This is a genomic window from Sphaerisporangium sp. NPDC004334 (assembly GCF_053602655.1).
Map to the genome: position 1 here is coordinate 1 of NZ_JBSGDZ010000023.1, position 57671 is coordinate 57671.

Genomic DNA, 57671 nt, shown 5'->3' on the forward strand with positions numbered 1-57671 from the left:
ATCAGGTACGGGTGGAACTACGCGCGGCTGCTCGCCGAAGGGCCCTCGCGCGAGGCGTTGACGCCCAGCCCTGTCATGCGCGCCATGGCCGAAGGATCCCACGGCGCGCCCTCGGGGTCGGCCGGGTCGACCGGCTCGCCGGCCGGCCACAGCGTGACCAGGCGCCCGTCCAGGCGCTCGGGACGGATCGACAGCGGCGGCAGCAGCACCCCGGGCAGCGCGGAGGCCGCCCGCAGGCGCGCTGTCAGCGCCGGCTCGTCGGTGCCCGGCGCGTGGGCCTTGGCCACCACGCCGCCGGCCCGGACGACCGTCACGCGGGTGTCCTTCAGCACGGACGTCGTCGGCCCGCCGCCGTGCGCCCGGGCCAGTCGCACCAGCCCCTCGATCAGGCCCTCTACCGCGGTTTCCCGCTCTCCGGCCGAACCGCGCGTTCCGATGTCCGGTCCGTCCGGGGTGGTCTCCTGTCGTTGAGCGAGGCCGGGTGCGGCGGCGTCCGGGCCGTCCGCGGTGGTGTCCCGCCCTCCGGCGAAGCCGCGCGCGGGGGCATCCCGGCCGCCAGGCGCCGTGTCCTCCCGTTGCGCGCCCGCCGGTGCTGCTCGCCCATCCTCCTCGCGCACGGTCACCGGACCAATGTAGAGGCGTGCTGCGTAGGGTGGGAGCATGAGGATCGGTTTCGGAGTGCCCGTCTCGGGCTCGTGGGCGACGCCCGCCAACATGCTCCGCGTGGCCCGGCGCGCCGAGGAGCTCGGCTACGACTCGCTGTGGACCTTCCAGCGGCTGCTCTACCCGGTCGGCCACCCCATGGGCCCGGTGTACCGCAGCGTCCAGGACCCTCTGGTCACCCTGGCCTACCTCGCCGGGGTGACCGAACGCGCGCGCCTCGGGGTCGCCGTGCTCAACATGCCGTTCTTCTCGCCCGCCCTGCTGGCCAAGCAGCTCGCCACGCTGCAGCAGGTGTCGGGCGGGCGGCTGGAGGCCGGGCTCGGCCTGGGCTGGCTCCCCGAGGAGTTCGTCGCCTCGGGGGTGCCGATGCGGGGCCGGGGGCGGCGCGCCGTGGAGTACCTCCAGGTGCTGCGGCGCTTCTGGCAGGACGACATCGTCTCCCACAAGGGGGAGTTCTACGAGGTGGCGCCGTCCCACCAGGATCCGAAGCCCCCGCCGGTGCCGGTGCTGCTCGGCGGCACGGCCGAGGTGGCGCTGCGGCGGGCGGGCGAGCTGGCCGACGGGTGGATCAGCTCCAGCCGAGCCGACCTGGCCGCGATCGATGACCAGATCTACATTGTAAAGGACGCGGCTCGGGTCGCCGGGCGCGACCCCGAGGCGCTGCGGTTCGTCTGCCGCGGCGTCACCAAGGTCCGCCAGGCGGGGCAGGACGATCGCGCGCCCCTGACCGGGTCCCTGGAGGAGATCCGCGCGGACGTCGCCGCGCTGGCCGCCACCGGGGTCACCGAACTGTTCCACGACCTCAACTTCGACCCGGAGATCGGCGACCCTGAGGCCGACCCGGCCGCCTCGATGCGCCGCGCCGAGGAGGCCCTGGAGGCCCTGGCCCCCGGCGCCTGAATCACTTCCCACGGCACGCCCTCGTAGGGGGTCCGAAGCGTCCGCATGACTCCCGGGCCGGGGCGACCCCACCTGTTCAGCGCCCGTCAGGTGAAGGAGGGGCCGGCACCTGTCATCCTGGGGGCGTACGCACAGAAGACGCCCGAACGCGGGGGAACGGTGAACGAGCGCAAGCCGATCGAATGCTGGCTGTCGGACATGGACGGCGTCCTCGTCCATGAGGGGAGCCCCGTGCCCGGGGCGGACGAGTTCATCCGCAAACTGCGCGACTCGGGCAAGCGGTTCCTCGTGCTGACCAACAACTCCATCTACACCCCGCGCGACCTGTCGGTGCGGCTGCGCGGGGCCGGGCTGGAGGTGCCGGCCGAGTCGATCTGGACCTCCGCGCTGGCCACGGCCCGCTTCCTCTCCGACCAGCGGCCCGGCGGGACGGCGTACGTGATCGGCGAGGCGGGCCTGACCACGGCCCTGCACGAGGTCGGGTACATCCTCACCGACACCGCGCCCGACTACGTGGTGCTCGGCGAGACCCGCACCTACAGCTTCACGGCGATCACCAAGGCCATCCGGCTCATCGACGCGGGCGCCCGCTTCATCGCCACCAACCCCGACGCGGTCGGCCCGTCCAACGAGGGCTCGCTGCCCGCCTGCGGGGCGGTGGCCGCGATGATCACCAAGGCGACGGGCGTCGAGCCGTACTTCGTGGGCAAGCCGAACCCGATGATGATGCGCAGCGCCATCAACGCCATCGACGGGCACAGCGAGAGCACCGCCATGATCGGCGACCGGATGGACACCGACATCGTGTCGGGCATGGAGGCCGGGCTGCACACCATCCTCGTCCTCACCGGCGTGACCGCCAAGGACCAGGTGGACCGCTACCCGTTCCGCCCCTCGCGCGTGGTGAACTCCGTCGCCGACCTGATCGAGCTGGTCGACTGACTCGGTTCCCGGTGCGCCGTCCCGGTGGCGGCGCACCGGGTTCGCCGGAATGCCGGGGAATGACTGCCATGTCCTGTCAGGCTCAGGGGGCAGGATGACGGCATGACCGACGTCTATCTTGAGATCGGCCCCAAAAGGGTTTTCGCGTGTGCCTGCGACTGGCCGGGGTGGTGCCGCGTCGCCAAGGGCGAGGAGGCCGCCCTGGAGGCGCTGGCCGAGTACATACCGCGCTACCGGGTGATCGCCGATCGGGCCGGGCTGCCGTTCGAGCCTGACGCCTTCACCGTCGTCGAGCGGGCGCCCGGCGGCACCACGACCGACTTCGGCGCGCCCGAGGCCATCCCCGTGATCGACGCCCGGCCGGTGGACGCCGCGACGGCCGAGCGCGACGCGGCGCTGCTGCGGGCCGCCTGGGCGGTGTTCGACGAGGTCGCCGCGGCCTCGCCGGAGGAGCTGCGCAAGGGGCCGCGCGGCGGCGGGCGCGACCGCGACAAGATGGTGGCGCACGTCGTGGAGGCCGAGCGGTCCTACGCGAGGAAGATCGGCGTGCGGCACAAGCCGTTCCCGATGGACGACCTCGCGGCGCGCGACGCGCTGCGCGAGGACATCGCCGCGGTGCTGGCCGAGCCGTCCGGCGGCTGGTCCCCCGGGTCCGGCGGCTGGCCCGCCCGGTACACGGCCCGGCGGATGGCCTGGCACGTCATCGACCACATCTGGGAGATGGAGGACCGCCGGCTCTGACAAGCGCGCGCGGCGGCGCCGCCCGCCGGCGTGTCCGGGGAGGTCAGTGGTCGTCGGTGCGGCGCAGGCGCTTGATGTCGGAGCGGTGCTTCTTGGCCGTGATGCGCCGCTCGACGGCGCCGCGCGAGGGCTTGGTGGCCCGCCGCTTGGCGGGCGGGGGCGCGACGGCCTGCTCCAGCAGGTGGGTCAGGCGCACCCTCGCGGCCTCGCGGTTGCGCAGCTGCGAGCGGTACTCCGAGGCCGTGATGGTGATGACGCCGTCCACCAGGCGCGGGGCCAGCCGTTCCAGCGCGCGCGCCTTGAGCGGCGGCGCCAAGGCTTCGGTGGCCCCGAGGTCGAAGCTCAGCTCGACCCGGCTGTCGGTGGTGTTGACGCCCTGCCCGCCGGGCCCCGAGGAACGCGAGAAACGCCAGGAGAGCTCGGCCTCGGGGATGACGACCGAGCCGCGGACGTGAAGGGGACCGGGCATACTCCCAGCGTAGCCGTCGGCCCCTGCCGAGGATCAACTGGTTTGTGGCCTGCTTTCCGGTCGGTCAGTGTGTTGTGGCGTCGCGGGAGTCGCTTGCGAAGATCGCAGGGCTGGAGCACAGTGTCCCTGTACTGCGGGGGATTCCGGGGGCCGCGCGATCGGGCCCCTTTCCAGGGACGACGCGGCCGGGCCGTGCGTCGTGACAGGGGAGGCCGTCCGGTGGCGGGCATCGTGGGGGTTCACGGCATCGGCAAGTACCGCTACTTCCTGGAGGCCGGTTCGGCGCAGGGGGCGGCCGAGACGATGCGGGCCAAGTGGAACCGTTACCTTCACCAGGGGTTGCACGGCGGCGTGCCGTACGCGGGCCAGTCCTATGTCGGCGAGGTGGCCTACTACGCCCATCTGCTGCGCGAGGAGGCGCCGCCCGCGACCAAGCGCGACCTGCGCAAGATGGACCCGGCCTCCCAGCTCGTGCTCGCCGGGTGGATGGAGCAGATGGGCGGGGTCGGCACGCGGGCGGGGGAGACGCTCACCGGGGTGATCCACCGCTTCGCCGAGTGGCTGCTGATGCGGCTCGGGCCCAAGGCCAAGGACTTCGCCGAGGACTTCTGCCCCGAGGTCGCCGCCTACCTCGCCGGGGCGGACGCCGCGGCCCGGGTGCGCTCGCGCGACGCCGTGGCCGACGCGATCCGCCGCAACCGGCCCAAGGTGCTCATCGCCCACTCACTGGGCAGCGTGGTCGCCTACGAGGCGCTGTGCGCCCACCCCGAGCTGTCGGTGGAGCTGTTCATCACGCTCGGCAGCCCGCTGGCCATGCGCAACGTGGTGTTCGAACGGCTGCAGCCGCTGCCGTCGGCCGGGCGGGGCCGGCGCCCGGCCGGGGTGACCCGGTGGGTCAACATCGCCGACAAGGACGACATCGCCGCCATCCCGGGCCGGCTGAAGAAGTTCTTCGACGGGGTCACCAGCGACGAGACGGTCAACATCAACTGGGCCGACTTCCACACCGTGCGCAACTATCTGGCCTGCGGCGCGGTCAACGAGCACGTGCGCCCTTACGTCGCGTCCTGATTTGGGTAGGATCGCGATCATGAAGTGGGTGCTCTTCGACTACGGGGAAGTGCTGTGCCACGCGCAGCCCGCGGCCGACCGCGAGCGGATGGTGCGGACGGCGGGCGTCGACGCCGACCTGTTCTGGCGCGGCTACTGGGAGCACCGGCTGGAGTTCGACCGGGGCACCCTGACGCCGGGCGCCTACTGGTCGGAGGTGCTGGACCGCCGCGCGCGCGACGCCGAGGTCGAGCGGCTGGTGGAGCTGGACGTCCAGAGCTGGACCCACGCCAACCAGGACGCCGTCGCGCTGCTGGAGGAGTTCCGCGCGTCCGGGCGGCCGGTGGCGCTGCTGTCCAACGCCCCCGCGTGCCTGGCCGAGGGCGTCGAGCGGCTGCCCTGGATCGCTTCCATGGACGCCCGCTTCTACAGCGGCCACATGGGCCTGGTGAAGCCGGACGCCGAGATCTACCTGAGGGTGGCCGCGGCGCTCGGGGTCCGTCCCGAGGACGTGGTCTTCGTGGACGACCGGCTGGTGAACGTCAACGGGGCCGAGTCCGCCGGCATGACGGCCATCCACTTCCGCGACGCCGAGACGCTGCGCGCGGACCTCAAGGTGGCCCTCAGCGCGTCCTGACCCGCATATCCGTAACACGCCGCTGTTCCATGCCCTGACCTGCGCCGACGTATCGGAGGTTCCGTATACGGGAATAAGTGCGACAACCGAATAACGGAGGGTGAAGATGCATGTAGGCGGCATAATCAGCGCCATCGTCGTCGGCCTGGTGATAGGCGCGCTCGCGCGGCTTCTCATCCCCGGACGGCAGAACATCCCGATCTGGCTGACCATCGTCATCGGCATCATCGCGGCCCTCATCGGCACCGCGATCGCCGGCGGCCTCGGAGTCGCCAACACCAGAGGCATCGACTGGATCGAACTGATCCTGCAGATCATCCTCGCCGTCATCGGCGTCCTGATCGCCAGCGCCCTGTGGAGCAGACGCAAAGTGACCTGATCCGCCGGGCCTCCCCCCTCGCCCGATCAGGCGAACCCGGAGACTTCGCCTGGAATGCCGGAACCGGTCGCCTGGTCGTCGGCGGGTGTTCAATCACGGTGGGTAATCCGCCCACCTGGCCCGAAGGTGTTCACGCGGGCGACATCCGGCACTCGCCTGCAGGTCAGCCGGGCCGTCTGCACTTGCGGCGTGGACCACAAGCCGTCACGCAGAGCGTTCCTGATCGCCGCCACCGCCGCGGGAGCCGGTGGCCTGCTGTCATCCGCGTCCGCCGTCGCCGCGAGCGCGGCGCCCGCCGGCCGCGCCGCACGGGACCCGTTCACCCTGGGCATCGCCTCCGGCGACCCGGCGGCAGACGGGTTCGTGCTGTGGACCCGCCTCGCGCCCGAGCCGCTCGCCCCCGACGGGCACGGCGGCATGCCGTCCCGCGACGTCGAGGTCGGCTGGCAGGTCGCCGCCGACGAGCGCTTCCGCCAGGTGGTGCGCACGGGGACGGCGACCGCCCGCCCCGGCTCGGCCCATTCGGTGCACGTCGAGTTGCAGGGACTGCAGCCGGGCCGCGAGTACTTCTACCGCTTCCGCTCCGGCGGTCACCTGTCGGAGGTCGGGCGCACCCTGACCGCGCCTGCCCCCGGCACCGCGGAGACGTCCTTCACCTTCGCGGCCGTCTCCTGCGCCCAGTACGAGCACGGCTACTACACCGCCTACCGGCGGATGGCCGAGCAGCACCCCGACCTGGTCGTCCACCTCGGCGACTACATCTACGAGTACTCCGGCGGCATCTACACCGCCGCGCAGGGCAACGTGCGCGAGCACGCCGGAGGCAAGCTGCAGACGCTGGCCGACTACCGGCTCCGGCACGCGCAGTACAAGACCGACCCGGACCTGCGGCTGGCCCACCTCAACAGCCCGTGGCTGGTGATCTTCGACGACCACGAGGTGGAGAACAACTGGGCCGGCGACAACCCCGGCACGCTCGTCCCGGACTTCGCCACCCGTAAGGCGGCCGGATTCCAGGCGTACTACGAGAACATGCCGCTGCGCAGGTCCGCGGTGGCGCGCGGGCCGCACATCAAGATCAACCGTACGGTGGCGTGGGGTTCCCTGGCGACCTTCCACCTGCTCGACAGCCGCCAGTTCCGCGACGACCAGCCCTGCGACGACGGCATGCGCTCCGGCTGCGACGAGCGCCTCGGCCAGGAGCGGGTCATGCTCGGGGACGAGCAGATGAAGTGGCTGGCCGGCGGGCTGCGCTCGGCCCCGGCCGCCTGGAACCTCATCGCCCAGCAGGTCATCGTCGGCCAGCGCGACTACCACCTCGGCCCCGGCCGCGAGCTCAACGTGGACGCCTGGGACGGCTACCCCGCCGAGCGCGACCGTCTGCTGCGCACCCTGACGGGCGCCGCGACCGGCAACCCGGTCGTGCTCACCGGCGACGCCCACGTGGCCTCGGCCTCCGACCTGCTGGCCGACTTCGACGACCCCGACTCCGAGCGGGTCGGCGTCGAACTGGTCGCCACCTCCATCTCCAGCGACGGCGACGGCTACCACGACGCCGCCAGGGACGCCGCGCTGCTGGAGGAGAACCCGCACCTGAGGTTCGTCAGCGAGCGCCGCGGCTACATCATGTGCCAGGCCACGCCGCAGGAGCTCACGGCCGACTTCCGCACCCTCGACTACATCAGCCGCAAGGGCGCCCCGGCCCGCACCGCCGCCACCTTCACCATCCCCGCCGGCGAGCGCGCCCTCACCTGAGCGCGGCGCGGCGCCGGCACGGCGGCGGCGGGCCCCGGCCCGCCGCCGCCGTCTTCGCGTCTTCGCGTCTTCGCGTCCGGATGCGTCAGGGCGCGACCGCGAAGCCGAACAGGCCGGCCGGGTGGCCGGTGAGGGTGCGGGCGACGCCGGTGCGCAGGCCGGCGTAGGAGCCCTTGCGGACCGAGGAGGGGACCAGGGCGACGCGCCCGCTTCCTGGAGAGCCGACGGCGAGGCCGGCGCCGGTGACGGCCACCGAGGAGCCGTACAGATCGCCCGGGTGCCCCGCGCGGCCCGTCAGGACCACCGCGTGCTTGGCGGTGAGGCCGCCGCTGCGGGTGCCGGGCAGGACCAGGACGCGGTTGCCGCCGGGCAGGCCGATGGCCAGTTCGGCGTCGCCGTCCCCGTTGAGGTCGCCGGCGGCCAGGGCCGAGCCGAGCCGGTCGGTGTTGAGGCTCTTGCCGCGGATGCCCTTGGTCTTGCGCGACCAGAACTCGCCGCCGATCGCGCTGAGGCCCCGCCGCGTCCCGTACAGGACGTGCACGCCGCCGTTGCCGTACATCGGCCCGTCCTGGAAGGCGTCCAGGCCCTCGCCGGGCACGCCGATGGCCAGGTCGTCACGGCCGTCGCGGTCGAAGTCGCCGGCGGCGAGCGCCCCGCCGAAGTCGTCCCACTTCTCGGCCTCGCCGGGCACTCCCGGGCTGTTCTGGGTGTACATGCCGGCCTGGCGGGCGCGCAGGTCGACGATGGTGACCGACCCGCCGCCGGAGGTGGTGGCGCCGACCGTGTCGGCAGGAGCGCCGACCGCGAGCTCCGCCCTGCCGTCGCCGTCGAAGTCGCCGGCCGCGACGGCGGCGCCGAACTGGTCGCTCTCGAGGTGGTCCTGCGCGACCCACGGCGTGGCCTGGGTGAGGAGCGTTCCCCTGCCCTTGGGGTCGCGTCCCTTGAGGCCGAACACCCCCACTCCGCCGCCCTCCGACAGGCCGGGGATGCCGACGACCAGCTCGTCGTCCCCGTCGCCGTCCAGGTCGCCGGCGGTCAGCGCGGCGCCGAACCGGTCGGTGTCGCGGTCGCGGCCGAGGCGGGTCACGTCCAGCGTCCCGGCCGGCTTCAGGCCGCCCGCGGAGCCGTAGAGCAACTGGACCACGCCGTTGCCGTCGGCGCCGTCGGGGACGGGGGTGCCGGCGAACTCCTCCGACGCGCCGATCGCCAGGTCGGCGCACCCGTCGCCGTCGAAGTCGCCGGCGGCCACCGCCGATCCGAAGGAGTCGCCGCGTTCGGGCGCGCCCGGGATGCCGTGCGTCCCCTGGGCGAGGACGGCGGTGCGTTGGGCGCCGCGGTACAGCGTCACCGTGCCCGCCCGGCGCCGCCCGTCCACGGTGTCGTACGGCGCGGCCACGACCAGGTCGGCGGCGGCGGCGCACGCGGCGGCCGAGGGCGCCCCGGCGGACGCGGCCCAGACGCGGGAGGGAGAGGCGGCGGCCTCGGCGGCGGGCTGGTGCAGGACGGGGACGACCACGAGGGTCGCGGCGGTGAGCAGGCGGAACGCGCGCGAGGCACTCATGCTCCGGATGGTCCCTCCCGGCCAGGACATCCGCCCTACCGCAGCGTGAAGTCCCCGCGTCGGTCGTCTGAACGGCGTGTCCACTGATCCGGAAGCCCATTGTCAGGACCGCGGGAAACCTCTACAACTTGATCGTCACGAAGTTCGTCGAGACGTCATCGGTATGTCATGACATGGACCCGAGATCAGCTCCGTGCCTGTCTACCTTCATGCCCGTTCGTACTTGGAGGTAGAAATGCGTAGTTTGGCGCGCGCCGTCGTCGTGGCGCTGGCCATCGGCCTTCCCGGGCTGGTCCAGGCGACCGCGTACGCGGGAGACCACGGAGCCGGGGGGACGCGGCCCGACTACCACACGACCGTGCCGGGGGAGTCGGTCGAGGCCGGCCGCACCGACCGCACCATCGCGCCCGGGGTCGTGCTGACGAGTTTCGACACCTTCGGCCGCGACGGCTGGACCCGGGCGCACGTCCTCAACGCCGACCTGTCGGGCCCCGGCGTGGACGTCGGGCTCGTGGGCGGCAGGCTCACCGAGACCCGGCCGCTGTCGGAGTCGGCCGACGCCCGCGGCGCCGTGGCCGCCGTCAACGGCGACTACTACGAGATCAACAACACCGACGCGGTCATCGGGCCAGAGGTCAGGGACGGCGAGCTGCGCAAGGCCACCGCCGACGCCCGCACGGTCGCCGCCGTCGGCGAGGACAAGGTGGCCCGGCTGGCGAGCGCGCTGCTGGAGGGCGGCGTCACCGTCGCCGGCACCTCGCACCCCGTCGCGAACCTCAACTCGCCGTCCTTGCCGGCGAACGCCGTGTCGGTCTTCACCGACCAGTGGGGCCCGGCCGCGCGCACCCTGATCGGCCACTCGGGGGCCATCACCGAACTGGTCGTCGCCGCGGGCGCCGTCACCGCGGTCGCCGACACGGTCACGGCCACCCCCGTCCCGGACGGCGGGCTGGTGGTCGTCGGCCAGGGCACCGCCGCGGCCGCGCTCGCCGCCGCCAAGCCCGGCGACCCGGTCACGCTGGACGTCGCCCTGCGCACCGACTCCCCGGCCAAGCTGCGCACGGCGCTCGGCAGCGGCGAGGTGCTCGCGCGCGACGGCCAGGCCATCGACTTCCCGCCCTCCACCGGCAACGACGCGCCCAAGCCCCGCACCGCCATCGGCTGGTCGCAGGGCGGCAGGCGGCTGCTGCTGGTGACGGTGGACGGCTCGGCCAACTTCTCGGCCGGCCTGAGCTTCGACGAGACCGCGAAGCTGCTGGTGCGGCTCGGCGCCCGGGAGGCGTTCATGCTCGACGGCGGCGGCTCCTCCGACCTGGTCGCCCGCACCCCCGGCGACGGCCGCGTGAGCGTGGTCAACACCCCCTCCGACGGCGGCGAGCGCTCCATCCCGAGCGGCGTCGGCCTGTTCACCGCCAAGGGCTCCGGCAGGCTCACCGGCCTGTCGGTGCGCACCCCCGCGGACCGGGTGTTCCCCGGCCTCACCCTGAAGGTGTCGGCCGCCGGGTACGACGAGACCTACGCCCCCGCCGGCCTCGGCCGCGAGCGGGTCGCCTGGGAGGCGGGCCGGCTCGGCGAGGTGCGCGGCGGCCTGCTGCGCGCCGCGCGGCCCGGCCAGGGCGAGGTGAGCGCCCACGCCGGCCGGGCCCGCGGCCGGGCGCGGGTGCGCGTGCTCGGCGAGCTGGCCAAGGCCGGGTTCACCGTCCCGAGCCTGACCCTGGAGAGCGGCGACTCGGCCGTGGCCGGCGTGCGCGGGTACGACGCCGACGGCTTCGGCGCGCCGGTCGCCGTCCGCGACCTCACCCTCGACTACGACAAGGCCGTGGTGAAGGTCGAGCCCCGGGACGACGGCTCGTTCACCATCACAGGCCTGGACGCGCCTGGGGGGACGGCCACCGTCGTCACCGCCACCGTCCAGGGCAAGACGGCGCGGCTGCCCGTCGTGGTCGGGCTCAAGCGCGCGTCGCTCGCCGAGTTCGAGCCCGCCGAGAGCTGGGGGGTCTCCACCGCCAAGGCCACCGCCACCGTGGCGTCCGTGGACGCCGCCGACCGGCCGGGCGCGCCCGCGGGCAACCAGGCTCTCGCACTGCGCTACGACTTCACGGGCACCTCGGGCACCTCCGCCGCCTACGCCGTCGCCAAGCCCGCGGCCCTCACCCTGCCGCACGGCACCCGGCGCATCGGCGTGTGGGCCTACGGCGACGGCAGGCGGCACTGGCTGCGCGCCACGCTGCGCTCGCAGGGCACCACGAACGTGCCGTTCACCTTCGCCCAGGTCGTCGACTGGACCGGCTGGAAGTGGGTCGAGGGCACGCTGCCCGCGGGCTTCTCCGAGCCGCTCACCCTCACCAACGTGTACGTCGTGGAGACCTCCAACCTCGCCAAGGACGCGGGCGAGATCAGGTTCGACGGGCTCACCGCCCTGGTCGGCCAGGAGGTCACGCCCGAGGCGGCCATCGGGTCCGACCCGTTCGTCCTTGAGCAGGAGGGCGTCGGTGCCGGCCGCTGGCGCTTCGCCGTCATGTCCGACCTGCACGTCAGCGCCGCCGCCGGGCCGTCCTCGTTCCCGGCGCGGCAGGCCGCGGCGGCGCTGAGGCAGGCGGTCGCCGCCGAGCCCGACTTCATCGTCGTCAACGGCGACTTCGTGGACAACAACGCGCCGGCCGACATCGCCTTCGCCGAGCAGGTGCTCAAGGACAACGTCCCCGCCGGCGTCCCGGTGTACTGGACGCCGGGAAACCACGAGTCGGGGGCCACCGCCACCGGCACCCTGGACGCCTTCCTGGCCACCGGCCGCGCCGCCCACCAGGTCTTCGACCATAAGGGCACCCGCTTCGTGCTGATGAACACCACGCTCGGCGGGCTGCGCGCCTCCGACTGGACGCAGGTCCCCGCGCTCCAGCAGGAGCTGGCCAGGGCCGCGAAGGACCGCTCGGTGAAGTCGCTCGCGGTCCTCTTCCACCACCCGTTGCACGACCCCTCCGGCGCCGGCGGCTCGCAGTTCGCCGACCAGCTCGAGGCCGGGCTGGTCGAACGGTGGCTGGCCGGGTTCCGCGAGAGTGCGGGCAAGCCGGTGGCGCTGTTCACCGGGCACGCCCACACCGCGGCCGTCACCCGGGTGGACGGCGTGGCCGAGGTCACCACCCCGGCCGTCGGCAAGACCCCCTACAGCTCGCCCGACAAGGGCGGCTTCCTCGGCTGGATGCTGGTCGGCGTGGACGCCACGCCGGGCAGGGTCGAGGCGGGCCTGCCCAGCCCCGGCACCCGTGACTGGCTGACCGCGCGGGTCAACCCGCTGTTCGACGAGCTCACTCTGACCGCGCCCGGCACGCTCGCCGCCGGCGCGAGCGCCGAGGTGTCGGCCACCGGCGCCAACACCGGCTTCGGCCTGACCTTCCCGCTGCGCTACCCGGCCAGCGTCACCTGGAGCGGCGACCGGGCCCTCGCGGTGGCCGGCTCCGCCGCGGACGCGCGGGACGCGGCCCGCGACCACCGCGTGGTCGCGGTGCTCGACCTGTCCAGCGGCCGGCTCACCGCCGTCCGGGCCGGGCGCGCCACGCTCACCGTCGCCTCCGCCGACCGGTCGGCCTCGGCCACCGTCACGGTGACGGGGGCGGGGGCGCCGAAGCCCCGCTGACCGCGACGGCGGGCGCGGGCAGGGCGAAGGCCACGGCCTTGCCCGCCCCGCCGCCGGCGGACATCGTCGTCGGGTAGGCGTAGCAGTGCCCGTTGGACAGCCGGTGGGCCAGCAGCAGCCCGCGGCCGCTCTCGGAGAACGGCGCGAGGTCCACGACCTCCGGCCCAGGGCCGGCGGCCCGTCCGGGGCCCTCGTCCTCCCCGAGGCCGGCGGCCCGTCCGGGGTCGTCGTCCTCCCCGGGGGCGTCGTCGTCCTGCTGCAACCCGGCCAGGACGGCGGTGACGTGGCCGAGGTCGCGCCCGCCGTCCACCACCTCGCACCACATCGGGATGCCGCTCAGGCAGTGGACGCGCACCTCGTACGGCCCGCGCGCGTGGGTCTCGGAGTTGGCGGCGAGCTCGGCCACGATGATCTCGGCGTCACCGATGTCGTCGCCGTCCACTCCCGCCGCGGCCAGCACCTCGCGCACGGCCGTCCTGGCGCAGCGCGAGGCCGACCCCGCCCGCAGCGTCGTGACCACGACCTGGAAGGCGTCCTCGGCGGGCGAGGGAGCATAAGGCGCGCACGGGTGGTCACCCGGCCGCCGCTCCCGCGCCAGGACCCCGGTGCGGTGGTGAGCCTCCTGTGGGACGGGCTGCTCGGCGCGCATGAGCTGATCACTCCTTGGCATGTCGACCGTTGTGCCGGCGGAGGAAGCGCGCGGTGATCCCCCCGAGGTTGGCCTCCATGCTGCGGGAGCGGCGCGGGAGACGGGGAGCCGCCCCACCGATACCCATCCCGGGTCTGCCGCGATCGCCCGAGCCGATCAGCCCGGGCGATCGGTCCGACCGTTATCCCCACCGAAACCCATGGTCACCTGGTTACCTGAGAGGCCAGCGCAGCCCACCGTGGAAGGTTTGCATGAACGTCACTCAGCCGAGTGAGCAGGCGATCAGCTTCGCCGTCTGGGAACGTCCCCAAATGCGGCAGGCGCTGGCGGGGCGCGACATCGCCACCGTCTACCTGCTCCTGCAGCGCGTGGGCATCTCCCAGCGGCGCATCGCCGCGCTGACCGGGCAGTCCCAGTCCGAGATCTCCGAGATCCTCAACGGCCGCCAGGTCATGGCCTACGACGTGCTCGTCCGCATCGCCGACGGGCTCGGCGTGCCGCGCGGCTACATGGGCCTGGCCTACGACGACGGCACCCAGCTCGTGGCCGTGCCGGCGCCCGGCGGGCACGACGACGACCTGGACGAGGACGAGCAGGTCCGCCGGCTGCTGGCCCACGCCGCGCAGGTGACCATCGGCGCCGCGGTGGCCCGCGCCGACGACTGGCGCCGGCCGCTGGCCCGCGTCGACACCCCCACCCCGGGGCGCATCGGCGACGCCGAGGTCGACCAGGTCGAGAGCGTCACCCGGTCGCTGCGCGCGCTGGACTACCGCTACGGCGGGGGCGTGTGCAGGGACGCGGTGGTCGCCCAGCTCACCTGGTCGCAGGCCCTGCTGCGCGCCTCCTGCTCCGAGCGGGTCGGGCGCCGTCTGCACCGCGCCCTGGCCGACCAGCACAATCTCGCGGGGTGGACCTCCTTCGACGTCGGCCTGCACGGCGCCGCCCGGCGCCACCTGGCCCGGGCCCTGGAACAGGCCAAGCACGCCGGTGACTCCTCCCTGGCCGCGAACATCCTGTACCGCATGGGGCGCGTGCACCTGCATCTCAAACGGGTGGAGGACGCGCTGCGGTTCTTCCAGCTCGGCCAGATCTGCGCCCAGGACGCCAGCTGTGAGCTGACCGTCGCCCTGCTGTGCGCCAACGAGGCGTGGGCCTACGCGCTGCTCGGCGACGAAAAACTGGCGACCAAGTCCATCAACCGGGCCCGTGACGAGTTCAACCGCGCCAGCACCGACGAGGCGCCCGGCTGGGTGCGGTTCTTCACCGAGGCCGACCTGATGGCCGCGAGCGGCATGACCTACCTGGGCCTGGCCGAGACCGACGCCCGCCACCTGCCGAGAGCGGCCGAGCTGCTGTCGGGCAGCGTGCGGCGGCGCGAGCCCGAGATGGCGCGCAGCAAGGTGTTCGAGCTCATCGGCCTGGCGACCGTGCGGCTGCTGCTCGGCGAGACGGACGACGGCCTGGCCGACGGGCGCGAAGCGGTCGAGTTGATCACCCAGATCAGATCCGTGCGCACGATCGACCGTCTCGCGCCCCTGGAGGCCGCCGCGGCGGCCCGGCCGGACAGCGCCGACGCCCGCGACCTGCGCAGGCGCATCGCGGAGCTGCGCGCCGTATGAGCCTCACCACAGTCGACGCCTCCGGCGGGCTCACCAGGGACAACCTCCACTTCCTGCTCGGCGCCCTGCACGCCGAGACGGGCCTTGACCCCGCGGGGGCCCAGCTGATCAAGTTCACCAACAACGCCGTCTTCCGGCTGCGCACGGCCCCGGTCGTGGTGCGCGTCGCCGGGTCCACCGCCGCGCGCGACCGGGTCCCACTGGTCGTGCGGGTGGCCCGCTGGCTGCGGGACCACGACTACCCCGCGGTCCGCCTGCTGCCCGGCCTCGACCAGCCGCTGCGGCTGCACGGACAGATGATCACCTTGTGGGAGGACGTCCCCGAGGCCGGCCCCCGTCCCGACGGCGCCGCCCTGGCCGTCCTGCTCAGGCGCCTGCACCGGCTCCCCGGCCCGCCCGCCGGCCTGCCGCGCTGGCGGCCGATGCGCGAGGTGCGGCAGCGGCTGGCCGAGCCCGAGGACCTCGGCGCCGCCGACCACGCGTTCCTGCTGCGCGAGTGCGACGAGGTGGAGGAGCAGCTCGCCGGGCTGCGCTTCGCGCTGCCGCCCGGCGTGATCCACGGCGACGCCTTCCTCGGCAACGTCATCGCCGGACCTCGCGGTCCGGTGCTGTGCGACTTCGACGGCACCGGCGTCGGCCCGCGCGAGTGGGACCTGGCGCCGGTGGCCGTCGGGCGGCTGCGGCTGGACTACGCCACCGACGACCACGCCCTGCTGGCCGAGCACTACGGCGTGGACGTCACCGCGTGGGAGGGCTTCCCGGTGCTGCGGCGGCTGCGCGAGCTGAAGCTGGTCACCAGCGTGCTGCCGATCCTGCGCAGCAACCCGGCGATCCGCCTCCAGTGGGAGCATCGCATGCGCACCTTCCGCGCCCGCGACCTGACCACCCGGTGGCAGCCCTACCGCTGAGGCGGGACGATGCCCGCGCGGCGGCGGCGCCGCCGCGGGCGTGCCAGGATAGGACCGTGACAACGGCGGTGGACACGGGCATCGACCTGGCGGACCTGGCGTTCTGGCGCCGGCCGCCGCACGAGCGCGAGCGCGACTTCGCCCGGCTGCGGAGCCTTCCCCACCCGGTGTTCTTCCCCGAGCGCCGGGTGCCCCTGCTCCGCTCCGGCAAGGGGTTCCACGCCTTGGTGCGGCACGCCGAGGTGGTGGAGGCCAGCCGCAACGCCAAGGTGTTCTCCAGCGAGCCGGCCGTCACCAACCCCGAGCCGCCCGGCTGGGTCAAGCACGTCTTCGGCGACTCGATGGTCAACCTCGACGACCCCCGCCACGCCCGCCTGCGCCGCATCGTGTCCCGCGCGTTCTCGCCGAAGATGCTCAGCGGCCTGAACGACGGCATCGCCAGGGCCGCCGAGCGCATCGTCGACGACGTCGTCGAGCAGGGGCCGCGCGACTTCGTCTCGCAGGTCGCCGCCCGGCTGCCCATCCACGTCATCTGCGACATGATGGGCATCCCCGACGGCATCCGCGCCAAGGTGCACCAGCACGTGGACGTCTCCACCGCCTACACCGGCGTCCGCATGAGCCTGCCGCGCACGATCGCCATGGCCGGGCGCAACATGGCGGCGCTGTTCGCCCTGCAGCGCATGGTGATCGACCTCGGGCGTGAGCGCGAGCGCGAGCCCGCGGGCGACCTGGTGTCGGCGCTGGTCACGGCCAACGTCGACGGCGAGCGCCTGACGCCGAGGGAGCTCGGCTCGTTCTTCACGCTGCTGCTGGTGGCCGGCAACGAGACCGCGCGCAATACCATGGCGCACGGCCTGAAACTGCTCACCGACAACCCCGCCGAACGCGAGCGGCTGACCGGCGACTTCGAGGCCCACATCGGCGGCGCCATCGAGGAGACCGTCCGCTACGTCTCGCCCATCATGCAGTTCCGGCGCACCGTCACCGAGGAGTACGAGATGCGCGGGGTCAGGTTCGTCCCCGGCGACAAGGTGGTGCTGTTCTACGGCTCCGCCAACCGCGACGAAGAGGTCTTCGACGACCCCGGCCGCTACGACATCACCCGCAAGCCGAACCCGCACGTGGGCTTCGGCGGTCCCGGCCCGCACTTCTGCCTGGGCGCCAACCTGGCCCGCCAGGAGATCAAGATCATGTACCGCGAGCTGTTCACCCGCCTGCCCGGCATCCGCGCCACCGGCGAGCCCGGGCTGCTGCTGTCCAACTTCGACAACGGCGTCACCTCCCAGCCCTTCACCTTCTGACCTCCCGCGTGGCCGCGACGCGAACCCGCCCGGCCGCTGGGTGCGGCCGGGCGGGCGTGGGGGCGAGGTTCAGCTGTTGCCGACGCGGCAGCCGTCGCTGGTCTTGCCGTTGTTGCACTGGTTGAGCTGCAGCCCGTCCAGCACGTAGGCGAAGTTCTGCCCGGAGGGGCTGACCACCGACAGTTGCGCGGTGGCCGTCCCGCTCGGTGCGACCGCCGACACCGAGTACTCCTGCCAGCCGGTCGTCAGCGCGGTGACCGGGCCGTCGCTGTTGGAGATCAGCGTGCCCGAGGAGTTGTACCAGCCCAGCCGCAGCTTCACGTTGCCCGAGGTGCCGGTGGTCAGCTTGGCGAAGAACTTGTAGCGCTGCCCGGCGGTGACCGCCGGCCTGCGGGTCACCGACACCGATCCCTCGGCGTAGGACTGGACGTTCATGGTCAGCGACCGCCGCCCGTCGTAGTACCGCGCGGAGACCTGGCTGTCGGACCCCGGCGGGGTGACCTGCATCCAGCCTCCGCCCGAGACGCTGAAGCCCGCGGGCGTCGCGTAGGGCGCCTGCGCCTCGACGGTGCGCTCCTGCGCGGTCAGCAGGTCGTTGCTGTACCCGACGTCGCAGCAGGTCGCCGTGGTGAAGTACGGCCAGCTCGCCGCGTTGGCCTTGCGGGTGTCGGGATAGTTGCCCTGGTAGAAGGTGGCCGAGGTCTCGCTGGGGTCGTAGTAGTTGTTGAAGTCGTGGTCCAGCGTCCAGTCGTAGTACGGGTTGGACATCAGGTCGGGGTAGCTCAGGATCTCCGAGCCCTCGGTGACCTTGGGGTGGTCGACGTAGAAGCCGTCCGCGGCGAGGTGGACCAGCTCGTGCAGCATGGTGCCGCTCGCCCACGCGTCGGCGGTCGCCGCGCACGCGGGTTCGCACCAGGCGTTGGCCGTGCCGTTGAAGTCCTCGAACACCACGTACTTGCGGTTGTCGACGTCGTAGCCGGAGTCCGCCAGATCGTGGGTGATGGTCTGGACCGGGGTCTCGCCGCCGATGACGCCGGACTCGATCTTCTCAGGCACGACCAGGGCGTGGGCGTACCCGGAGTAGGTGCTGGTGCTGTACCCGGTCCTGCAGCTCAGGTTGATGTGCTGGTCGTAGTTGGTGGACTCGTCCAGCGACCAGTCCATCCGGTCGACGATCTTGGCGATCTTCTCGACCTGCTGCTCGTACCTGTTCCCGATGCCGTCGTGCCAGGCGTAGATGACCTGGACCGCCGGGATGCTCCCGCCGGCGTTCTTCGGGTCCGCGAGCGTCGCGGCGCAGCCCCGCTGGGGGACGCTCGCGTCCGCCGGCTGCGCGTAGGGAGAGATGGGTTCGGGGTCGTAGGGGGCATCGAAAGCGCCTGCCGGACTCGCCGTCACCAGGACAGCGAGACCCCCCGCGGCGATCACCGAAACAAGGCGCTTCAACCGTAACGACAAAGCTGCTCCTCCTGTGGGTGACATTCCGGAGGGAGCCTAACCGCCAGTGGGGGCCCAAAAGAATACGTTGACATGAAATTTCACCAGAAATCCGGAATGGAGGTGAAATGTTCCGGAGAAACGTTGGCTTCCCTGCCTCTCTATGGATGATCATCCTGGTTGTCTCCAGAGTTGCCCTTGTCGTGATCAATGCGTTCCCTGTCCCGCCGACCGGGTTGTCCTGCTGCTTTGTCCCTCTTCGTGAGCTTTATCGGCGTGATTCCTGTTGCTTTGTGAGCTTTATCGGCGGGGGGCCCAAAGGGCGCCCGGCCGTGGCGGCTTTGTTCCATATGGCGAGACGGCCCGTGCCGCCGAGCGCCTGAGGCGCAGGTGAATGCGGGAAAACCCGATGAGCGGCGAACCCGCCGCATTACCGCCGCCCGGCCGTGCGCGGGCACCCTTCCGGGCATGGACGAGGCGGGGGCGGGCTCGCGGGAGGGAAAGGCGGGGCGGCGAAGGAGCGTACGGGCGACGGCGGTTAGTGTCCGGTTGTGGATATCGAAGACTTCAGCCTGGACCCCGCCGTCGTGCACCTGAACCACGGATCGTTCGGGGCGGTGCCGCGCCGGGTGCAGGAGAGGCAGGACGAGCTGCGCCGGGAGGCCGAGCGGGCTCCCGACGCGTTCTTCGCCACGGTGACCGAGCGCGTCGCCAAGGCGCGCGAGGAGGTGGCGGCCTTCCTCGGCGCCGAGCCCGGCGGCGTCGCGTTCGTCTCCAACGTGACCGAGGGCGTCGCCGTCGCGCTGAACAGCCTGACGCTGCGGCCCGGCGACCAGATCGTGATCAGCGACCACACCTACGGCGCCGTCGAGATCGCCGTGCGGCGCACGGCCGAGCGGACCGGCGCCGAGGTGGTCGTGGTGGACCTTCCCGGGCGCGACGACGGCGAATGGTCGGGGGAGGACGCCGCGCGGGCCTACCTCGGCGCGGTGACGCCGCGCACCAAGGCGGCCGTCTTCGACCACATCACCTCCCACACCGCCCGCCTGCTGCCGGTGGGCGAGCTGGTGGCGGGGTTCCGCGCCCTGGGCGTGACGACGATCGTGGACGCCGCGCATGCCCCCGGCATGCTGGAGGTGGACCTCGGCGAGCTGGACGCCGACTTCTGGACCGGCAACCTGCACAAGTGGGCCTTCGGGCCCCGGCCCGCGGGTGTGCTGGCCGTCGCCCCCGCCTGGCGCGAGCGGATCGAGCCGCTGATCCCCTCGTTCTACCAGCCGGACGGCTTCCCTCGCAGTCTCGAATTCCAGGGCACCCGCGACTACACGCCATGGCTGGCCGCGCCCGAGGGCCTTCGGGTGCTGGAGGACGTCGGGCCGAGCGCCGTCCGGGCCGGCAACGCCGAGCTGGCGGCGACCGGCCGCCGTATCGTCGCCGACGTCGCCGGCCTGCGGCCCTGGCGCGCGGACCCGGAGCTGGCCATGTGCGTCCTGCGACTGCCGGACGGGGTCGCCGAGACCCAGCCGCGCGCCGAGGCGCTGTCGGCCGAGATCCTGCGCAGGCACGGCGTCCGGGCGGGCATCAAGGGATGGCCCGGCGCCGGCCTGCTTCGCCTGTCCGCCCAGGTCTACAACCGCGAACAGGACTACGAACGCCTCGCCGCGGCCCTGCGCGACCTGTTCGCCTGAGGCCGGTGCGGGGAGCCCGCGCGTTAGGATCTGCGGCATGGAAGCGGTGGCGCTGGCGTTGACGGCGGTCGGCACCGTGGCGGGCGTCGTGGCCGCCTACTACGCCTGGGTGGCGGTGCGGCCCGCCCGTCGCGCGGCCCCGCGCCCGCCCGCCTCCGCACCCGCGCCCGTGCCCGAGGCCCTGCCGTCCGAAGAGACGGAGCCGCCGGCGGGGACGGGACCGTCCGAGGAGACGGAGCCGGGGGCGGGAACGGGACCGTCTGAGAGACCTTCGGTGGCGGGAACGGGACCGTCCGAGAAGAGCGGACCTTCGGTGGGAACGGGGCCGCTCCGGCGGACGCGGTCGTCCCCGCGACGGTCCGGGCGGGTCGCCTACGACGCCTTCGTCGCCTACTCCCATGAGGACGGCGAGTGGGTGGAGGCGTTCACCCGGCGTCTGGAGGCCAGGGGGCTGCGCATCGCGCGCGACCAGGTCGTCCTCGCGCCCGGCGACGTGCTCGTGCACGCGGTGGAGCGGGCCATCCGCGACTCGGCCGCCGGCATCCTGGTCTGCAGCCCGGCGTCGATGGCCAGCGGGTGGGCGCGGCAGGAGTACGCGGCGCTGGTACAGCGGGCCATCGAGAACGGGTCGCGCTTCATCCCCGTCGTGATCAAGGACGTCGAGCTGCCGGCGTTCGCGCAGACGCGCTACTACGCCGACTTCAGGGACGCCGCGCCGTCGGAGTACGACCGGCGGATCGACGACATCGCGAGCGCTCTGCGCGTCACCCGGCCCGAGCCCGAAGCCCGGTCCGCGACCTGAGCCGGGACGCCGCGCGGCGTCCGGAGCGGATGTTTCGCGGGGAAGGCCGGCGGTCCCGCGTCGTGGGTCACGGGTGCTCCATCCTGGTGGCGATCGCGGCGTGCACGGAGGCCTCGAAGTCACCCTCCAGATCGTTCAGGATGGCGAGCATCCGGGCGCAGACCTCCACGACCTCGCGGATCCGCCGGCTCGACTCGCCCCGGTCGCCGGGATCCCTGGAGCCCCGCACCACGGCCTTCTTGGCCGGCTCTATGCAGTCTCGCAGCGCCCGCAGCCGCTGGTCGCCGTCCGCCACCGGGGCCAGCAGCTCCTCCAGCCGGTCCATGGCCGAGAAGAACGGCGGGTCGTCGTCGCTGGCGGCGTACTTGACCGACCAGTGCCAGCTGTCGAACCACTGGAAGTAACCGGTGGCGGTGTCGGTGCGGGTGTGCAGCACCGACACGGCGTGCTTGACGAACTTCAGCGTGTCGAGGTTGTCCAGGTACCAGAGGATCTGCGGCTTTCCGATCAACACCGGAGCGCCGCCCAGGGATTGGAGCAGTTCCAGCACCGTCTTGCGGTAGGACGTGGCGTCCCGCCAGTCCCGGAAGTCGGCGTACTTGATGTGGCTGACGCTCGGCGGGAGCGTCACGTCGTCGAGCAGGAGCGGCAGGATGCCGAACCCCTTGCCCTCCATCGCGCGGATCTTGGCGACGCCCAGCTCCTCGCGCACCCAGGGCGAGCGCACCGAGGCGCGGGAGACGACGTAGATCAGGCTGGTGGCGGCGGCGATCTCCCCGAAGATCCGCTCCGGGATCGAGTCGCCCACCTTCAGATCGCGCTCGGCCAGGAAGGTGGCGACACCGGCGGCGGCCAGCGAGCCGTCCAGGAACCGGGCGAACTCGCGGTCCGCGCTCGAATAGGAGATGAACACCCTGGCCGGTAAGGCTCCGGCGTCACCCATCAGCACTCTCCCCACGACGATCGCCTCTGACCCGGCCGGGCCAGGCACCGGACGGACGCGCCGGGCGTCGCACCGTGAGCGTGCGGACGCGGGCCGGCGCCGGGTGGAACGCAGCGAGCATACTGCGCGCCGCCCGGGCGCCGGGCCCGCGGAGCGTCAGCGCGGGGGAGTGGTCACCTGGATGGGGGCCGAGCGGGGGCCGAGGTTGCCGGCCAGGTCACGGGCGCGCACCCAGAACGTGTAGCACCGGCCGGGCGCCAGGTCGGTCACGACGGCCCGGGTCGCGGTGAGGTCCTGCGTTCTGACCGGCTCGCCGGGCGCCTGCCGGGAGAGCTGGTAACCCTTGACCGCGACGTTGTCCCTGGCCGGGGACCAGGTGAGCGTGACCGCGTGCGCCGTGGGACGGCCCGCCTTCAGCCCGGCCGGAGCGGTGGGCGGCACCGAGTCCGGCACGACCAGCGTGGTGATGGAGTTGGCCGGGAAGGTGGTGGAGGCCGTGGCCGAGGTGGCCGTCGTGGTGAGCGGCAGGTCCGCGGCGCGGGCGATCGCGGTGAGGTCGGCGCCGCTGTACCGGTAGACCTGCGCCGAGGTGCCCGGGGCGCCGCCCTTGACGGTGAGCGGGCTGGTGAGGTCCGAGCCGGTCTTGTTCACGACCACCAGCGTCAGCGCGCCGTCCGCGCCGCGCCTGGCCCCGTACACGGCGAGCCGGCCCTGGTCCTCGCTGGTGGACAGCACCGAGGTGTCGCCGAAGCGGCCCCCCTGGCCGTCGTAGTTGAGGAACATGCGGAAGGCGTAGGCGCCGGGTTCGGCCGAGGTGGGCGGCGACCACAGGGTCGCCAGGTCCGCGCCCTCCCGGCCGAAGATGCCCAGCACGTCGGCCTGCGCGAGCGCGCCGTTCAGCGAGCCGAGGGCGCCGAAGTTGTACTCGGTGACGGCCACCTTGGTGCCCGGGTAGTTGCGGGCGACCATCTCCTTCATCCGCGGGATGAGGTAGACCGGCTGGCCGATCCAGCTCTCGTCGGTGTAGGCGCGGTCCCACAGCGTGCGGGTCTGGCGCAGCCGCAGCGCCTGCTTGGCCGCGTCGCCCGCGTCGCTCGGGTCGCCGCCGAAGACCCCGGCCTGCGGGTACCAGTGGTTGTCGTAGTAGTCCAGGATGCGCACACCATGCGCCTGCTCGTAGGCGCGCATCTGCTGCAGGTACCACTCGCCGAACGGCACGCCGCCGTGCGCGGCCTGGTCCGGCGGGTTGCTCCAGCAGCCCTCGATGGAGCATCGCTGCTGGTCGGAGCCGGACAGGGTGATCGACGACCATCCCCAGCCGACCGGGCCGAGGGTCTGGGCCTTGGGATCGGCGGCCTTGACCGCGCCCGCGATCGCGTAGGTCTTGTCGCGCATCTCGTCATAGGAGGCGCCGGCCGGGTGCACGTCGCGGTGCGTCGAATGCCAGATGTCGGGCTCGTTGTCCAGGTTGTAGAAGCGCACGCCGCCGTGCGCCGCGTCGCCGTACCGGCCGCGCAGGTGGGCCATCCAGTCGGTGACGTACTCGGGCCCGATCTCCACGCTGGTGTCGTGCGGGTCGTTGCCGGTGATGTTCGTGCCGTCCGGCCGGACGCCGTTGCCGCAGTCGGGCGCCCACTGGTCGCTCGACTGCTGCGGGCCGTACTTCTCCACGCTGAACCCGCACGCCTTGGCCCGCTCCTTCGGCGCCCAGCCGATCAGCGGGAGGGTGATGACGCTGTCGGTGCCGGTGCGCTTGTCCTGGTCGACGAACCGGTCGGTCTCCGAGCCGTCCGGCAGCGCGGCGGGGTCGGCGTTGTCGCCGGCGATGTTCTCGAAGTACCAGTCCGAGGCCCGGTTGGTGGTGTCCAGCCGGAAGTTGTACCGGGTGGTGGCGTTGCCGCCCCAGCGCCGCACCGGCAGGCGCAGCTCCTTGGCCAGCGCCTCCTCGGTGAAGTTCATCCCGTACACGTACGGGCTGATGGGGTGGGTCGGCGCGCTCAGATCCACGGCCAGCGCCGGCCCGGCCTCGGCGGCGGCGGCGGAACCCGTGCCCGCCGCGCCGCCGGCTGCTCGCGCGGGCAGGGCGGTTCCGGTGGTCGCCAGCAGGGCCGTCGCGGCCAGGGTGAGCCAGGTCCGGTGCGGTGGCATGGCGGGAGGCCTCCTCGAAGCGGGTACGTGCCCCGGCGGGGCCGGTGGCGGCTACCGGTCAGATGCTGCTGCTCCCGCCTTAACCGGTCCAGTCGCCGTACGTGGACCTTTCGCGCATCCCCTGGTCAACCTCGATGAGCTACTGAAATTTTCAGTCGGCGGCTGCTAGACCCTGGGCGTCAGGCGGTACCCGCGATACCCCGGACAGCTTCCCGACGGCGCCCACTTCCCGGGGTTCAGGGTGATGATGACGGTCACGCCCTCGCAGTAGACGTAGAGCGTGCTCAATTCCTTGATGTCGCAGTAGAAGGTCATCTTCACGCCGGGCCCGGCCACGGGAATGCAGTAACTCGTCTCCGCCTCCAGTGTCGACCTCGTCGCGGCGACGCTTTTGGGCAGTTCCTGCCAGGTGGTGACGCCGAACCCGCCGGACGTCGTCCCGGCGGCCGGTGAAGCCCACGCGGCGCCGGCAGCGAGCGGCGTCACCAGCAGCGCGGCAACCGCCAGCACGGTGAGCGCGTATCGATGAGCAAGCCTCATCTCGTTTCCCTTCTGTCGCGATCACGCGTCGACCCCGTCGGTGTCACGCGTGATTTCCGTCCCGCCGGAATTCGGTGATCGCCGACGGATCAGCCCATCGATTGACCATCGATTGCGGATGAATGTCAACAGCGCGCCGAATACGGGCGTCCGAAAGACGATCTCGTCATTATCGGCCGAACGGGGATTTCCATTGCCGTCCGGCCCCCGCTGCTGTCGTCGCCTCCGGCCGTTCCCGTGCCGCTCGTGCCGGCCTGCGCGTACTGCGCGGATGCCGGGCTCCCCGCAGGCGTGCAGCGGAGAACGCCTCGGTTGTTCTCGAGACCTTGTTTCACAGTCCAGTCGGGTGAACGCGGGTCGTCACGCGACCACGCGGAAAGTTTCACCAGAGTGCCGGGTCGTCTGGGACATGGCATTTCGTCGCGCTATACCGCTCGGTGAACGCTTCTGACGGTGGACCGCGCTATCACCTGGGCTGGATTGAAGAAATCGAGCCTCGCGCCGGGGTCCGGCGTACCCGGGATCTCTCGGTCGCGCCGCGACCGCCGCAAGCGGAGTCGAACGCCAGGCCGATCGCCCCGTCTGCCGCATGGGATGACCTGTCGGCCCAGTATCGCGCCTTCAAGAGGGGGAAGCCGGGCGTGCGTTCCTCCTGCGGCGTGCGGCCATCGCGGCCGCGAGGGTGAGGATGGCGTAGCCGGAGGTCACGGCCAGACCGGCGCATGGGGGGAGGGGGTAGTAGCCGACGAGCGGTGACGGGTCCACGTCCACGTGCGCGAATGTGGGGATGCTCTGGATGATCGCGAAGCCGGCGGCGGGGGTGACGGTCAGCAGCCAGGTCGCCAGGCCCGCCGTTCCCAGCAGGTAGGGGACGACGAGCAGCGCGACGGCCAGCACGACCGCCACGATCGCGCGCCTGACGAGCGCGGCGAGGGCCAGAGTCAGTACGGCGGCGAGCGCGGTCAGCGTCGCGTAGCCGACGATCATTCGCAGTTCGGTGCCGAGGGTCATCGGCTGGATCGGGTTCTGGTGCGCACGCAACAGCGCCAGGCCGGCAGGGATCACGACGCCCGAGGTCACCAGCCCCGTCATGAACGCGACCGCGCCGACCACCGCACCCTTCGCCGCGAGCGCCCACGCCGGATACGCCCCGCCCGACGGGCCGGTCTCGGGTCGCGAACCGATCCCGATCGACGGGCTGGGTCCGGTCGCCGGCCCGGTCCCGGTCGGGGAGCCGGTCCCGGGCCGTCTGCGCCGGTGGTCCGCGGTGATGAACGTGGCCGCCATCACGAGCAGCGGGATCAGGCCCAGGGCTCCGCCGAGTAGGAGGAGGTCGGCGCGGATGCCGCCCTCGGCCGTGGCGGGGCCGATGTCGCCGCCTCCGGTCACGATGAGCTTGTCCCCGGACTCGACGACTCCGCCGGGGTGATGCGGAGTCCTGCCGTCGGACTCCATGACGACGCCGACGTCGTCGTGGCGCCAGGAACCGTTCGCGCCCTGCAGCTTGATCTGGTCGAAGGTGGCGGTGGCCTGGGCGAAGGCAACCGCCCTCTCCCACAGGGCCCCTGGTGAGGTGACGAACAGCCCGATCTCCGCCGTCTCGGGCAGCCCAATCAGCCTGACCGTGCTGATCTTGCTCCACGTCGTGCCGTCGTCCGACTCGTACCCGGTGACGGTGTCGCCCGACCTGGTCAGCCGCAGCCACTGCGGGCCATTGTGAGGGCCGCCGGGCACGTCGTGGGTGAAGTTGTGTTGCATCCGCACGCCGTGGCCTCCGGTGAGCATGACGGCGGCGTACGGGGTGCCCTGCTCGAGGCTCTGCCTGACGAGGAGCCCGGCCTTCGCCCACGGCACCACCCCCTGCTTCACGTTGCGCACCCCGGGTACGACGTCCGGCAGCCGCATCTGGCCGGTCAGGTCCGACACGCGGGCGGTGACGCCGCCGTTCCCCTGAAGCGGCTGGTGCACGAAGTAGTACTTGTCCCGCACCGCCGTGCCGTCGGGTCCCACCAGAGGCGCGGGGCAGGGGCCCTCGCCCTTCCCGGTCACGCAGGTGCTGCGGGTGCCCCCGGCGATCAGCAGTCCGAGCGACACCGTGACCAGTACGGAGGCCGCCATGGCGAGCGCCCGGCCGCGTCCGGTGCGGAACCTGACCCACTCCTCGCGCAGCGCCCGGCCCGCCAGGGTCGCCCCATATCGCTCGCGCAGGCCGGTGACGGTCCGGCTCGTCGGATTGGAGGATGGACTCATGCCGACGGTTGTACGCGGCTCCCGGTCTCGGCCGGGTCGCACGGGCTGCGACCCGGCTGAGACCGGGGACCTGGCATCGTTGAGCCATGGCACCTCGACCCGGCCGCCCCGCCCGCACGATGACCGGCGGTGAACGGCGGTGAGGGTCCTGGTCGTGGAGGACTTCGAGGTCCTCGCCCGCTCCATCGGGACCGGGCTGCGCCGCGAGGGCATGGCCGTCGACGTGGTCCTGGACGGGACCGCCGCCCTCGACCGCCTGGCCGCCACTCGCTACGACGTGGTGGTGCTCGACCGCGACCTGCCCGGCGTCCATGGGGACGAGGTCTGCCGGCGCCTCGCCCAGGGCCGCTGTCCGACCCGCGTCCTGATGCTCACCGCCTCCGGCACGATCGAGGACCGCGTCGCCGGGCTCGGCCTCGGCGCCGACGACTACCTGCCCAAACCTTTCGGGTTCGCAGAACTGGTGGCCCGCGTTCGCGCCCTGGCCCGCCGCGCCACCCCGCCGCTGCCGCCGATCCTGGCATGCGGGGACATCACCCTCGATCCGGCCCGCCGTACCGCGTTACGGGCCGGCCGGAGCCTTGACCTGAGCCCCCGGGAGTTCGCCCTGCTCGAATGCCTGCTCGCCGTGCCCGGCGTGGTCATCTCCGCGGAGGACCTGCTCGAACGCGTCTGGGACGAGGCCGCCGACCCCTTCAGCAGCGCCGTCAAGCACACCATGCACCGGTTGCGGGCCAAGCTCGGCGACCCGCCCGTGATCGAGACCATCCGCGAGGGCGGCTACCGCATCGGACCGTCATGACCGCTCACGCACTCCCCAGAAGGTCCCTGCGGACCCGGCTCGCGCTCGCCTACACGGCGGGCATCTACGCCGCAGGGGTTCTGGTGCTGGTCCTGGCCGCCGTCCCGCTCGCCCGCATCGACGCGGCCATCCCCGCAGGGAACCCGTCGAGCGCGATCTCCGAGACCGGGCCGGGAATCGCCCTGCCTCAGCTCCTCACGGGCTCCGCCGTCGCCCTGGTCGTCCTGATCCCCATCGCCCTGGTTCTCGGGTGGTTCGTCGCCGGCCGATTCCTGCGCCCGCTGCGCGCCATCACCGCCACCGCCAGGAGCATCTCCGCCGGAGACCTCCACCGGCGACTCGCCCTCGGCGAGCCCGCGGACGAACTGACCGAACTCGGCCACACCCTGGACGACCTGTTCGCTCGCCTTCAGGCATCCTTCGACGCCCAGCGCCACTTCGTCGCCAACGCCTCCCACGAGCTGCGAACACCCCTGGCCGGCCTGCGCACCCTTCTCGAAGTCGCCCTCGGCGACCCCGACGCCGACGCCGCCACCCTGCGCTCGGTCTGCCAGGAGGCACTGGCTCTCGGCGAACACCAGGAACGGCTCGTCCAGGCACTGCTGGCTCTGGCCACCGGCGAGGGCGGCGTCACCCGCTGGGACACCCTCGACCTCGCCCACATCGTCGAAGGAGTGCTCGCCTCTCGCCGTGACCTGGCCAAGGAGAAGGCCGTCGATCTCAGCGAACGCCTGGTGCCCGCTTTGACGGCCGGAGATCCTGGACTCATCGAGAGCCTCGTCGCCAACCTGGTCGACAACGCCGTCCGCCACAACCACGCCGGCGGGCACGTTCACATCGCCACCGAGACCTCAGGCACACAGGTCGTTCTAACGGTCGGCAACACCGGGCCGGTCATCCCCGGCGACCAGGTCGAACGCCTCTTTCAACCCTTCCAGAGACTGACGCCCGAACGTCACGGCCGTCACGGCGGCTACGGGCTCGGCCTCGCCATCGTCGACGCCGTCGTCCGCGCCCACCACGCCACCCTCACCACCATCGCCCGCCCCGAAGGCGGCCTGTCCATCACGGTGCGCTTCCCGGCTTTCCGCTCCGGCCATGTGCTGGAGGTGATCGGCGCCGGGTCGGCGGGTCGTGGTACGGCGATGTCGGCGCCGGCTACGGACCCGAGCCGGTTAACGTTCCTGAACAGCACTAGCCGTGCGCGTCCTGTTCGCGGAAGTCGATCTGGAACCAGATGACGCGGCGGGTGCCGTCCCGGTAGGTGCCCCAGCGCTTGGCGAGCGACTGCAGTATCGCCAGTCCGCGCCCGTTCTCGTCCGCCGGCTTCGCGGTCCTGGGGCGCGGAATCGCGTACGGCGAGCCGTCGTCGACCACGACGACGTGAAGTCTCCTGCCGGGTAGTTCTCCGATGCCGACCCGGACGATCCCGCCGTCCAGTCCGGAGCCGGAGTGGGCCAGCGCGTTGGTGACCAGTTCCGAGACGAGCAGCGTCACGTCGTCCAGGACGGGGTGCTCGGCCCCCAGAGTGTCCCGGACGAACCGCCGCGCGACGCCCACGCTTCGCGGCGTGCCCTCCAGCTCCGTCTCACCCAAGAGAATTCCCACGGTCATGCCGTCCCCTTTCTCTGCCGGCTATTCCGGTGACTTGTCACGTTTCGCGGTGACCGACCGGCAGAATCGCCTCACCGTGCGCAAAGAATGCCCGCACGGACCGCCGTTCCGAAGTAAATTCACACGGCAGGGAACGGCGATGAACGGCGGTGTACGGCCGACGACGACACGCCTGTCGTAAAGCGTCGTAAATTGACGTCCATCGCCGTTCTAGCTGCACTTCACCCCATGATTGGAGCGGTCATGAACGGTGAACCCGGCGCCGGGTCATGCTCTCCGCTGGAGCGCTTCGGCGCTGACCTGCGGGCGTACAGAATGGAGGCAGGCCTGTCGCAGGCGCGCATAGGAGAACGTCTCGGCTGTTCGCAGGATCTCGTGTCGCAGATCGAATTGGCTAAGCGAAGGCCGTCCCGTGATTACGCGGAAAGGCTCGATCAGATCTTCGGTCTATCCGCTAAATCGCACTTTGTCGCGCTATACAGGCTGATGCTTTCCCCCGACGGGGGACCGCGCTACCACCTGCGCTGGGTGGAGGAGATCGAACCCCGGGCCGGGGTGCTGCGCACCTGGGATCCGCTGCTGGCCCCCGGATTGCTCCAGGTCGAGTCCTACGCCCGGTACATATTCCGGCGCGCTCCCATGATCACGGCAGCCGAGCTGGACCGGCGACTGGTCAGCCGGATACGGCGCAAACTGGTCCTGGACCGGCAGAACCCTCCGTTCACCCTCTGGGCGTTACTGGACGAGGGGATACTTCATCGGCCCGTGGGTGACCCGAAGACCATGTGTGAGCAGCTGGACTATCTGCTGGCAACCGCGGAGCGTCCCAATGCGGCCATTCAGGTCGTGCCTTTGGCCGCCGGTTGCACGCCTGGGCTGATGTCACAGTTCGCTATAGCGGAACTGTTGCCGGGTGGGCAGCCCGATACGGTGTACGCGGAATCCGCGGCGGAGGGGCTCGTCACCACGGACGAGACCATCGTGACCCAGGTCCGCGGCAGGTACGACGCCATACGGGCGGACGCACACTCGCAGCAGGCATCGCTCATCTTGATCAAGGACGCGCGAGACCGATGGAAGAAGCAGATATGAGCAAGGCCGACTGGCACAAGGCCACGGCGAGCGGAGACCAGGTGGGCTCGGGCTGCGTGGAGGTGGCGACGAATCTGCCGGGGGTGGTGGCGGTGCGGGATTCCAAGGATCCGGGCGGGCCGGTGCTGGTGTTCACCCCGCACGAGTGGGCCTGCTTCCTCGACGGCGCCACCAAGGGCGAATTCGACCTCTGACATCCGAGCCGCCGCTGCGCCCGACCCGGCTCGGCAGGTCAGGGCGTGGTTGGCCCGAACTGGAGACTGCCGACCGGCCTGTGGTGGCGTCCACCACGCCGGGCGCCACTGGTCCGTGGTGGCGCCGACACGCCAGCGCCCCCGCCCGCGCGGATGGGCGCGGACGGGGGAGAGGCGGGCGAGGTCAGGCGGTCAGGGCGTCGAGGCCGTCGAGGAGGCGGTCGACGTCGGACTCGTCGGTGTAGGGGGCGATGCCGGCGCGGACCGCTCCGGCATCGCCGAGTCCCAGCCATCGGCTGCACTCGAGGGCGTAGAAGCTGCCGGCCGGCGCGTTGACGCCGCGCGCCGCGAGGAAGGAGTAGATCTCGGCGGAGTCCACGCCGTCCACCGAGAACAGCGTCGTGGGGGTGCGCCTGCGTCCGGGGGCGCCGTACAGGCGCATGCCGGGGATGCGGGTCAGCCCGTTCTCCAGCCGCTCCAGCATGACCTGCTCGTGGTCCTCCAGCGCGGTCATCGAGCGCACCAGCCGCTCGCGGCGGGTGCCCTCGCCGGGGACGAGGCCGGCAAGGAAGTCCACCGCGGCCGTCGTGCCTGCGAGCAGTTCGTAGGGCAGCGTGCCGAGCTCGAAGCGCTCGGGAACGGCGCCGGTCTGCGGCAGCAGCTTGTCGGAGTGGACGCCCTCCAGCAGCTCCGGGTCGGCGGCCAGGACGCCGAGGTGCGGGCCGAGGAACTTGTACGGCGAGCAGGCGTAGAAGTCGGCGCCGAGCGCCCCGATGTCGACCACGCTGTGCGGGGTCAGGTGCACCCCGTCCACGAAGAGCAGCGCCCCGGCGGCGTGCGTGCGCTCGGCGATCGCGGGGACGTCCGGCCGGGTGCCCAGCAGGTTGGACGCGCCGGTCACGGCGACGAGCCTGGTGCGCGGGCCGAGCAGCCCGGCGACCGCCTCCACGTCCAGCTCGCCGCTCTCGCGGTCGAACTCGGCCCACCGCACCGTGACCCCGCGCGCCTCGGCGGCGTGCACCCAGGGCCGGATGTCGGCGTCGTGGTCGAGCCGGCTGACCACGACCTCGTCGCCGGGGTTCCAGTCCTTGGCCAGCGCGCGGGCCAGGTCGTAGGTGAGCTGGGTCATGCTGCGGCCGAACACGATGCCCGCCGGCACGCCCGCGAGCAGGTCGGCCATCGCGCGCCGCGCGTCCAAGACGATCTGGTCGGCGCGGACCTCGGCCGCGGTCACCGACCCCCGGTTGGCCACGGCCGCCGTCAGCGCGCCGGCCACCGCGTCGGCCACGGCGTCGGGCACCTGCGTGCCGCCGGGCCCGTCGAAGTGCGCCGCCCCTTCCTTCAGCGCCGGGAACCGTTCTCGCACCGCCGCGACGTCGTACGTCACCAGACCTCCACTGTCGTCATTGAGACGACCTTTTCGCAGCGTGCGGCGTTTTCCAAGTTCGTGACGGCGGGCGTCCGGCGCGTGACGCGAAGCCGCCCGTGCGTGACGCGAAGCCGCCCGTGCGTGACGGGAAACCGCCCGTGCGTGACGGGAAACCGCCCGTGCGTGACGGGAAACCGCCCGTGCGTGACGGGAAACCGCCCGCACGGAAGCGAGACGGGAGCGGGAGCGAAACCGGGGAGGAAAGGGACCGGTCAGGCGACGAGCTTGGACGCGGCGGTCCAGGTGTCGCAGGAGCGCGGGTCGCGGGAGGCGTGCCCCCTGTCGAGCCAGCGGGCGATGCTCGCGCCCCTGCCCTGCCGTCCCGGCTTCTTGCCCTCGTCGCCGTTGTCCTTCATCAGCTCCAGCAGGGCCCGCCAGCTCTCGGCCTCGCGCGCCGCGGTCTTCCAGGTGGCGCCGAGGAAGATCCCGGCCAGGCATTTCGACTGCAGTGAGTACCGGCGGAACTGTTCGTTCAGCTCGGCCTTGGAGGAGTACGGGATCGCCTCGAACGCCTTGCCGATGCCGGTGAGCCGCTGCAGGTGGTAGGCGTACACGCCGGCGACGAGCTGGAAGTGGAAGATCTCGCGGGTGCGCAGGTAATCCTTGTCCGTGAGGACCGCGCCGGTCGAGGTCCCGTCGCAGTACGACCCGGCCTGGTCCTTGTCCCAGGCGTCGCCGCAGAAGCGGGCGCCCTTGGTGAGCACGACCAGCTTGGCGGGGGCGAAGGGCAGCCCCGCCTTGCGGAAGTAGCCCTCCCACGCCGTGTTCATGCACCCCCACAACGCCTGGAGCGTCTTCGCGGCCGCTTTGGCGTCGGCCGTGCTGAGCGCGCCCTTCCGGCACTCGAAGACGGGCAGGGCGCCGCTCTTGTACAGCTTGTTGGCCGTCAGCGCCGGCGCGTTCTTGACGGGATAAGCGGCGGAGGCCGGCGCGGCGGACAGGACGACGGCGGCGGAGGCCGGCGCGGCGGACAACGGGACGACCGCGGCCACAAGCGCCGTGACGACCGTCGCGACCAGAGGTCTCCCCATGACCACCAGACGCTAGTCGAGCGAGTGACCTCGATCAATGCGCATGCCAAAGCGTGATGAAGCTCGCTCGCCCGACAAGCGGCGACTCAGCGGACGGTGAAACCTTGTCTTCCTCGTTGACGAGGTTGGTCCGTCTCCACTAGCTTCGTCTCTGTCGGAGACGATGTTCTGCCGGTCGCCGCCGGGGCGAAGATCCCGCCGCGGCATGGTAGTAATGAGACCCCCGAAGGAGGCCGGACGGACAAGTTGGTGCGCCATGACCGAGCGATTCCTCGGCGTCGTGGGCATCGGCGAGGCGCTGGGAGTGAGCCGGCACGCGGTGCACAAGTGGCGCTCCCGCTATCCCGGCGACTCCACCCATCCTTTCCCCGAGCCCGACGTCGAGGTCGACGGGGCTCCCGGCTGGCGTCCTGACCGGCTTGCGGAGATCGTGCGGTGGCGCGACGGCCTGCCCGGCCGCGGTGCGGGCGGAGGCCGCCCGTCCGCCGCGCGCCAGGAGTACCTCAGGGCGGCGGCGGCGCACGGCCTGGACCGCGACGAGGCGACGCGCGCGCTCGTCACCTTCACCGAAGAGTTCCCCGAGATGACCGAGCCGGAGATCTGCGCCTGGCTCATCGAGAAATGGCGCAGGTAACCACTTCCCGGTCACCCCCAGCGAGACGGAAGGCGATGACGCATGCCCGAAATGAGCGGACAGACCGCACCGGGATTCGAAGGAGTGCGCGAGGCGTTCGCGGCCAACCTGGCCGGGGGCCAGGAGGTGGGCGCGGCGGTCGCCGTCTACCTGCACGGCCGCAAGGTCGTCGACCTGTGGGGCGGCGTCGCCGACCCCGAGACCGGCCGCCGCTGGGAGCGCGACACCCTCCAGGTGGTGTTCTCCACCACCAAGGGGATCACCGCCGCCTGCGCGCACCTGCTGGCCCAGCGGGGCCGACTGGACCTGGACGCGCCCGTCGCCGAGTACTGGCCGGAGTTCGCGGCGAACGGCAAAGAGCGCATCCCCGTCCGATGGCTGCTCACCCACCAGGCGGGACTCCCCGCGCTCGACCACCCGATCACCCCGGCCGAGGCGATCGCCTGGGAGCCGATGGTGACCGCCCTGGCCGCCCAGCGCCCATTCTGGGAGCCGGGAACCGACCACGGCTACCACGGGCACACCTACGGCTGGCTGGTCGGCGAGGTCGTCCGCCGGGTGACCGGCCGCAGCATCGGCACGTTCCTCGCCGAGGAGATCGCCGCGCCGCTCGGCCTGGACCTGTGGATCGGGCTGCCGGAGTCCGAGCGGCACCGGGTGAGCCGGATCATCGCCCCCTCCTACGACCTCGACGCGCTGGCCGCCGTCGATCTGGACTCCCTGCCGGAGTCCGCGCGCGAGGTGATGCGCGCCTACACCGACCCCACGTCGCTGACCATGCGGGCGATGACCGTCATCACGCCGATGCCGAACCACGACGACCCCGCCGAGCAGGCCGCCGAGATGCCCTCGACCAACGGCATCTGCACCGCCCGCGCGCTGGCCCGCTTCTACGCCGCGCTCATCGGCGAGGTCGACGGGCATCGCATCCTGTCGTCCGAGACCCTGGCCGCGGCGACCAGGGAACAGGCCGGTGGCCTCGACCGCGTCCTGCGCGTGCCCGTCCGCATCGGCACCGGTTTCGGCCTGCCGACGCCGGACGCCTTCTGGTACAGCCCGACCGCCTTCGGGTTCCCCGGCTACGGCGGGTCGCTCGGCTTCGCCGACCCGGCGACCGGCCTGGCGTTCGGCTACGTCATGAACCACATTCAGGAGGGCGTGCCGGACCTGAGAGCCGCCACCCTCCTCGACGCCGTCCGAACCGCCATCAAGGCACAGGCCGCATAGCCCCGGAGCGCTCGCGGCCTCCGCGCGGCGCCGAGGCCATGAGGCGGGGATCGTGCTCTCCCCGACCATCAGACGGTAGGAGGCGCGCTCATCAAATGATCAACTCAAAGGGCGAACTTCCGGGCTTCGCCCATCGGGTGGTCAACTCACGCGGCGAACTTCCGGCCCGGTGCGTCAGCGCCTCGCGGGGGAGGTGCTTTCCCTGATCATGAGGTGGTAGGAGGCGCGGACCTCTTGCACGGGGTGGTCGAGGGGGCCGTCGAGGCGGCGTTTGAGCAGGTCGACGGCGACGCGGGCCAGCTCGTCCTTGTCGGGGGCGACCGTGGTGAGCGTCGGGGTGCTGAACTGGCCGTCCTCGATGTCGTCCACCCCGGCGACCGCGATGTCCTGCGGGACGCGCAGGCCGGCCGACAGGATGGCCCGCATCGCGCCGAGGGCCAGCAGGTCGTTGAAGCAGAACACCGCGTCCGGCCGGTCGGGGGAGTCCAGCAGCGTCTCCATCGCGGCGGCGCCTTCCGCCCGGCCGAACCGTTCGACCTCGACGACCGTCTCGGGCAGGCCGTGCGCCGCCATCGCCTCCCGGTAGCCCTCCAGGCGGACCGAGGAGGTGCCGCTCGGGGCGTTCTCCTGGGCGCCGAGCGCGGCGACGCGGGTGCGGCCGAGGCCGATCAGGTGCTCGGTGACCTCGCGCGCCGCGCGCACGTTGTCGATCGCCACGTGGTCGGCGGGGCCGTCGTGGATGCGCTCGCCGAGCAGCACCAGCGCGGTGTCGTCGCTGCGGGCGGCGAGTTCCTCCTTGCCGATGGCGACCGGGCTCAGGATGAGCCCGTCGATGCGGTGGTCGCGCACGCCGTCCAGCACCTGGCGCTCGCGTCCGAGGTCGCCGTCGGTCTGCTCGATGACCACGATCCACCGGTGCTCGGCGGCGGCGGCGATGACGAACCGGGACAGCTCGGCGAAGTACGGCTTGTCGATCTCGGGGAGGCCGAGCGCGATCACCCCGGTGCGGCCCTGGCGCAGGTTGCGGGCGGAGAGGTTCGGGCGGTAGTCCAGCTCCGACAGCGCCCGGTCGACCTTCTCCCGCGTGGCGGCGGAGACGTGCGCGTACCCGTTGACCACGTTGGAGACGGTCTTCACCGACACCCCGGCCAGGCGCGCGACGTCGCGCAGACTCACTCCCACGGTGCCTCCCACGTGGCCATCCTCCCCCGTCCCCGCTTCGATCTCCGCCTACGACGGTACCGGTCCTATCGCACGTAACAGCACGGTATCGGGGTGTTTGTGCCTGTTTACAACGTTGAAACAACGTTGTACAAATCCACGTACCACTGAACGCGCGATGACAGAGAGGTCGTGCCTTGGCTGCGGCTGCTCATATCTCCCTTGACCCCTCCTTCCGGATCGCCCCGGTGGAGCCGCGGCTGTTCGGCTCGTTCGTCGAGCACATGGGCCGCACGGTCTACTCCGGCGTCTTCGAGCCGGGCCATCCGCTGGCCGACGCCGACGGCCTGCGCACCGACGTGCTGGAGCTGACCCGCGAGCTCGGCGTGACCCTGGTGCGCTACCCCGGGGGCAACTTCGTCTCCAACTACCGGTGGGAGGACGGCGTCGGCCCCGTGGAGGACCGGCCGGCCCGCCTGGACCTCGCCTGGCGCAGCCTGGAGGACAACAGCTTCGGGCTCAACGAGTTCATGGCCTGGGCGGCCAAGGCGGGCGTCGAGCCGATGATGGCGCTCAACCTCGGCACCCGCGGCGTGGCCGAGGCGCTGGAGCTGGTCGAGTACGCCAACTACCCGGGCGGCACCCGCCTGTCGGAGCTGCGCCGCTCGCACGGCGTCGACAAGCCGCACGACGTGCGCCTGTGGTGCCTGGGCAACGAGCTGGACGGGCCGTGGCAGATGGGCCACAAGACCGCCGGCGAGTACGGCAGGCTCGCCGCCGAGACCGCGAGGGCGCTCAAGCGCTTCGACCCCGGCCTGTCCCTGGTCGCCTGCGGCAGCTCCAACAGCGGGATGGCGACCTTCGGCTCGTGGGAGGCCGAGGTGCTGGAGGCGACCTACGACATGGTCGACTACATCTCGCTGCACGCCTACTACGACCCGAGTGACGGCGACGCCGACTCCTTCCTGGCCAGCGCGGCCGACATGGACCACATGATCAAGTCGATCGCCGCGACCGCCGACCACGTGGGCGCCAAGCTGCGCAGCCGCAAGAAGATCAAGCTGTCGTTCGACGAGTGGAACGTCTGGTACCAGAGCCGCTTCAAGGGCGAGTCGTCCCTGGAGTGGGCCGCCCACCCCCGGCTCATCGAGGACGTCTACGACGTCACCGACGCGGTCGTCGTCGGCAGCCTGCTCATCACGCTGCTGCGCAACGCCGACCGGGTGGGCGTCGCCTGCCAGGCCCAGCTCGCCAACGTCATCGCGCCGATCATGACCGAGCCCGGCGGCCCGGCGTGGCGGCAGACGATCTTCCACCCGTTCGCGCTCACTTCCCGGTACGCCCGGGGCGAGGTGCTGCGGGTCGAGCCCGACTCCCCGCTCATCGAGACCGCCAAGTACGGCGAGGTGCCCGCCATCTGGGCGACCGCCACCCACGACCCGGAGACCGGCGAGCTCACGCTGTTCGCGGTCAACCGCGACCGCCACGGCGCGCTGCCGCTCGAGATCGCGCTGCCGGGGGACATGCGCGTGGCCGAGCACCTCGAACTGGCCGACGACGACCCCTCCGCGCGCAACACCGCGGCCGACCCCGAGCGCGTCGTCCCACGTCAGGGCGCGGGTGCCGCCCTGGACGGCCGGCGCGCCACGCTTACGCTTCCGCCCGTTTCTTGGACTATTGTCCGCTTTGCTCCCCTCACCGCCAGGAGTGCACGATGACCTCTCCTCTGTCCCGCCGTTCCTTCCTCGGACTGTCCGGCGCCGTCGGGCTGACCGCGACGCTGGCCGCCTGCGGCGGCGGCACCAAGATCGGCGCCGGCGGCGGCGCGCCCGCCTCGGCCGCGCCCACCTTCTCCGGCGGCGAGTACAACGGCCCGAAGGTCACCCTGGAGTTCTGGAACGGCTTCACCGGCGGTGACGGACCGCACTTCCGGGCCATGCTGGAGGAGTTCAACAAGCAGTACGCCGGCCGCATCGAGGTCCGCAACGTGACCCGGCGCTGGGAGGACCTCTACCCCGCGCTGCCCACCGCCATCGCCGCGAACAAGGGCCCGGACGTGGCGGTCATCCACATCGACTGGATCGGCACCTTCGCCGCCCGCTCGGTGCTCACCCCGCTCGACGACGTCGTGTCCGCCCTCAAGATCAGCGATGCCGACTTCATCCCCGCCATCTGGAACGCCGGCGTCTACGACGGCAAGCGCTACGCCGTCCCGCTGGACGTCCACTGCCTGGGCGACTACTGGAACGCCGGGCACCTGGACAAGATCGGCCTGAAGGACGCGCCCAAGGACAAGGCCTCCTACGAGGACGCCCTGGCCGAGCTGGCCAAGGCCGGCGTGGCCCAGCCGTTCTGGATGCCGAACAAGTGGCCGGCCCACCTGATGTTCATGTCGCTGCTGTGGCAGAACGGCGGCGAGCTGTACAGCCAGGACGGCGCCAAGGCCCTGTGGGGCGGCGCCGAGGGCGAGCAGGCGCTGGCCTGGATGATCGAGCAGATCGACAAGGGCCACAGCCCCGCCAAGGTCGCCATCGACAGCCAGTACGCCGCCTTCAAGAACGACAAGACCAGCTTCACCTGGGACGGCATCTGGCAGATCAACGACCTGAAGACCAACGCCCCGAGCCTGAAGTGGGGCCTGTCCTCGGTGCCCGCCATCGGCGCCACCCCCGCGGTGTGGAGCTCCTCGCACAACTTCGTCATGACCGCGCAGGCGGCGAAGGACGCCAACAAGGTGCAGGCGGCCAAGTTCTTCATCGACCACATCAGCCGCCAGTCCACCGAGTGGGCCAAGGCCGGCATGATCCCCGCCCGCAACTCCGTCCGGCAGGACCCCTCCATCGCCGACCTGCCGCAGATCAAGCTGGCCGAGAACCCCGACGTCTTCCGCTTCCTGCCCGCGCTGCCCGGCGTCGGCGACGTGCAGTCCAAGGCCCTTGAGCTGGCCGTGGCCAAGGCGGTGCTGAAGCAGGCCTCGCCGGCGGACGCGCTGAAGGAGGGCGTGAAGACCGCCGACCAGCTGCTGGCCGACAACAAGCGGAAGTACGGCCGGTGAGCGTGCTCACCCGCTCGCGCGACCTCGCGGGGGCGGCCGCCGCCCCCGCCGGGGCCGCGCGCCGCATGCGCTGGTGGACCCCTTACGCCTTCCTGGCCCCCTACCTGCTGCTGTTCGCGGTCTTCATGGTGCTGCCGATCGGCTTCGGCCTCTACACCAGCCTCCACGAGTGGGACATCAGCCTGCCGGCCAAGCCGTTCGTCGGCCTGGCCAACTACGCCGAGCTGTTCGATCCCGGAAGCGTCGACGGCTCGCGCTTCTGGACGGCGATGCGGGCCACCGGCGTCTTCACCCTGTTCTCGGTGCCCCTGCTCATCCTGCTGCCGCTGTTCGCGGCGCTGCTGATGAACGGGCGCTTCCGCGGGCGCAACCTCTACCGCGCCGTCTACTTCGCCCCCTACGTCCTCGGGGTCGCCGTGGTCGGGTTCGTCTGGCGGTACCTGCTGGACGGCAACATCGGCCTGATCAACCACTACCTGGGCCTGGACGTGCAGTGGACCACCGACGTGCCGCCCGCCTGGATCGCCCTCGTCGGGGTCACCGTGTGGTGGACGCTCGGCCTGAACGCCGTCATCTTCCTGGCCGGGCTGCAGGACATCCCGCGTGAGCTGTACGAGGCGGCGATGGTGGACGGCGCGGGGCCGGCGGCCCGCTTCCGGTCGGTGACGCTGCCGGGGCTGCGGCCGGTCATGGTCTTCGTGGTCAACGCCACGATCCTCGCCTCGGCCAACATGTTCGGCCAGTCGTACCTGATCACGGCGGGCGCGCCCGCCGACCAGACCAAGACGGCGATCTACCTCATCGCCGAGACCGGCCTGCGGCGCTTCGACATGGGGACCGCCTCGGCGATGAGCTTCATCCTCGCCGGGTTCCTCATGTGCGCCAGCGCCCTGGTCTTCGGCGCCTTCCGCGACAGGAGGACCTCGTGACCGCGCCTGCTCCGCGCCGGGTGCGCCGGGCCCTGCTCCACCTGGTGCTGGCCGTCGTCGCCGCGCTCTACATCAGCCCGCTGGTGTACATGGTGCTCACCTCGTTCAAGACCCGCGGCGCCGCCGGGTCCACCGAACCGCAATGGATTCCCAGCCCGGCGACCCTGGACGCCTACCGGGAGATCCTGAACAGCCCCGACAGCCCGATCCTGACCTGGTTCGCCAACAGCCTGATCGCGGCCGTCGGCCACGCCGCCCTGGTGCTGCTCACCGCGACCCCCGCCGCCTACGCCCTCGCCCGGCTGCGCTTCCGCGGGCGGTCGGCGATCTTCGCGGTGATCGTCGCGACGCTGTTCGTGCCGCCGGTGGTGCTGCTCATCCCGAACTTCCTCATCGTCAACGAGCTGTCGTGGGTGGACAGCCTGCCCGCGGTGATCGTGCCCGCGGCGGCGGGCGGCTTCGGGGTGTTCTTCCTGCGGCAGTTCTTCATCACGCTCCCGGCGGAGCTGGAGGAGGCGGCCGAGCTGGACGGGGCCGACCGCTGGCGGATCTTCACCTCGATCGCGCTGCCGCTGGCCAAGCCGGCGCTGGTCACGCTGTTCCTGCTGTCGTTCCTGACCAACTGGAACGACTTCCTGTGGCCCATCTACGTGCTGCTCAGCCCCGACTCGCTGACCCTGCCCGCCGGGCTCGGCAACTTCCAGAGCGCCAACACCATCCGCTACGACCTGCTGATGGCCGGCGCGGTGATCGCCAGCCTCCCGGTGATCCTGCTCTACCTGGTCGCCCAGCGCTGGGTCATCGAAGGCATCTCCCGCTCCGGCCTCAAGGGCTGAGCCCCGTCCGGACCTCAGGGCCGGCGCGCGGCCAGGCCTCAATGGCCGAGGCGTGGCCGTCCTCGCCCGTCAAGGGACCCCGTTCCCCGGTCACCTCAAGCGAGGAGGTGCCCACCCCTTGTCAGCGCCGGACGTCCGAGAGGATGATCGTGCCGGGACTGCGGGCTCGGCGGGCGGAGCGCACATGGGCGGCGGCAGCGGGCGGGATGGCGATCTGAGCCTGGCCGTGTTCGTGCTGCCCGACCCCGACGCCGACCCCGAACAGGCGGAACGGCTCGCCCGGCGGCTGCGCGCCGAGATCGCCGAGCTGGACGTCGAGTCGGCCGGCTGGGCTCCCGGCGAGGCGCCCCCGCCCGGCGCGAAGGGCGCCGACCCGGTCACCATCGGGGCCATCGTGGTGGCGCTGAGCGCGTCCGGCGGCGTCTTCGCCTCCGTCGTGGACACCGTGCGCGACTGGCTCGGCCGCCAGACGGGCCGCCACCGCGTCGTGCTCACCGTCGAGGGCGACACCATCGAGCTGGAGCGCGCGACGGCCGACCAGCAGCGCGACCTCGTCGAGGCGTTCCTGCGCCGTCACCCGGACCGTTAGACCCATGAGCCGGCGGCTGGCGCTCGTGATCGCCTGCTACGCGTACCAGGACCCGGGGCTGCGGCGTCTCACCACGCCGGCGCAGGACGCGGAGGCGCTGGCCGCCGTGCTGCGCGATCCGCGGATCGCCGGCTTCGAGGTGACGACGCTGGTCAACGAGCCGCACCACCGGGTGGGCGAGGCCATCGCCGGCCTCTACCGGGACCGCCGGCGGGACGACCTGACGTTGCTGTACTTCACCGGCCACGGGCTGAAGGACGACGCCGGGCGGTTGTTCCTGGCCATGGCGAACACCCGCCGCGACAGCCTGGTCTTCACCGCCCTGTCGGCCGAGCAGGTCGACCAGGCGATGGAGGGGTGCGCCTCGCGGCAGAAGATCCTCATCCTCGACTGCTGCTACAGCGGTGCCTTCCCTCCGGGACGCCTGGCGAAAGGCGACCCGGAGGTGCACTCGCTGGAACGCTTCAGCGGCCGGGGACGCACCGTCCTGACCGCCTCCGACGCCACCCAGTACTCCTTCGAGGGCGACCGGCTGCGGGGCGAGGCCGCGCAGTCGGTGTTCACCCGTCACCTGGTGGAGGGCCTGCGAGAGGGCTACGCCGATCTGGACGGGGACGGGGACATCACCGTCGACGAGCTGTACGCCTACGTCCACGAGCGCGTGGTCGAGGAGATGCCCCAGCAGCGGCCCAAGAAGCAGGACGACGTCGAGGGCCGCATCGTCATCGCCCGCAACGTCCACTGGACCCTGCCGCCCCAGTTGGGCGCCGCCCTTCGCAGCCCCATCGCGGCCGACCGGCTCGCCGCGCTCGACGGGCTCGCCCACCTCCATCGCATCGGCAACGACGTCGTCCGGGCCGCCGTCCGGGCCGATGTGGAACGGCTGACGGACGACGACAGCAGGCTCGTCTCCGGCGCGGCGCGGGAGCGGCTGGCGGCGCTCGCCGCACAGCCGCCCGGTCCGGTGTCCGGCCCCGCCGCACCGCGCGGCGCCCCGTCTGCCGCCGGTCCCGCGGCGGGCGCCGCCCGGCTGCGGCTCCGCCCGGAGACGAGCGCCGGGCGGGCCGGAGCACGACGCACGTGGGCGCCGCGCGACTGGCCGGCGGACGCCGCGCGGGGGGTGTGGCGGCACATCGGCGTGGTGGCGGGAGTCCTGGCGGTCGTGGCGGGGGCGGCGCTCGCGGCGGGCGAGGTGGCCTGGCACGGCGGACGCGCGGCGAAGGCCGCGTCCTCCCTGCTCGGTAACGGCTCGTTCTTCTCCGCCGGGCCGGGCCCGGGAGCCGTCCTCGCGTGGTACACCGCCGGCATGGCCCTGGTGGCGACGGCCGGAGCCGTGCTGGCGCTCCTGCCGCGCACCAGGTCGCTCGCCGGGCCGGGCGTGCTGGTCGGCGGCGGCGCCGCGGCTCCCTTCGGCCTGGCGTTCTTCGCCGGCGCCTTCTGGGGTGGCCCCGACTTCGGCGGCCGGCTGTGGGTCGAGATCGTGGGCCACGCGGCTCTGGCGCTGGCGGCGGTGTGCGCGGGACTCGCGCTGTGGCGGCACCCCGAGGCGCGCCTGCGGCTCGGCGCGCCCGGCGACCGGGTCCGGCGGACGGCGCTCGTGCTGGCAGTGCTCGGGACGCTGGCGCTGCTCGGCCAGCTCGCGGCCGTGTCCGCGGCGCGACGGGTGGAGGGCGACCTTGAGGTCTGGCTCGTCCCGCTCTGCGCGGCGGTGCCGGCCGCGCTCCTGGTGCCCGCCGGCGCGGTGGCCGCCACCTCGCGCCGGCTCGCGCGGTCCCTGCTCGCGGGGTGGGCGGCGGGCGGCGCGGCCATCCTCGCGAGCGTCTTCGCGCTCGCCTTCGGCCGGGACTCGATCGCGCCGGCTCCGGCCGTCGCCTTCGCCTGCACGCTGGCGCTCCTCGCCGTGGCGGCCCGCTCGTGGCCGGTTGTGGCGGCCGGGCCGGTGCCGCCTCCGCGACGGCACGCACGCGCCCTCCTGCTCATCGTGCCGCTGTTCGCCGCGCTGACCGCGGCGGCGGGGACGGCCGTCGTCGTGCGTTACGACCAGGTGCCCATCCTGATGAGCTCGGTCGCCGTCAGCCCGGACGGCGCACGCCTGTACGCCGTCGGGGACATCACGTTCACCGGCGGGACGCGGATGTGGACGATCGACGCGGCCACCGGGCGCGTCATCGGCGGGCCGGTCGCGCTCGGGAACGGCTACCAGGCCTTCTACCAGGTGGCGCTCACCGTCGACGGCCGCCGCGCCTACGTCACTCGTCAGGACACCGACACCGTCCGGACGGTCGACACCGTGACCGGCGCGGTCGCCGGCCGGCCGATCAGCGTGGGGAAGTGGCCGGCGGGCATCGCCATGGCCGGCGACGGCCGCCGCGCCTACGTCACCAACAGGGCGTCCGACAGCGTCTCGGTGATCGACACCGCCACCGGCGGGACCGTCGGCGACCCCATCCCCGTCGGCGACGAGCCCCTCGGCATCGTCGCCGCTCCCGACGGGCGGCGCGTCTACGTCGCCGACAGCGGGTCCGACCAGGTGTCGGTGATCGACACGGTGACCGGCCGCGCGGGTGCGCCCATCCCCACCGGCGACCGTCCCGGGGGCCTGGCCATCAGCCGGGACGGCGGGCACCTGTACGTCAGCACGGGCGGCATCTGGAATCTCACCGACGAGGGCTTCGAGGTGATCGACACCGCGACCGGGAAGACGGTGGGGAGGCGGCTGGACGTCGGCCTGCCCACCATGAGCAAGGGCGCTCTGTTCACCGGCTGGTCAGGCGTCGCCATGAGCCCGAACGGGGGTGAGGTGTACCTCACCGACGGCTGGTCGAACGCGGTCGTCACCGTCGATCTGGCCTACCACCGGGTCCTGCCCGACGCCATCAAGGTCGGCGAGCACGCCACCGCGATCGTGGCGAGCCCGGACGGCCGGTATCTCTACGTCGCGACCGCCGACGGCATATCAATCGTGGACCTGTCGACCAGGACGAGCGAACTCGTCACCGTCTTCGGCTAGCGCGAGCGTGGCTGCGGCCGGGTGCCGGGGCGGTCGCGGGTCTCCTCGATCGGGGTGCAGGGTTGCAGCGGAGGGGCGTCGAGGTTGCACGCGGCCTTGCGCTCGGGGGCGCGCAGCACGTTGGTCCGGATGGTGAGGAAGGTCAGTACGGCGGCGCAGGCCATCATCGCGGCGCTGATCAAGATCGCGGTGCGGAACCCCGAGGTGAAGGCGGTCGCCGAGGTGTAGGCGGCGCCGGTCAGCCCGACGAGCGGGGGGATGGCCGCGACGGCCAGCAGGCCGCCGGTGCGCGCCACCGCGTTGTTGACGCCGCTGGCCACGCCCGCGAACCGCTCCTCGGCCGTCGCCAGCACGGTCGCGGTCAGCGGCGCGACCGCCGCGGACGTGCCGAGGCCGAACAGCACGACCGGCGGCAGCACGTCCAGCAGGTAGGAGGCGCCCGGCCCGATGCGGCTCATCAGGACCAGCCCGCCCGTGCAGAGCAGGATGCCCACCGTCATCGGCAGCCTGGGGCCGATGCGCTTGGCGAGGTCGCCCGCGCGGGGGGACAGAACGAGCATCAGCAGCATGACCGGGAGCATCGCCGTCCCGGAGGCCAGCGGTGAGAACCCGGCGGCGACCTGGAGTTCGACGACCAGCAGGAAGAACACCACGCCCATCGCCGCGTACATGATGAGCGTGACCACGTTGACGGCGGTGAACTCGCGGGAGGCGAACACGCGGACCGGCACCAGCGCCGACACCGCCGCCCCGGCCCGCGAACGGCGGATCTCCAGCACGACGAAGGCGGCGCCCAGCGCGACGCCGGCCAGCGCCGACACCAGCGGGATCGCCGTCCCGCGCTCGATCAGCCCGTAGGTGATCCCGGCCAGGGCCAGCGCGGCGAGCATGGCGCCCAGGATGTCGAAGCGGCCCGCCGACGCCTCGTCCCTGGTCTCGGGCACGTGCCGGACGGCGGTGACCACGGTGAGGGCGGCGAGCGGCAGGTTGATCAGGAAGACCCAGCGCCAGCCCGCCGTCTCCACCAGCCACCCGCCGAGCAGGGGGCCGACGGCGCCGGCGACGCCGCCCAGGCCCGACCAGGCGCCGACGGCGCGCGGGCGGTCGTCGCGGGCGAAGGACGACTGGATGATGGCCAGTGAGCCCGGGGTGAGGAGCGCCCCGCCGATGCCCTGGAGGCCGCGGGCCAGCACCAGCGTCTGGATGTTGGGCGCCAGCCCGCACAGCGCGGAGGCCAGCGCGAACCAGATGACGCCGATGACGAAGATCTTGCGCCTGCCGTACCGGTCGCCGAGGGAGCCGCCGAGCAGGATCAGCCCGGCCAGGGTCAGGGTGTAGGCGTTCACCGTCCACTGGAGGCCGGAGATCGACGCGCCGAGGTCGTTGCCGAGCCGGGGCAGCGCGACGTTGACCACCGTGCCGTCGAGGAAGGCCATCCCCGAACCCAGCACGGTGGCGAACAGAACCCACCGGCCACTTGGGGATTTGATCCGGATTCCACCCTTTTCCATGCTGCCATCATGCTCTGCTCTTCAGCGTGCTCCGAACATCCGTCCTGCCCCACCCCGCCCGGGGGCCTAGGTGGTGCGCTTCTGTCGCGAACGCCGGTCCCGGCGCAGGAGCAGTGCGCAGAGCAGAGCGACCAGGACGGCGGGCAGCGGCAGCCAGGACATCCGCTCCAGCAGCCAGCCCGGTGAGTCAGGCGCCACGAGAAGGCCGGGGACGGCGGTGCCGAAGGGCAGCGCGGCCAGCAGGACCACGGTCAGCGCCGTCTGGTGCCACAGGAAGACCGTCATCGCGGACAGGTTGGCCAGGACGACCGCCGCCCACACGCGCGGACGCCGCATGAGGGAGGTCAGCGGCCGGTGCAGCAGCATGGCCAGGCCCACCTGGGCGATCCCGAAGCACACCGCGGCCAGAGTGGGCGGGCTCAGGTTGGACACCCGCGCCCCGGTGACTCCGATCATGCTCGCCGGGTAGCCGAACCCGGTGACCAGGATCACCGTCCCCACCGCCCCGCCCGCCAGCATCGCCGCCGCTCCCCACCCTCCGCCGAGCCCCGGCGCGTCACCGGCCCCGCGGGCGAGGCCGAGGGCGTACGGGACGAGCCAACCGGCGAGCACGTTGGTCCAGGTCGGCCACACGGGGCCGCCCAGGCCGAAGCGGACCACGTCCGTGACCAGCACCAGCACCACCGCCGCGACGGCCACACGGGCGGGCCGCACCCGGACCAGTAACGGAGTGACCGCGGTGAGCAGGCCGTACACGCCGAGGAACCACAGCGGGCCGAGGGCCGGCACGGCCAGAGAGCGCAGCGACCCCGGCGGCACGCCGGCCGCCGCCAGCAGGACCAGCAGCCCGGCCCATACCGCGAGCAGCGGCCCGGCCGGGACGAGCAGCCGGCGCAGGCGCAGGCGGACCCACTCCCCGGCCGGCGCGCGGCCGAGGCCGCACGCCGCCGCGTACCCGCCCACGAAGAAGAAGACGGCCAGCGTCTGGAGCACCCACGACAGCGGGACGAGGCCGGGCATGGCGGAGAGCGGGCTGGTGACCCGGAGATGGCCGAGATCGTCCACCACCCAGGCGGTCACCAGCCAGTGCCCCGCGATCACTCCAAGGATCGCCAGGGCGCGCAGCGCATCGGCTCCCCGGTCGCGCGTGGCCGGCGTGCCCGCCTCGATCCGCCCGGCGAAGGCGTCCCACGCCCGCCACCCCGGCAGCGCCGCCGGTGACGCGGGCCGCGGCCGGGCGTCAGGGGACGCGCATCTCGTCCGGATCGCCGCAAGCCTGGCCCAGATCCGTCCGGCCGGGTCGTGCGCCCGCGTCACGGCGCGCTCACTTCGGAGGCGCGGCCGAGCGTGATCAACGCCAGGTTCCGCAGGGACACGCCACCGGGCTGGAAGTAATCGCTGTGCCCGGCCGCTCCGGCCGCGAAGACGCGGGCGCCGAACGAGGGGCGCGCCGGGTCGGCGCCGAAACCGAGATGCCCGATGCGCACCGGGGGGACGAAACGCATCCAGTCATTCCCGCCGCGGCCGGCCCACAGCCGGGCCCGGGTGCCGAGATCCCCCGCCCGGCCGACCCCGAGGCCGGGGCTGCCGAAGACGGCCACGTCGGCCACGGGCAGGCCTGGCAGGGCTTTCGCGCAGACCACGGAGCCGTAGCTGTGGCAGAGCAGCGTCACCGGGGCAGAGGTGATCGAGCGGACACGGGCGACGGCGCGGCGCAGTTCTCGGGCGCCGTCTTCGGCGACCGCGTCGGTGGCCGCCGCGAGACTGATGGCCCGCGGGCTGTCGTACCCGAGCCAGGCGACCACCGCCGGCCGGGCCGCCGGATCAAGGCCCCGCACCTGCGTGATCAGGGCGCGCGCGGCGCCGCCCGGCGTGCTGTACGCCTTGCGCCGCCCGCCGTCGAAGGTGGCACGCGTGACGTCGGCGCCGGGCACGATGACGGCGACCCGGTCCGCCGTCGCCAGGTCGCCGAAGACCTCGGCCATCCGGTCGTCGGGAGTGGGAGCGAGCAGGGTGAGGACGCCGAGTGCGCCGGTGAGGGAGATCGCTGCGAAAGCGCTCCTGGCCATGAGGGAGCCTCCTGTCCAGTTCGCGGCGCGCCGCCGCGAACACAGCAGCAAGCTAGGAATCGCGATCGCTGACCCGCGTCCCCGCCAGGTGCGGTCTTCTCCGCTCCCGCCCCGGTACACGGCCGTGCGGCGCGATGGCACCACGGGGTGAGGCGGTCAGATCACCCCTGAGGGTGACGCCGGGTGGGGTCGTGGCTCGTACGCTGGGGCGGTGATCTCGCGTGCCTGGTCCGGGCTCGTCCGGCTGGCGTCGCCGCTGACCGCGGCGCTGGTCACCGGGACGGCGGAGCCCGCGGGCCCGCGGTCGCGGTGGCTGCGGCCCGCCGTGCCGGCGTGGGCGCGGTGGCTGCCGTTCGCCACTGTCGACCTCGTCGTCGTCGCCGACCTGGCGCTGGCCTTCATCCTGCTCGGCACAGGCGTGTCGTACCTGGAGACGGAGGCGGTGGCGTCCCACTTCTCCCCCGATGGGCCCGTCCTGATCGTGCTCGCCGCCGCCTACGCGGTGCCGGTCGCTCTTCGCGAGCGCTGGCCGGTGGCGGCGTGGCGGATCTCGGCGATGGCGGCGGTGGTGGGCGGCCTGGTCAACCCGCGCATCCTCGACGGCGCGATGGGCGGCGCCGCCGGCCACGGTGACGGCGTGATGCCCTACGTGGCGGCCCAGGCGATCACCTATCTGCTCTGCGCGTACTCGATCGCCGTGCGCGCGGATCGCGATGTCGCGATCGGGGTCTGGATCGTCTCAATGGTGGGTGCGTGGATCATCCATCCGAACTCGATGTTCCTTGCCACGGTCCTGGTGACGGTGGCCCTGTTGTTCGGCCAGAACATCCGGGCACGCAGGCGGGCGACCGGCCGGCTGGACGAGGAGCGGCGGCGCGGTGAGGAGCAGCGGGCGGCGCGCGTCGTCCTGGAGGAGCGCACGCGCATCGCCCGAGAGCTGCACGACATCGTCGCCCACCACATGTCGGTGATCGCGATCCAGGCGGAGGCCGTGCCGCTGCGGGCCCACGGCGACGTCGCGGCCCTGGAGGCGGGGCTGGCCGAGATCCGGGTGCTGTCGCTGGCGGCGCTCGCCGAGATGCGCCAGGTGCTGGGCGTCCTGCGTGGTTCGGACGGTCGCCGGGAGACGGCGCCGCAGCCGGGGCTGGACCGGATGGACGACCTGATCGGCAACGTCCGGGCCGCGGGGCTCGCCGTCACGGCCGAGGTGTCCGGGTCTCTCGACCTGCCGGCCGCGGTCGGCCTGTCGGCGTACCGGATCCTGCAGGAGTCGCTGAGCAACGCGATGCGGCACGCGCCCGGGGCGCCGGTGCGGGCCGAGATCGAGCGGACCGTCGCCGAGCTACGGCTGAGCGTGACCAACGGCCCCTCGGGCGCGCCCGCGCCCGGCACCCCGGACGCACCGGGCCAGGGGATCGCCGGAATGCGCGAGCGCGCCGCACTGCTGGGTGGCACCCTGGAAGCCGCGCCCATGGCGGACGGCGGGTTCTGGGTGACGGCCACCCTTCCGCTCGCCCCCGCCGAACCCGCCGCGCCGGAGGAGCCGTGATCCGTGTCCTGATCGCCGACGACCAGGGCATGGTCCGCACCGGCTTCACCACCTTCCTCGGCACCCAGCCCGACATCGAGGTCGTCGCGGAGGCCGTCAACGGGCAGGAGGCGGTGACGCGGGCAGGCGAGCTGACGCCGGACGTGGTGCTGATGGACGTCCGCATGCCAGTGATGGACGGCTTGGAGGCGACGCGCCGCATCCTCGCCGGGACCGCCACCAAGGTCCTGATCCTGACGACCTTCGACCTGGACGACTACGTCTACGAGGCGCTGCGGGCGGGGGCGAGCGGCTTCCTGCTCAAGGACGCCTCCGCACAGCAGCTCGTCGAGGCCGTGCGGGTGGTCGCCGCGGGGGAGGCGCTGCTGGCCCCGTCGATCACCAGGCGGTTGATCGCCGAGTTCGCCCGGCTCGGCGGGCCGCGGGCGCCGACCGTGAAACGGCTGGCCGAGCTGACCGGCCGCGAGACCGAAGTGCTGGCGCTGATGGCCCAGGGCCTGTCCAACGGGGAGATCGCCGGACGGCTGGTGGTGGCGGAGCAGACGGTGAAGACCCACGTCGGCCGCATCCTGGCCAAGCTCGGTCTGCGCGACCGTGCCCAGGCCATCGTCTTCGCCTACGAGACCGGCCTGGTGCGCCCCGGCGAGTGAACACGCGGCGAGGCGGCGGCCCCGCGTGATCACGAGGCGGCCCGTCGTTCCCGACCGAGGGGCTGATCGGGCGCCGCCGGGGTCCAGGCCACCGCCGGTGGCCGGCCGCGGTCGTCGTCCGAGTGGCCGCTCGTCATGCGCTGACCTGCGAAGACGTGTCTAGTGCGGTGCCGTTGGCGTGCGGGCGGGCAGCGCGTCCGGCAATGTCGATTACACAATTACGATCGCTGCAAGCGAACAAGCGCAGACATGGGAACAATCTCGGGCTCTTATTAATTGAGTCGATGTAACTCAACCCTTGGAGTTCGCATGAGTGAGAGCTTGATCCTTCCGGTGCTTCCGCTGGACGACGAGGTCGTCCTGCCCGGCATGGTCGTTCCCCTCGACCTGTCGGACGCCGAGGTGCGCGCCGCCATCGACGCCGCGCGGGCCACCTCCCAGCAGAGCAAGCCGCGCGTGCTGCTTGTTCCGCGCATCGACGGCAAGTACGGCGCCGTCGGCGTCTCGGCGGTCGTCGAGCAGATCGGAAGGCTTCCCGGCGGCGAGCCCGCCGCCGTCGTCCGCGGTGTCGAGCGGGTGCGCATGGGCTCGGGCACGACCGGCCCCGGCGCGGCCCTGTGGGTGGAGTCGACCCGCATGGAGACCGTCGCCGCCGACGGCCGCGCCGAGGAGGCGGCCAAGGAGTACAAGGCCCTGGCCACCACGATCATGCAGAAGCGCGGCGCCTGGCAGATCGTCGACGCCATCAACCAGATCGAGGACGCCTCGGTCCTGGCCGACAGCTCCGGGTACGCGCCGTGGCTCACCACGCCCCAGAAGGTCGAGCTGCTGGAGAACGCCGACCCGGCCGAGCGGCTGGCCCGGCTGGTCGAGTGGGCCCGCGAGCACCTGGCCGAGCTGGACGTCGCCGAGACGATCCGCAAGGACGTCCAGGAGGGCATGGAGAAGCAGCAGCGCGAGTTCCTGCTGCGCCAGCAGCTCGCCGCCGTCCGCAAGGAGCTGGCCGAGCTCAACGGGGACGCGGCCTCCGAGGAGGAGGACTACCGCGCCCGGGTCGAGGCCGCCGAGCTGCCGGAGAAGGTCCGCGAGGCCGCGCTCAAGGAGGTCGACAAGCTCGAGCGCACCTCCGACCAGTCGCCCGAGACCGGCTGGATCCGCACCTGGCTGGACACCGTGCTCGACATCCCGTGGAACGAGCGCACCGAGGACTCCTACGACATCGCCGCCGCGCGGGCGGTGCTCGACGCCGACCACACCGGCCTCGACGACGTCAAGGACCGCATCATCGAGTACCTCGCCGTCCGCAAGCGGCGCGCCGACCAGGGGCTCGGCGTGGTGGGCGGCCGCCGCAGCGGCGCCGTCCTGGCGCTGGCCGGCCCTCCCGGAGTCGGCAAGACCTCCCTCGGCGAGTCGGTCGCCCGCGCCATGGGCCGCAAGTTCGTCCGCGTCGCCCTCGGCGGCGTCCGCGACGAGGCCGAGATCCGCGGCCACCGGCGCACCTACGTCGGCGCGTTGCCCGGCCGCATCGTGCGGGCGATCCGCGAGGCCGGCAGCATGAATCCCGTCGTCCTGCTGGACGAGGTGGACAAGGTCGGCGCCGACTACCGGGGCGACCCGACGGCGGCGCTGCTGGAGGTGCTGGACCCGGCGCAGAACCACACCTTCCGCGACCACTACCTTGAGGTCGAGCTCGACCTGTCCGACGTGCTGTTCCTGGCCACCGCCAACGTCCTTGAGGCGGTGCCCGGCCCGCTGCTCGACCGCATGGAGATCGTGACCCTCGACGGCTACACGGAGGACGAGAAGGTCGCGATCGCCCGCGACCACCTGCTGCCCCGCCAGCTCGACAAGGCCGGTCTGACCTCCTCGGAGGTCACCGTCGAGGAGGAGGCGCTGCGCAGGCTCGCCGGCGAGTACACCCGGGAGGCCGGCGTCCGCTCGCTGGAGCGGGCGATCGCCCGGGTGCTGCGCAAGGTGACGGCCAACGCGGCCCTGGAGCAGGCGGCGCTGCCGGTGCACGTCGGGGCCGGCGACCTGGTCGGCTACCTCGGCAGGCCGCGGCACGTGCCGGAGTCCTCGCTGCCGGAGTCGGCGCAGCGCACGGCCGTGGCGGGCGTCGCGACCGGGCTCGCGGTGACCGGCGCCGGCGGCGACGTGCTGTACGTCGAGGCGTCGCTGGCCGACCCCGAGACCGGCTCCACGGCCGTCACGCTCACCGGCCAGCTCGGCGAGGTGATGAAGGAGTCGGCGCAGATCGCCCTGTCGTACCTGCGATCGCGCGGCGCCGAGATGGAGCTGCCGGTCGGGTCGCTGAAGGACCGGTCGGTGCACATCCACGTCCCGGCGGGCGCGATCCCGAAGGACGGCCCGTCGGCGGGCGTCACGATGACCACCGCCCTGGCCTCGCTGCTGTCGGGCCGCCCGGTGCGCTCGGACGTGGCGATGACCGGCGAGGTCTCGCTGACCGGCCGGGTGCTGCCGATCGGCGGCGTCAAGCAGAAGCTGCTCGCCGCCCACCGGGCCGGCATCACCACGGTGCTCATCCCGGCGCGCAACGAGCCCGACCTGGACGACGTGCCCGAGGAGGTCCGCAACGAGCTGACCGTCCACGCGGTGAGCGACGTGCGGGAGGTGCTGGCCATCGCGCTGACCCCGGCCACGGTGGCCGAGACCGCCGCCGTCTGACCTCGGCACGGCCCGGTCCACACGTCGGCCGGAGCGGAGGAACATTTCTGGACGAATCATTCGGTCGCTTGACCGGATGATTCGTCCATGCTGTTATGAAGGGGTGATCTACCGAACCCCTGAGCTGGAGCCGGCCGACAAGGCCGTGCTCGGCGAGATCGAGGACATGCGCCGCGACCTGAAGTACCGCCTGGCGGAGCCGCACCGCTGGGACGGGCAGCTCCGGCGCCAGCTCCAGGCGCGTGCCATTCAGGGGTCCAACTCCATCGAGGGCTACCGGGCCAGCGTGGAGGACATCGAGTCCATCATCCTGGGGGAGGAGCCGCTGGAGACCTCGCAGGCGGTCGCGAGCGAGATCGCCGGCTACATGCAGGCGCTCACCTATGTCCGGCGGTTGTCGATGGCCCGCTCGTTCGGCTACGACAAGGGCCTGCTGAACGCGCTGAACTTCATGATGATCGGCCACCACCACGACAAGACCCCGGGCGTCGTACGGCCGGGCGGCGTCTACGTCCGCGATTCCGCCACCGGAGAAGTGGTCTACGAGGGGCCGGACGTCGAGCTGGTCCCCGGTCTGCTCGACGAGCTGATCGCCTGGCTCAACGACGGAGATCTGCACGCGCCCAGCTACGTCCGGGCGGCGATGGCACACTTCAACCTGGTCGCCATCCATCCTTGGCGGGATGGCAACGGGCGCATGTCCAGGGCCCTGCAAACCCTGGTGCTCGGCCGCGACCAGATCACCACACCCGAGTTCTGCTCCATCGAAGAATGGCTGGGCCTGGGAGAGAACACCGTCGACTACTACCGAGCTCTGCGCGACGCACAGCAGGGCGTCTGGTCACCTCACGACGAGATGCTGCCCTGGGTGCGGTTCTGCCTGCGCGCGCATCACATGCAGGCGCAGCGGGTGCGGCGCCGGCTGGCCGAGGCGGGGGAGGTGTGGACGCTTCTCGAGGAGCAGGTCGACAAGGAGGGCCTGCACACCCGGTGCGTCTCCGCGCTGTACCAGGTCTTCGTGAGCAGGCGGCTGCGGCGCGGCACCTACCAGGCCGAGGAGTCCCTCAGCCAAGGTCAGGCCGCCCGGGATCTTCGTGAGCTGGCCGCACGCGACTGGCTCACCCCTTATGGCGAGACCAAGGGACGCTTCTACGCTCCCGGTCCCCGGATGGAGAAGGTCAAGGCGGACTTCGCCGCTCGCATCGAGCCGCTCCGCGACCCGTACCGCACCGCCGCCTGACCGGCGGCCCGGGACGGCATGGCCGGGGCGAGGGGAACCGGGCGCCGCATCGGGTGAGTTCCCTGCGGGTGGCTAGACGCCGGCCGGGTCGTCGGTCGACAGGTGCAGGCCGAGCTGGGTGTACAGCTCCAACTGGTCGAAGTACTCCCGGTGCGTGACGATCTTTCCGTCCTCGACGAACGAGGCGCAGGTGCCGCGCAGAGTGATGCGGCGGCCGGTCGGCTGCAGTTCCCGCCCGTCGGGCAGCAGGAACGGTCCGGTGTGCGTGCCGGTCCCCGTCCATTCGACCATCATGGGTCTGTCGGTGCTGGTGGCCTCGTACCACACCGCCAGGTGAAGGTCCGGAAATCCCTGGAAGAACTGCTCGTAGACCCACGCGATCTGCTCGTGTCCCTCCGCCACTCCTACGGGGGAGACCAAGACGGCGTCCTCGGTGAAGAGTTCGAGCATCCGGTTCACGTCGTGATCATTAAGCGCGTCGGCCAGTCCGCGCTTGACTTCCCACTTGTCGACCATGGCCGTGGTCCTTCCGTGGTCGGGTGTCAACTTACCGATCACGCTACCCATCAGTAGGTCGGGTACCGGCTACGGGAACGTCGCGGACACGCCAGGAAGTCCCGTCGTCCTCCAAGCCGGGCAAAGTCGTGCGGAGCCTTCGCGGGCCCGCCGGGCCGGCAGGACGGCGCCGCGCCGATGAACGGGTGCTTTTCCGTGGCGGGATAACCGAGTACGGTTCGGTTTTATGTACCCGGGAGCGGTCGCGGCCGATACGCCCGACAAGCCTGCCGTGATCATGGCGGGCTCCGGGCGGGTGGTGACCTACCGCGAACTGGACGAGGAGTCCAACCGGCTGGCGCGGATGTTCCGGTCGGCCGGGCTGCGACCCGGGCAGCACATCGCCCTCATGCTGGAGAACCACCCGCTGTTCCTGGTGGTGGCATGGGCGGCGCACCGCTCCGGGCTGTACTACACGGCCATCAGCCCCCGTCTGCAGCCCGACGAACTGGCCTACATCCTGGACAACTGCCAGGCCGAGGTCTTCATCTCCTCGGCGGCGCTCGCCGGCGTCGCCACCTCGGTCACCGGGCGCACGCCGAAGGTCCGGCTCAGGCTGATGATGGACGGCGTCGCCCCCGGCTTCGCCTCCTACGAGCGGGCCGTGGCCGAGCATCCGCCGCTTCCCGTCGAGGACGAGTGCCAGGGGGCGGACATGCTGTACTCCTCGGGCACCACCGGCCGTCCCAAGGGCGTCAAGCCGCCGCTGAGCCGCGCGCCGCTCGAGGCTCCCGGCGCACTGGTGGGGTTGGTCCGGCTGCTGTTCGACCCGTCGGCCGACGCGGTGTACCTGTCGCCGGCTCCGCTCTACCACGCCGCGCCCCTGCGCTACTGCATGGCCTTCCAGCGCATCGGCGCGACCGTCGTGGTGATGGAGAGATTCGACCCCGAGCAGGCGCTGGCGCTGATCGAGAAGTACCGCGTCACCCACTCCCAGTGGGTGCCGACCATGTTCATCAAGATGCTCAAGCTCCCCGAGGCCGTGCGCCGCAAGTACGACCTGTCCTCGCTGACCTGCGCCATCCACGCGGCCGCGCCGTGCCCGGTCCCGGTCAAGGAGCAGATGATCGACTGGTGGGGGCCGGTCGTCCACGAGTACTACGCGGGCACCGAGGGCAACGGCTTCCTGTACGTGGGTCCCGAGGACTGGCTCGCCCACAAGGGCACCGTCGGGCGCCCGCTGCTCGGCGTCGTCCACATCTGCGACGAGGACGGCGAGGAGCTGCCGGCCGGCGAGCACGGCACCGTGTACTTCTCCGACGGGCCGCGGTTCGAGTACCACGGCGACCCGGAGAAGACGCGCGCGGCCGGCGACCCGAAGGGCCGGGGGTGGACGACGCTCGGCGACATCGGCTACCTGGACCAGGACGGCTTCCTGTACCTCACCGACCGCCGCTCCTACATGATCATCTCTGGTGGGGTCAACGTGTACCCGCAGGAGGCGGAGAACGTGCTGTCCCTGCACCCGAAGGTGGCCGACGTGGCGGTCTTCGGGGTGCCCGACGAGGAGATGGGCGAGGCGGTGAAGGCCGTCGTCCAGGCCGCCGATCCGGCCGAGGCCGGGCCTGCCCTCGCGGCCGAGCTCATCGCGTACTGCCGTGACCGTCTCGCCCACTACAAGTGCCCCCGATCTGTGGACTTCCGGCCGGAGCTTCCCCGCCATCCCACGGGGAAGCTCTACAAGCGCCTGCTGCGCGACGAGTACTGGCCGTCCGCCGGCTGATCCCGCCCGGTCGCCCGCTCGCGCGCCGGTCAGGGCGCGAGCGCCGGGAGCCCCGCGTCCGGCTGCGGTATCACCGGTGACCCGAGGCGCGCCGGCGGTCCGGGCTCCGCGGGCGGTCCGGGCTCCGCGGGCGGCTCCGGCTTCACGGGAGGCCCGGGTTTCACGGATGGTCCGCCGGGCGTCACGCGCGGTTCCGGCTTGACGGGCGGTTCACCGGGCGTCACGGGCGGCTCCTCGGGCCGCGACGGAGGCTTCGCGACGGCCGGCGGGCAGTCGTAGAGCGAGCGCACGGCCGTCAGGTCGGCCCGGCTGAAGCCCTCCCGCTGGCCGATCGGCACGGGCATGAGCGGGACCAGGGTGTCCAGCCCGTTGGCGCTGAAGAAGTTCCTGCCGTACAGCATCACCGACCCGTAGTCGAGCGTCCCGAACAGCCGGTTCTGTTCGGGCGCCAGCTTCTGGAACTGGGGCTCGTACCCTTTCATCACGTTCTCCAGATGGACGGTCACCGCGGAGTCCCGGTCGGAGCGCGAATGTTCGTGGTAGAAGCCGATGGCGTGCAGCAACTCGTGGATGGCGACGCCCTTGCGCTCGCACCCCGCGCCGATCGAGACGTCCTGCGGCTGCCCGCCGATGCGTCCCACGTACGAATAGCAGCCCTTGCCGGAGATGACGTTCAGATATCCCGCCTCGTCGGTGCGCGGGACGAAACGCACGCAGGTGTTGTCGTGGAAATCCTTCATCGCGTGGACGACCGCCTCGCGCGCCCCGGGCGTCAGCGCGGGGGACAGCACGTAGGGCACCCTCCGGTCGGGCCACAGCGCGCCCGCCTGGGTGGTGCCCGCGCCCGCCGATGACTCGGGGCAGGCGGCGACACGCGCCGGCCGGTCTCCCGTCCCCGGCTGGCTCGGTGCCGGCGGGGTGAGGCCGCCGGTGCCGGGGAAGACGCCCGGCAACTGGATCTTCCCGGCGGAGGCGTCGGCGGGCGTGCCGATGATGATGTCGCCCTCGGTGACGGCGTGCCCGTCGATGTCCGCGAACCCGATCGTGTGCGGCTGCCCCGTGACGTC

Annotated in this window: 48 protein-coding genes (1 of these 48 running past the window's edge); 30 read left to right on the top strand and 18 right to left on the bottom strand. The window is 72.3% G+C overall.

Features of this window, described 5'->3' with window-relative positions:
• Positions 1-17: 17 nt before the first annotated feature.
• The gene (locus ACWEN6_RS28025) at positions 18-623 is read right to left on the bottom strand and encodes a hypothetical protein (protein WP_452574516.1); all 606 of its coding nucleotides are present in this window, start codon (positions 621-623) and stop codon (positions 18-20) included.
• A 37-nt stretch (positions 624-660) separates the two neighbouring features.
• On the opposite strand from ACWEN6_RS28025, the gene ACWEN6_RS28030 reads away from it, so the two are divergent.
• The 3 genes from ACWEN6_RS28030 (at position 661) to ACWEN6_RS28040 (ending at position 3246) form a co-directional block, all read left to right on the top strand.
• The gene (locus ACWEN6_RS28030; RefSeq protein WP_452574288.1) at positions 661-1563 is read left to right on the top strand and encodes a TIGR03619 family F420-dependent LLM class oxidoreductase; all 903 of its coding nucleotides are present in this window, start codon (positions 661-663) and stop codon (positions 1561-1563) included.
• A gap of 159 nt (positions 1564-1722) precedes the next feature.
• Positions 1723-2505, top strand: a complete 783-nt coding sequence (locus tag ACWEN6_RS28035) for an HAD-IIA family hydrolase (RefSeq protein WP_354836279.1) — start codon at positions 1723-1725, stop codon at positions 2503-2505.
• Between the two features lie 102 nt (positions 2506-2607).
• Positions 2608-3246: a hypothetical protein gene (locus ACWEN6_RS28040; protein WP_452574290.1), complete on the top strand. Its 639-nt coding sequence runs from the start codon at positions 2608-2610 to the stop codon at positions 3244-3246.
• A gap of 43 nt (positions 3247-3289) precedes the next feature.
• On the opposite strand, the gene arfB is transcribed toward ACWEN6_RS28040, so the two are convergent.
• The gene (gene arfB, locus ACWEN6_RS28045; protein ID WP_354836275.1) at positions 3290-3715 is read right to left on the bottom strand and encodes an alternative ribosome rescue aminoacyl-tRNA hydrolase ArfB; all 426 of its coding nucleotides are present in this window, start codon (positions 3713-3715) and stop codon (positions 3290-3292) included.
• Between the two features lie 219 nt (positions 3716-3934).
• Between arfB and ACWEN6_RS28050 the strand changes: the two genes are divergently transcribed.
• From ACWEN6_RS28050 to ACWEN6_RS28065, 4 genes are all read left to right on the top strand, one after another.
• Positions 3935-4786, top strand: coding sequence for an alpha/beta hydrolase family protein (locus ACWEN6_RS28050; RefSeq protein ID WP_354836274.1), 852 nt, complete (start codon positions 3935-3937; stop codon positions 4784-4786).
• Between the two features lie 19 nt (positions 4787-4805).
• Positions 4806-5402 (top strand): HAD family hydrolase, encoded by a 597-nt coding sequence (locus ACWEN6_RS28055; RefSeq protein ID WP_452574292.1) that lies wholly within the window; start codon positions 4806-4808, stop codon positions 5400-5402.
• Between the two features lie 106 nt (positions 5403-5508).
• The gene (locus ACWEN6_RS28060) at positions 5509-5781 is read left to right on the top strand and encodes a GlsB/YeaQ/YmgE family stress response membrane protein (RefSeq protein ID WP_354923970.1); all 273 of its coding nucleotides are present in this window, start codon (positions 5509-5511) and stop codon (positions 5779-5781) included.
• Positions 5782-5970: 189 nt separating this feature from the next.
• On the top strand, positions 5971-7536 hold the full coding sequence (locus ACWEN6_RS28065; RefSeq protein ID WP_452574294.1) for an alkaline phosphatase D family protein: 1566 nt from the start codon (positions 5971-5973) through the stop codon (positions 7534-7536).
• A gap of 85 nt (positions 7537-7621) precedes the next feature.
• Here ACWEN6_RS28065 and ACWEN6_RS28070 read toward each other — a convergent pair whose 3' ends face one another.
• Positions 7622-9097: an FG-GAP repeat protein gene (locus ACWEN6_RS28070; protein ID WP_452574296.1), complete on the bottom strand. Its 1476-nt coding sequence runs from the start codon at positions 9095-9097 to the stop codon at positions 7622-7624.
• 235 nt (positions 9098-9332) lie between these two features.
• Between ACWEN6_RS28070 and ACWEN6_RS28075 the strand changes: the two genes are divergently transcribed.
• The gene (locus ACWEN6_RS28075) at positions 9333-12731 is read left to right on the top strand and encodes a phosphodiester glycosidase family protein (RefSeq protein ID WP_452574298.1); all 3399 of its coding nucleotides are present in this window, start codon (positions 9333-9335) and stop codon (positions 12729-12731) included.
• Here ACWEN6_RS28075 and ACWEN6_RS28080 read toward each other — a convergent pair.
• Entirely contained in the window at positions 12694-13401 is a 708-nt protein-coding gene (locus ACWEN6_RS28080; protein WP_452574300.1) for an ATP-binding protein, read from the bottom strand. The genes ACWEN6_RS28075 and ACWEN6_RS28080 overlap by 38 nt on opposite strands.
• A 230-nt stretch (positions 13402-13631) precedes the next feature.
• Here ACWEN6_RS28080 and ACWEN6_RS28085 point away from each other — a divergent pair, with 230 nt between their 5' ends.
• Genes ACWEN6_RS28085 through ACWEN6_RS28095 form a run of 3 tightly spaced genes read left to right on the top strand, consistent with a single transcriptional unit; the run spans position 13632 to position 17211 of the window.
• Positions 13632-14999: a helix-turn-helix domain-containing protein gene (locus tag ACWEN6_RS28085; RefSeq protein ID WP_452574302.1), complete on the top strand. Its 1368-nt coding sequence runs from the start codon at positions 13632-13634 to the stop codon at positions 14997-14999.
• Entirely contained in the window at positions 14996-15907 is a 912-nt protein-coding gene (locus ACWEN6_RS28090; protein WP_452574304.1) for a phosphotransferase enzyme family protein, read from the top strand. The genes ACWEN6_RS28085 and ACWEN6_RS28090 overlap by 4 nt, the downstream gene beginning before the upstream one ends.
• A gap of 56 nt (positions 15908-15963) precedes the next feature.
• Entirely contained in the window at positions 15964-17211 is a 1248-nt protein-coding gene (locus ACWEN6_RS28095) for a cytochrome P450 (protein WP_452574306.1), read from the top strand.
• 69 nt (positions 17212-17280) lie between these two features.
• Here the strand turns inward: ACWEN6_RS28095 and ACWEN6_RS28100 are convergent, their stop codons facing one another.
• On the bottom strand, positions 17281-18669 hold the full coding sequence (locus ACWEN6_RS28100; RefSeq protein WP_452574308.1) for a hypothetical protein: 1389 nt from the start codon (positions 18667-18669) through the stop codon (positions 17281-17283).
• A gap of 530 nt (positions 18670-19199) precedes the next feature.
• Between ACWEN6_RS28100 and ACWEN6_RS28105 the strand changes: the two genes are divergently transcribed.
• On the top strand, positions 19200-20336 hold the full coding sequence (locus tag ACWEN6_RS28105; RefSeq protein ID WP_452574310.1) for an aminotransferase class V-fold PLP-dependent enzyme: 1137 nt from the start codon (positions 19200-19202) through the stop codon (positions 20334-20336).
• A gap of 37 nt (positions 20337-20373) precedes the next feature.
• Positions 20374-21138 (top strand): toll/interleukin-1 receptor domain-containing protein, encoded by a 765-nt coding sequence (locus tag ACWEN6_RS28110; protein WP_452574312.1) that lies wholly within the window; start codon positions 20374-20376, stop codon positions 21136-21138.
• A gap of 67 nt (positions 21139-21205) precedes the next feature.
• Here the strand turns inward: ACWEN6_RS28110 and ACWEN6_RS28115 are convergent, their stop codons facing one another.
• From ACWEN6_RS28115 to ACWEN6_RS28130, 4 genes are all read right to left on the bottom strand, one after another.
• Entirely contained in the window at positions 21206-22081 is an 876-nt protein-coding gene (locus ACWEN6_RS28115; protein WP_452574313.1) for a toll/interleukin-1 receptor domain-containing protein, read from the bottom strand.
• 156 nt (positions 22082-22237) lie between these two features.
• Positions 22238-24229 carry a glycoside hydrolase family 44 protein gene (locus ACWEN6_RS28120; protein WP_452574315.1) on the bottom strand — a complete coding sequence of 664 codons (1992 nt, stop codon included), beginning with the start codon at positions 24227-24229 and terminating at the stop codon, positions 22238-22240.
• Positions 24230-24394: 165 nt separating this feature from the next.
• Positions 24395-24769, bottom strand: a complete 375-nt coding sequence (locus ACWEN6_RS28125) for a hypothetical protein (protein WP_452574317.1) — start codon at positions 24767-24769, stop codon at positions 24395-24397.
• Positions 24770-25390: 621 nt separating this feature from the next.
• A complete protein-coding gene (locus ACWEN6_RS28130) occupies positions 25391-27019 on the bottom strand; it encodes a hypothetical protein (protein ID WP_452574319.1) in 1629 nt (542 codons plus the stop codon).
• Between the two features lie 139 nt (positions 27020-27158).
• Here ACWEN6_RS28130 and ACWEN6_RS28135 point away from each other — a divergent pair, with 139 nt between their 5' ends.
• Positions 27159-27821, top strand: coding sequence for a response regulator transcription factor (locus tag ACWEN6_RS28135; protein WP_452574321.1), 663 nt, complete (start codon positions 27159-27161; stop codon positions 27819-27821).
• A complete protein-coding gene (locus tag ACWEN6_RS28140; RefSeq protein WP_452574323.1) occupies positions 27818-29062 on the top strand; it encodes a sensor histidine kinase in 1245 nt (414 codons plus the stop codon). The genes ACWEN6_RS28135 and ACWEN6_RS28140 overlap by 4 nt, the downstream gene beginning before the upstream one ends.
• On the opposite strand, the gene ACWEN6_RS28145 is transcribed toward ACWEN6_RS28140, so the two are convergent.
• The gene (locus ACWEN6_RS28145) at positions 29016-29435 is read right to left on the bottom strand and encodes an ATP-binding protein (protein WP_452574325.1); all 420 of its coding nucleotides are present in this window, start codon (positions 29433-29435) and stop codon (positions 29016-29018) included. The two genes, ACWEN6_RS28140 and ACWEN6_RS28145, sit on opposite strands and share 47 nt — an antisense overlap.
• 243 nt (positions 29436-29678) lie before the next feature.
• Here ACWEN6_RS28145 and ACWEN6_RS28150 point away from each other — a divergent pair, with 243 nt between their 5' ends.
• Together ACWEN6_RS28150 and ACWEN6_RS28155 are read left to right on the top strand one after the other, a co-directional pair.
• The gene (locus ACWEN6_RS28150) at positions 29679-30527 is read left to right on the top strand and encodes a helix-turn-helix domain-containing protein (RefSeq protein WP_452574327.1); all 849 of its coding nucleotides are present in this window, start codon (positions 29679-29681) and stop codon (positions 30525-30527) included.
• Positions 30524-30721, top strand: coding sequence for a DUF397 domain-containing protein (locus tag ACWEN6_RS28155; protein WP_452574329.1), 198 nt, complete (start codon positions 30524-30526; stop codon positions 30719-30721). The genes ACWEN6_RS28150 and ACWEN6_RS28155 overlap by 4 nt, the downstream gene beginning before the upstream one ends.
• 184 nt (positions 30722-30905) lie before the next feature.
• Here ACWEN6_RS28155 and ACWEN6_RS28160 read toward each other — a convergent pair whose 3' ends face one another.
• Both ACWEN6_RS28160 and ACWEN6_RS28165 read right to left on the bottom strand, forming a co-directional pair.
• Positions 30906-32108, bottom strand: a complete 1203-nt coding sequence (locus tag ACWEN6_RS28160; RefSeq protein WP_452574331.1) for a cysteine desulfurase-like protein — start codon at positions 32106-32108, stop codon at positions 30906-30908.
• Between the two features lie 254 nt (positions 32109-32362).
• Positions 32363-33181, bottom strand: a complete 819-nt coding sequence (locus ACWEN6_RS28165) for a hypothetical protein (RefSeq protein ID WP_452574333.1) — start codon at positions 33179-33181, stop codon at positions 32363-32365.
• 256 nt (positions 33182-33437) lie between these two features.
• On the opposite strand from ACWEN6_RS28165, the gene ACWEN6_RS28170 reads away from it, so the two are divergent.
• Both ACWEN6_RS28170 and ACWEN6_RS28175 read left to right on the top strand, forming a co-directional pair.
• A complete protein-coding gene (locus ACWEN6_RS28170) occupies positions 33438-33815 on the top strand; it encodes a hypothetical protein (protein WP_452574335.1) in 378 nt (125 codons plus the stop codon).
• 42 nt (positions 33816-33857) lie between these two features.
• Positions 33858-35042, top strand: coding sequence for a serine hydrolase domain-containing protein (locus ACWEN6_RS28175; protein WP_452574337.1), 1185 nt, complete (start codon positions 33858-33860; stop codon positions 35040-35042).
• Positions 35043-35216: 174 nt separating this feature from the next.
• Here the strand turns inward: ACWEN6_RS28175 and ACWEN6_RS28180 are convergent, their stop codons facing one another.
• Positions 35217-36236, bottom strand: coding sequence for a LacI family DNA-binding transcriptional regulator (locus ACWEN6_RS28180; protein ID WP_452574339.1), 1020 nt, complete (start codon positions 36234-36236; stop codon positions 35217-35219).
• A gap of 164 nt (positions 36237-36400) precedes the next feature.
• Here ACWEN6_RS28180 and arfA point away from each other — a divergent pair, with 164 nt between their 5' ends.
• The 6 genes from arfA (at position 36401) to ACWEN6_RS28210 (ending at position 44622) form a co-directional block, all read left to right on the top strand.
• Positions 36401-37921, top strand: a complete 1521-nt coding sequence (gene arfA / locus ACWEN6_RS28185) for an arabinosylfuranosidase ArfA (protein ID WP_452574341.1) — start codon at positions 36401-36403, stop codon at positions 37919-37921.
• The gene (locus tag ACWEN6_RS28190) at positions 37918-39258 is read left to right on the top strand and encodes an ABC transporter substrate-binding protein (protein ID WP_452574343.1); all 1341 of its coding nucleotides are present in this window, start codon (positions 37918-37920) and stop codon (positions 39256-39258) included. The genes arfA and ACWEN6_RS28190 overlap by 4 nt, the downstream gene beginning before the upstream one ends.
• Entirely contained in the window at positions 39255-40187 is a 933-nt protein-coding gene (locus ACWEN6_RS28195; protein ID WP_452574345.1) for a carbohydrate ABC transporter permease, read from the top strand. The genes ACWEN6_RS28190 and ACWEN6_RS28195 overlap by 4 nt, the downstream gene beginning before the upstream one ends.
• On the top strand, positions 40184-41023 hold the full coding sequence (locus tag ACWEN6_RS28200) for a carbohydrate ABC transporter permease (RefSeq protein ID WP_452574347.1): 840 nt from the start codon (positions 40184-40186) through the stop codon (positions 41021-41023). The genes ACWEN6_RS28195 and ACWEN6_RS28200 overlap by 4 nt, the downstream gene beginning before the upstream one ends.
• A gap of 184 nt (positions 41024-41207) precedes the next feature.
• On the top strand, positions 41208-41612 hold the full coding sequence (locus ACWEN6_RS28205) for an effector-associated constant component EACC1 (protein ID WP_452574349.1): 405 nt from the start codon (positions 41208-41210) through the stop codon (positions 41610-41612).
• Between the two features lie 4 nt (positions 41613-41616).
• The gene (locus ACWEN6_RS28210; protein WP_452574351.1) at positions 41617-44622 is read left to right on the top strand and encodes a caspase, EACC1-associated type; all 3006 of its coding nucleotides are present in this window, start codon (positions 41617-41619) and stop codon (positions 44620-44622) included.
• Here the strand turns inward: ACWEN6_RS28210 and ACWEN6_RS28215 are convergent.
• The 3 genes from ACWEN6_RS28215 to ACWEN6_RS28225 all read right to left on the bottom strand — a co-directional run bounded on the left by ACWEN6_RS28215 (position 44619) and on the right by ACWEN6_RS28225 (position 48202).
• Entirely contained in the window at positions 44619-46133 is a 1515-nt protein-coding gene (locus ACWEN6_RS28215; RefSeq protein ID WP_452574353.1) for an MFS transporter, read from the bottom strand. The two genes, ACWEN6_RS28210 and ACWEN6_RS28215, sit on opposite strands and share 4 nt — an antisense overlap.
• A gap of 66 nt (positions 46134-46199) precedes the next feature.
• A complete protein-coding gene (locus ACWEN6_RS28220; RefSeq protein WP_452574355.1) occupies positions 46200-47450 on the bottom strand; it encodes an acyltransferase family protein in 1251 nt (416 codons plus the stop codon).
• Entirely contained in the window at positions 47447-48202 is a 756-nt protein-coding gene (locus tag ACWEN6_RS28225; RefSeq protein WP_452574357.1) for an alpha/beta hydrolase, read from the bottom strand. Before ACWEN6_RS28225 ends, ACWEN6_RS28220 begins: the two co-directional genes overlap by 4 nt.
• A 211-nt stretch (positions 48203-48413) precedes the next feature.
• Here ACWEN6_RS28225 and ACWEN6_RS28230 point away from each other — a divergent pair, with 211 nt between their 5' ends.
• The 4 genes from ACWEN6_RS28230 to ACWEN6_RS28245 all read left to right on the top strand — a co-directional run bounded on the left by ACWEN6_RS28230 (position 48414) and on the right by ACWEN6_RS28245 (position 54326).
• On the top strand, positions 48414-49751 hold the full coding sequence (locus ACWEN6_RS28230) for a sensor histidine kinase (protein ID WP_452574359.1): 1338 nt from the start codon (positions 48414-48416) through the stop codon (positions 49749-49751).
• Entirely contained in the window at positions 49748-50401 is a 654-nt protein-coding gene (locus ACWEN6_RS28235; RefSeq protein ID WP_354836204.1) for a response regulator transcription factor, read from the top strand. Before ACWEN6_RS28230 ends, ACWEN6_RS28235 begins: the two co-directional genes overlap by 4 nt.
• A gap of 309 nt (positions 50402-50710) precedes the next feature.
• Positions 50711-53086: an endopeptidase La gene (lon, locus tag ACWEN6_RS28240; protein WP_452574361.1), complete on the top strand. Its 2376-nt coding sequence runs from the start codon at positions 50711-50713 to the stop codon at positions 53084-53086.
• Positions 53087-53189: 103 nt separating this feature from the next.
• A complete protein-coding gene (locus tag ACWEN6_RS28245) occupies positions 53190-54326 on the top strand; it encodes a Fic family protein (protein WP_452574363.1) in 1137 nt (378 codons plus the stop codon).
• A gap of 72 nt (positions 54327-54398) precedes the next feature.
• Here the strand turns inward: ACWEN6_RS28245 and ACWEN6_RS28250 are convergent, their stop codons facing one another.
• Positions 54399-54842 carry an ester cyclase gene (locus tag ACWEN6_RS28250; protein WP_452574365.1) on the bottom strand — a complete coding sequence of 148 codons (444 nt, stop codon included), beginning with the start codon at positions 54840-54842 and terminating at the stop codon, positions 54399-54401.
• A gap of 226 nt (positions 54843-55068) precedes the next feature.
• On the opposite strand from ACWEN6_RS28250, the gene ACWEN6_RS28255 reads away from it, so the two are divergent.
• A complete protein-coding gene (locus ACWEN6_RS28255) occupies positions 55069-56604 on the top strand; it encodes an acyl-CoA synthetase (RefSeq protein WP_452574367.1) in 1536 nt (511 codons plus the stop codon).
• A 29-nt stretch (positions 56605-56633) separates the two neighbouring features.
• On the opposite strand, the gene ACWEN6_RS28260 is transcribed toward ACWEN6_RS28255, so the two are convergent.
• Positions 56634-57671: the 3' portion of a M12 family metallopeptidase gene (locus ACWEN6_RS28260; RefSeq protein WP_452574369.1), read on the bottom strand. 159 nt of this gene lie beyond the right edge of the window; only the last 1038 of its 1197 coding nucleotides appear in the window; its start codon lies beyond the right edge, outside the window; it ends in the stop codon at positions 56634-56636.

What these genes read in the sequence shown, in the direction of transcription:
- ACWEN6_RS28030 (WP_452574288.1), top strand. Translation starts at nt 661, where the DNA reads ATGAGGATCGGTTTCGGAGTGCCCGTCTCGGGCTCGTGGGCGACGCCC.
- ACWEN6_RS28040 (WP_452574290.1), top strand. Translation starts at nt 2,608, where the DNA reads ATGACCGACGTCTATCTTGAGATCGGCCCCAAAAGGGTTTTCGCGTGT.
- arfB (WP_354836275.1), bottom strand. Translation starts at nt 3,715, where the DNA reads ATGCCCGGTCCCCTTCACGTCCGCGGCTCGGTCGTCATCCCCGAGGCC.
- ACWEN6_RS28055 (WP_452574292.1), top strand. Translation starts at nt 4,806, where the DNA reads ATGAAGTGGGTGCTCTTCGACTACGGGGAAGTGCTGTGCCACGCGCAG.
- ACWEN6_RS28060 (WP_354923970.1), top strand. Translation starts at nt 5,509, where the DNA reads ATGCATGTAGGCGGCATAATCAGCGCCATCGTCGTCGGCCTGGTGATA.
- ACWEN6_RS28070 (WP_452574296.1), bottom strand. Translation starts at nt 9,097, where the DNA reads ATGAGTGCCTCGCGCGCGTTCCGCCTGCTCACCGCCGCGACCCTCGTG.
- ACWEN6_RS28075 (WP_452574298.1), top strand. Translation starts at nt 9,333, where the DNA reads ATGCGTAGTTTGGCGCGCGCCGTCGTCGTGGCGCTGGCCATCGGCCTT.
- ACWEN6_RS28080 (WP_452574300.1), bottom strand. Translation starts at nt 13,401, where the DNA reads ATGCCAAGGAGTGATCAGCTCATGCGCGCCGAGCAGCCCGTCCCACAG.
- ACWEN6_RS28085 (WP_452574302.1), top strand. Translation starts at nt 13,632, where the DNA reads ATGAACGTCACTCAGCCGAGTGAGCAGGCGATCAGCTTCGCCGTCTGG.
- ACWEN6_RS28090 (WP_452574304.1), top strand. Translation starts at nt 14,996, where the DNA reads ATGAGCCTCACCACAGTCGACGCCTCCGGCGGGCTCACCAGGGACAAC.
- ACWEN6_RS28110 (WP_452574312.1), top strand. Translation starts at nt 20,374, where the DNA reads ATGGAAGCGGTGGCGCTGGCGTTGACGGCGGTCGGCACCGTGGCGGGC.
- ACWEN6_RS28115 (WP_452574313.1), bottom strand. Translation starts at nt 22,081, where the DNA reads ATGGGTGACGCCGGAGCCTTACCGGCCAGGGTGTTCATCTCCTATTCG.
- ACWEN6_RS28120 (WP_452574315.1), bottom strand. Translation starts at nt 24,229, where the DNA reads ATGCCACCGCACCGGACCTGGCTCACCCTGGCCGCGACGGCCCTGCTG.
- ACWEN6_RS28125 (WP_452574317.1), bottom strand. Translation starts at nt 24,769, where the DNA reads ATGAGGCTTGCTCATCGATACGCGCTCACCGTGCTGGCGGTTGCCGCG.
- ACWEN6_RS28130 (WP_452574319.1), bottom strand. Translation starts at nt 27,019, where the DNA reads ATGAGTCCATCCTCCAATCCGACGAGCCGGACCGTCACCGGCCTGCGC.
- ACWEN6_RS28140 (WP_452574323.1), top strand. Translation starts at nt 27,818, where the DNA reads ATGACCGCTCACGCACTCCCCAGAAGGTCCCTGCGGACCCGGCTCGCG.
- ACWEN6_RS28145 (WP_452574325.1), bottom strand. Translation starts at nt 29,435, where the DNA reads ATGACCGTGGGAATTCTCTTGGGTGAGACGGAGCTGGAGGGCACGCCG.
- ACWEN6_RS28150 (WP_452574327.1), top strand. Translation starts at nt 29,679, where the DNA reads ATGAACGGTGAACCCGGCGCCGGGTCATGCTCTCCGCTGGAGCGCTTC.
- ACWEN6_RS28155 (WP_452574329.1), top strand. Translation starts at nt 30,524, where the DNA reads ATGAGCAAGGCCGACTGGCACAAGGCCACGGCGAGCGGAGACCAGGTG.
- ACWEN6_RS28165 (WP_452574333.1), bottom strand. Translation starts at nt 33,181, where the DNA reads ATGGGGAGACCTCTGGTCGCGACGGTCGTCACGGCGCTTGTGGCCGCG.
- ACWEN6_RS28170 (WP_452574335.1), top strand. Translation starts at nt 33,438, where the DNA reads ATGACCGAGCGATTCCTCGGCGTCGTGGGCATCGGCGAGGCGCTGGGA.
- ACWEN6_RS28175 (WP_452574337.1), top strand. Translation starts at nt 33,858, where the DNA reads ATGCCCGAAATGAGCGGACAGACCGCACCGGGATTCGAAGGAGTGCGC.
- ACWEN6_RS28190 (WP_452574343.1), top strand. Translation starts at nt 37,918, where the DNA reads ATGACCTCTCCTCTGTCCCGCCGTTCCTTCCTCGGACTGTCCGGCGCC.
- ACWEN6_RS28205 (WP_452574349.1), top strand. Translation starts at nt 41,208, where the DNA reads ATGGGCGGCGGCAGCGGGCGGGATGGCGATCTGAGCCTGGCCGTGTTC.
- ACWEN6_RS28210 (WP_452574351.1), top strand. Translation starts at nt 41,617, where the DNA reads ATGAGCCGGCGGCTGGCGCTCGTGATCGCCTGCTACGCGTACCAGGAC.
- ACWEN6_RS28215 (WP_452574353.1), bottom strand. Translation starts at nt 46,133, where the DNA reads ATGGAAAAGGGTGGAATCCGGATCAAATCCCCAAGTGGCCGGTGGGTT.
- ACWEN6_RS28225 (WP_452574357.1), bottom strand. Translation starts at nt 48,202, where the DNA reads ATGGCCAGGAGCGCTTTCGCAGCGATCTCCCTCACCGGCGCACTCGGC.
- lon (WP_452574361.1), top strand. Translation starts at nt 50,711, where the DNA reads ATGAGTGAGAGCTTGATCCTTCCGGTGCTTCCGCTGGACGACGAGGTC.
- ACWEN6_RS28250 (WP_452574365.1), bottom strand. Translation starts at nt 54,842, where the DNA reads ATGGTCGACAAGTGGGAAGTCAAGCGCGGACTGGCCGACGCGCTTAAT.
- ACWEN6_RS28255 (WP_452574367.1), top strand. Translation starts at nt 55,069, where the DNA reads ATGTACCCGGGAGCGGTCGCGGCCGATACGCCCGACAAGCCTGCCGTG.